Raw genomic sequence first — 57254 nt, forward strand, 5'->3', positions numbered from 1 at the left:
AGGTCAGATGACGATTCAATCCGAAAAGGAATTCAGATATTTCGACTTCCGAAAGTGTGGGAATTGATAGCGGATCGTAACCCAATTGTCGAAATACATCTTCGCTCACATCGATATCTGGATCGGCCGTTTGAACCCTGCCCATAAGAACCTCCTTGACAGGGGTCCCCAGAATACAAAAAATCCCAGAGACCCCACCACGAATGATGGAGACCTGGGAGTTACTGGTTCATCCCGGCTGGTGCGCTCGTAGCCTGGTCAGAGAGCCGACGAACACTCCTTCACGGGAAGGAGCATATAGTCGATCTGACCGCCGGAATCTAGTTCCTAAGGCTGTTTGGCAGTCCCACAGTTTCATGAGCGCATTTTGCCTACACCGGGTGCGCCGTGCTGGCCGCTTTGGTGCAAGCACAACCATATACGCAATGCGGCACAACGCGCAAGCACTGTTGTGTAGTGCACAATCCTTGCTTAATATTGCGCCCTAACCGTGCGGTATCATTGTAGTCAGACCATGTAATTGTTTAGAGGGTGTCCCTCGGCAGTTACACCGATTCGGCCAGAGGCCACCCATCCGCGCTGTGCGCGGGTGATTCATAAATCAGCCTCGCACCGAATACGGAGAATCAGATGAATACTCAGCTCGCACGCGACCCGTACCTCAATCCCATCTTTGGCGGTGATAGCGGATACGCCACCGAGGGCGACGTCCGCGTGAACCAGACCGCTGACGGTGTCGACCTGAACGTGATCTACGCCGAAGTCAGTCAGGCGCTTAGTCTCTACAACAACGGACGCACACGCATCGCATCGCTACTGTCCTACGGTACAACCGCCATCGCGGATGCAGTGCCGCAGTCCATCGGGAGCGAATCATTCGAAGAGGCGTCGGAATTTGGTGTGCCGCAGGGCGTCCGCGAAGGTGCCGAGGCGTTGCTGCTCGGGTACACGTTTAAGGATTACGACAAGGCGACCCGCTTCAGTTGGAAGTTCTTGCGCGACGCGAGCGAGGAGCAGGTGCGGTCGGTGGTAACGCGAATTCTTGAGGCAGACAACAAGAATGTGAATACCGCGATTCTTAATCGGCTGTTCAATCCGACGGAACTGCTCAGTCCCGAGAAGCATCGGGTTTTCGGGCTGTGGAACGGCTCTGATGGCCTCACTCCACCCCCACACATGGGAAAGTCATTTCTCTCGACCGAGAGTCACTACCTAGCATCCGGTTCCGCGATCATTGACTCGGCCGATATCGATGATTTGATCAACAAGGTCAAGACCAAGGGTTACGGGCCGCAGTCGGGCACGCAGTTGCTGATTCTGGCCAATCCGGCCGAGGGTGAGCTCATTCAAGCGTTCAAGAAGGGGCTTGAGTCCCGGCCACGCATCGGCGCGGAACCCTCTGCGCCCGTTGCCAAATACGATTTCATTCCCAGCGTTTCAGCTCCGGCGTACCTCACCGATGAAAATGTCGTAGGCCAAGTCGCCCCAGCTGAATTCGGAGCGTTGCCTGTCGCGGGTTCGTATGGTCCCGCATGGCTGATCGAAAGCCACTTCGTTCCGGCGGGGTACGTCGCGGTTGTGGCTTCCGGTGGACCGAATTCCGAACGGAACCCCGTCGCCTTCCGGCAGCACACGAATCTCGCATATCAAGGCCTACGCTTGATTCCTGGCCCCGTACCGGCATACCCACTGCAGGAGAGCATTTTCTCTCGTGGATTCGGCACAGGGGTGCGACATCGCGGAGCGGCTGCCGTCATGCAAATCACTCCCGGACTGTCCTACATCGCACCGACGTTCAGCTGGTGACTGGGAATGGTCTACGTAGGTAAGTCCCACGGCGACAGCTCAGGGGCAAGCGAATTTTCTTGGGGTGCAGGGATGACGCCGAAGGGTCTCGAGGATGCACCACCGAACGAGGGCGGGCGTTATCGCGGAACAACTCCGCCATCGCCCGTAGCGGCTGCCCTGGAGAAGTCCGAGCGGGACCGCCGTGCCCGCGAAGCAGGGATTGCGAAACTGCAACGGTCGGCGGCACATATCAACTCGCGTCCGCGAGGTCTGTGATGGCCCGTCGATCGTTCAAACGCGACAGTAAAGGACGCTTCTCACGTGTAGCTGGAGCAAAAGGCGCGGCCAAGGCCGCGACTCGGGCAGTTGGCCGCAAAGCCACGAAGAAAGTCCGCCAGTCGTATGTAAGGGGCAGCTTTGAGAAGAACCTTTCCGTCGGTCGGAGCGGTGACTACAAGGCCGCGAAGGCTGGAGCAGAGTTCCGCACTGCGACCGGGCGGGGCTTTCTCGTAAAGGGCACTGTCGGTTATCACGGAAAACCGGGTCGTCGGCTGGACGTAACGCCCAGACTAGGCAAGCCTAAGCGACAGCTCACGGTGACCGTTCGCGAGAATTCAGCCGGAACCAAGGTCAGCAGCAAGCCCAAGGCACCACCTCGATCAGCAAGTTCGGGCACCAAGGTACGCCGCTAGCGGCTTGAGCACTGTTTGCCCCTCCCCTGCCACCCCCGCCACTTGCAAATGCTTGCCCTTTGCCGCCATCCGGCAACGAGACCCCAACCACCGCCGCGCACCAGCGGCCACAAAACCCCAGCGGGCCGGAAGTCCTTTCCTCCGGCGGCAAAAGCGCATCGGACGTGAACTTGTTCTGGCGATGAGCAGACCACGACACCAACGATTGACTTGTCTCGCGGTGGATGTGGGAGCGGTCCTGGGGCCGCGCAGACGCCCTGGCTCAGCAATTTTGGGCCGGGGCGTTTTTATGTCTGACGCCAAAGCATAGGCGTTCGAATCCTCCGTGTCAGTACCTCCGTGGTACGTCCACCGGACGTCACGAACAGATGTTCCCTAGCTGAATACGCGGGTTCGATTCCCGTCATCGGCTCCACAGATTCTCGTAAGTAGAGGGCGTTCCATTCACGGAAGCGCCCTTTTGCTTGTCCGATGACGCCGCGAATACGCGCGTCGTGGCGCCCACGCTATAATCCACCAACGCGGCCGTGTGCCGTAATCATCCTTCGGCGACGGGAGACCTCGGTTTGGCGAATTTCTCGCCTCAAGGCCAGGCTGAATATAACGCGAAGGTGGCCGCGTTCGAACAAGATTTACTTCGCGAAGCAGACAGGATCGAGTCTGCTAACAATCACGGTGGCCCTCAGGAGATAACTCCCCAAGATGTCATCAGAGCCGAATTTATGGTTCGACAAGGACTCATAAAGCCCCCGCAAAAGTGGCAGCATTTCATTCCCATTCTCGCCACGCCGACTGCCGGTGTCCTCGGCGGATGGGCCACCAACAACATCGACTCAGGGTTGGGTGTTCTCGGAATCGTGGTTGCAATCGTGGTCATCTTCGTCTCGGAGATCTACAAGTACAACAAGGAAAGCCGATGAGCAGCGAAGAAAACGCCGCGCTTACTGATAGCGCAAATCGAGCTCTCGAAACCTATTTGGCGCTTGAACGGCAGAAAATAGTTGAACGCGCGCGAACGGTGGCCGCAAGTCGAACCGGCGAAAATCGGATCGATAGCCCCGACGTGATTGCTTCACTGTCCTCCGAAGCTGAGGACCTTGAGCAGATCCGCTGGCAGGAAATGTACGAGTACCGCCAGATTCGCCGTAAGAGACAGTTGCAAATCGCAAACGTCTACGGGCAAACCCTCTTCTTATGCGGCGCTTTCATGGCCATCTATTTTCAGTTTCGCGACGCCCTTCAGACAGGAACGGCAGTAGGCCTGGCCGTCGCGGCAGCGGGAGCGATAATTTCGACATCATTCTCGCGGGTCTTGCCGCTCATCCAACCTCGTTCAGTCGTATACCACCCCGCGCAACGAGACACTTCCTGGATCCTGTCGCACAACGCAGCTCAGCCAGACAGCACTTCAGAGTTGATAGGCCGCTATATCGAAACTTGGAATGAGCTCGAGCAGGTCGTTCGAATGGTCGCCCAGGAAAGCGCCCCGACTGGGGGTCGAAATACAAGCTTGCGCGATATTGTGGGCGGTCTCGTCGAGCGAGAGGTGTTGACCATGGAAGACGCTGAGGTGTTCTTCACTGCCCTCAGACTGCGCAATCGCCTGGTCCATGGCATGGACGACTCGGTACAGCCCGCAGAAATAAAGAATGGCATGGCCGACATGGAGCATTTGAAGTATCACTTGGAAGGTTTACTGTAGCTCTCTGGTCGGACGAGATGGCTTCATTCCGGCCGGGGCAATCCGTCGAGAAGCTGCCCCGGCGTCGTCCGCAGCCCAGCTGACAGTTTGAGTAGGTTTTCCACACGGGCGCTGCGCTGGCCGCGTTCAACCTGCCCCATATAGGTCCAATGCACGCCGCACTGTTGTGCGGCGTGTTCTTGGCTCCAGCCCAGTTCAGCGCGGCGTGCACGGATGCGCTCGCCTAGTTCTCGCAAGGTGGGGCTGAGGGGCTGCTTTGGAACGTCGGACACGACTACCTACCCCATACGTCCCAACTGCAATGGTCCAGAGCCGAAACGTCCCATGCGTAAACGTCTAGAGCATAAACGCCTTACTATTCACTGACTCAAACAGGCCCGAGAGACAGATCAGACGCCCGTCCGATGCCTTCTCGGCAACAGCCAGGAGAAATAATGAGCAGTGAATTCGTCGGATACCTAGTTGTCTGCGGAATTGTCGGGTTGATCTGCGCGATGATCGCTGGCGTGATCGCGAGCAGGAAGGATCGAAGCCAAGTCGGGTTCTTCTTACTAGGATTCTTCTTCGGCCCGATCGGCATACTCGCGGCGGTACTGGTGGCACCTGGCCGTCCAGTTGCTCCAAAGGGAATGCGTGCAGTGGTGTGCCCACGCTGCAACGCGCAGCAAAACGTCGCCACTGCCCAATCCGAATACGAATGCTGGCAGTGCAAGCTGAGCAGTCCTGTTTGTGCGCACGCAGCGCGGCCCACGAATGAAAAGCAGGACTGGCAGGAATGGCTAAAAGAGGGCAAGTCCAACCGCTAGCCCCGCACCTTAAACACGCCTCAGCGACTGTGGCGTAGCCCCGATATAGCCCCATCGCGAAACGTATACGGTCCGCACATGCACCCTTGCGGACCGTATACGCAGCATCTCGGAACCGCCACGAAATGCACTCTGACCAGGAGATGAGCTCGCAAGGACAGCCTATGGCGAGCCGCCCACCTGGGCGAACCGCCAAGTACTAAACGTTGAAGCGGAACTCCACCACATCGCCGTCGGCCATGACGTATTCCTTGCCCTCCATGCGGACCTTGCCGGCAGCCTTGGCTGCGGCCATGGAACCGGCCTCGACGAGGTCGTCGAAGGACACGATTTCAGCCTTGATGAAGCCACGCTCGAAGTCGGTGTGAATGACGCCGGCAGCCTGGGGCGCGGTGTCACCCTTGTGGATCGTCCAGGCGCGAGCTTCCTTCGGACCAGCCGTCAGGTAGGTCTGCAGCCCGAGAGTGTGGAAGCCGGTGCGCGCGAGGGCATGCAGGCCCGGCTCTGTCTGACCGATCGAGTCGAGCATTTCCTGGCGGTCTTCCTCGTCCAGCTCGAGGAGTTCCTGCTCGACCTTCGCGTCGAGGAACACGGCGTCGGCCGGGGCGACGGAAGCGCGCAGTTCCGCGACCTTCGCTTCGTCGGTGAGCACCGACTCGTCGGCGTTGAAGACGTACAGGAAGGGCTTGGTGGTGAGCAGGCTCAGCTCACGCAGCAACGAGAAATCGAGCTTGTCCTTGACGCTGAAGAGCGTCGTGCCCTCGTTGAGGAAGGCCTGAGCCTTGAGTGCCTCGTCGTGGGCCGGCTTGAGCTCCTTGTTCTTGCGAGCTTCCTTGTCCAGACGCGGGAGAGCCTTCTCCAAGGTCTGCATGTCGGCGATCACCAGCTCGGTCTCGATGACCTCGATGTCCGAGGCCGGGTCGACCTTGCCGTCGACGTGGATGACGTCGTCGTCGGCGAAGACGCGAACTACCTGGCAGATGGCGTCCGCTTCACGGATGTTGGCCAGGAACTTGTTACCCAGACCTGCGCCCTCGGACGCTCCCTTGACGATGCCGGCGATGTCGACGAACGACACGGTCGCGGGGAGGATGCGCTCGGAGCCGAAGATCTCGGCGAGCTTCTGCAGCCGCGGATCGGGCAGCTCGACCAGACCGACGTTGGGTTCGATGGTCGCGAACGGGTAGTTCGCTGCCAACACGTCGTTGTTGGTCAGTGCATTGAAAAGGGTGGACTTGCCGACGTTGGGCAGTCCGACGATTCCGAGGGTAAGGCTCACGGTCTGTGGATTCTACGGCCTCGCGGCGACGTGACGGGTACTCGCCCCACCGTCACGTCGCGGCAGGTGATCAGTTGTAGGTATACGAATCGACGGACGACACGATCGCAACCAGGAAGATCACGTAGAACGCGATGAACAGCACCCAGCAGATGACGGCTATCAGGAGCGAAATCTGCCCGAGCTTCTTCACCCGCTCGGACGCGTACTGCGCGCCCTGGTGATCGCCCATCGCCCACTTCGGGTAGATGTCGTGGAGATGGTTGAACGCGGCGAACGCGATAGGCCAGAAGAAGATGATCGACGCGACGGCCCATCCCGCGTTGGACTTCGGCGGACCGTACTGAGGCGCCGCGTACGTGGGAGCAGCGCTGTACTGCTGGGCTGCGCTGTACTGCTGACCGGTCGGATACTGCTGTCCGGCTGAGTACTGCGGGTCGGTTGGGTACTGCTGACCCGTCGGATATTCCTGGCCTGCTGAATATTGCTGACCGGCTGAATACTGCTGGCCTGCCGGATACTGCTGCTCCTTCGGATACTGCTGCTCCTTCGGATCCTGCGGGTCGGTCGGATATTGCGGTTCGGTCATCATTCCCCCAAAGAGTCGGATTCGGTTCTCTATCGCAGAACCTAGTGGAGACTTACCGCTGCCGTGTCACAGTGAGCGCCTACGCTCTCGAGGTGACTCGGATGCTGATCGTGCTCTTGATATGGATAGTGGGTCTCGGCACCGCCGCGCTCGCAATTGTCGCCTCGCCCGGATGGTGGGTGATCGCTGTCGTCACACTCGCGCTGGCGGCCATGGGCACCTACGACCTCACTCAGAAGTCCCACAGCATCCTCCGTAACTATCCGGTCCTGGGGCACGCGCGATTCCTCCTCGAGAAGATTCGACCGGAGATCCAGCAGTACTTCGTCGAATCATCCACCGATGGAATGCCATTCGATCGCGAAACGCGAGATCTGGTTTACGAGCGGGCAAAGGGAACACTGGCGGAAGAGCCCTTCGGGACCGAGCGCGACGTCAATGCGATCGGCTACGAGTTCATGACGCATTCGATTCGCGCACGGACCGCCCCCGACACCGTTCCGCGAGTTCGCCTCGGCGGACGCGATTGCACGAAGCCGTACGACATCGCTCTCCTGAACGTCTCCGCGATGAGCTTTGGGTCGTTGTCCGCCAACGCAATCGAGGCCCTCAACGCCGGCGCCGCCAAAGGCGGTTTCGCTCACGACACCGGTGAAGGCGCGATCAGTCCGTATCACCGCAAACACGGCGGCGACCTGATCTGGGAAATCGCTTCGGGATACTTCGGATGCCGGACCGAGGACGGCCGATTCGATCCTGACCGTTTTGCCGAGCGCGCAGGCTCCGACCAGGTGAAGGCCATTTCGATCAAGCTCTCGCAAGGTGCGAAACCCGGGTTGGGTGGCGTGCTTCCCGGAGTCAAGGTCTCCCCCGAAATCGCCGAAACCCGCGGGGTACCCGTCGGCCAGACTGTGATTTCGCCACCCGCGCACACCGCGTTCAGCACCCCGGTCGAACTGGTCGATTTCATCGCGACCCTGCGAAAACTGTCGGGAGGCAAGCCGGTCGGGATGAAACTGTGTGTCGGCTCGCGTCGTGAATTCCTCGGAATCTGCAAGGCGATGATCGAACGCGGCATCACGCCCGACTTCATCATCGTGGACGGTTCCGAAGGCGGCACCGGCGCAGGTCCGGTGGAGTTCGAGGACCACATGGGCATGCCGTTGACCGAGGGCCTGATGCTGGTGCACAACGCTCTGGTGGGAACTGGTTTGCGCCCTCTCGTGAAAGTCGGCGCTTCCGGAAAGGTGGCGAGCGGTTCCGACATCGTCAAACGCATCATCCAGGGCGCAGACTTCACGATGGCGGCCCGCGCAATGATGTTCGCAGTGGGCTGTATTCAGGCCCAGATGTGCCACACCAACCGCTGCCCGGTCGGCGTTGCCACTCAGGATCCGGCACGCACCCGCGCACTCGACATCCCCGACAAGAGCGAGCGCGTCTACCGATTCCAGAAGGCAACCGTCGCCAGCGCGCAACAGATGATCGCGTCGATGGGCATCGATTCCTTCGACCAACTGCAACCGGGAATGCTCAACCGCCGCGTCGACGGTCTCACCACTCGCACCTATGCCGACCTGTTCGACTGGCTGATGCCGGGCGAACTGCTCGACTCCCCGCCGCAGAGCTGGCTCACCGATTGGATCGACGCCGACGCTCACCGATTCTGACGTCGGTCGACTCCCGCGTTTCAGATCGCGCGGATTCACCCTTCTGGTCCTACAGTGACAGATGGCCCGCTGTGACGGCGGCCACACGTGCACTAGTGGACGGAGTTCGACGATGAGCTTGACGACTGCGCCGGAACCAAATGTCGAGTACCTGAAAACCGATCCTGACCTGCCACCTGTCGGCGTCATCGACAAAACACCCATCTCCACGACTGCGCGCGTCGTCTTCCTTGTTCTCGGACTGGTCGGCGCGGGCGCCTGGTACATGATTGCGATCGTCCGCGGTGAACACATCAGCGCTGTGTGGTTCGTGTTGGCCGCAATCTGTACCTATCTGATCGCCTACCGCTTCTATGCGCGGTTGATCGAACGCAAGATCGTCAAGCCTCGCGACGACGTCGCCACTCCCGCCGAGATCATGGAGAACGGCGCCGACTACATGCCGACCGACCGTCGGGTGCTGTTCGGTCACCACTTCGCGGCAATTGCCGGTGCCGGCCCCCTGGTCGGACCCGTGTTGGCCGCGCAGATGGGATATCTTCCGGGAACGATCTGGATCATCGTCGGCGTCGTGTTCGCCGGGGCGGTGCAGGACTTCATGGTCCTGTGGATCTCGTCGAAGCGCCGCGGGCGCAGCCTCGGTCAGATGGCCCGCGAAGAACTCGGCCTTGTCGGCGGCGTCGCCGCACTGATCGGCGTGTTCGTCATCATGATCATCCTCATCGCGGTGCTCGGACTTGTGGTCGTCAATGCGCTCGCCGAGTCCCCGTGGGGAGTGTTCTCGATCGCGATGACCATCCCCATCGCGCTGTTCATGGGCGTGTACCTGCGGTATCTGCGGCCGGGCAAGGTTTCCGAGGTCTCCCTGATCGGCGTCGTCCTGCTTCTCCTTGCCATCGTCTCCGGCGGATGGGTTGCCGATACCGGTTGGGGCGCAGACTGGTTCACACTCTCGAAGGTCACCATCGCGTGGCTGATGATCGCGTACGGATTCGCCGCATCGGTGCTGCCAGTCTGGCTGCTCCTGGCACCGCGCGACTACCTGTCGACGTTCATGAAGGTCGGCACCATCGCGCTGCTGGCCATCGGAATTCTGGTCGCACGACCCGCTCTGAACATGCCGGCAGTGACGCCATTCGCCTCCAACGGCGAAGGCCCGGCCTTTGCCGGTTCACTGTTCCCGTTCCTGTTCATCACCATTGCCTGTGGCGCACTCTCGGGCTTCCACGCACTGATCGCGTCCGGTACGACGCCAAAGCTGCTCGAGAAGGAAAGCCAGACCAAGATGATCGGGTACGGCGGCATGCTGACCGAATCGTTTGTCGCGATCATGGCTCTGGTCACCGCCTGCATCCTCGATCAGCACCTGTACTTCGCACTCAACGCTCCCGCGGCACTGACCGGTGGAACACCGGAAACCGCAGCCGAATACGTCAACAATCTGCCCCTCGGCACTGCCCCCATCACACCGGACGTGCTGACTCAGGCAGCCGAGGCCGTCGGCGAAGAATCGATCATCTCGCGAACCGGCGGCGCCCCGACGCTCGCGTTCGGAATGTCCGAAGTGCTCAGCGACGTCTTCGGCGGCGACTCGCTGAAATCGTTCTGGTACCACTTCGCGATCATGTTCGAGGCGCTCTTCATCCTCACCACGATCGATGCCGGCACCCGCGTCGCTCGATTCATGCTCTCCGACTCGCTCGGCAACTTCGGCGGTCCGGCAAAGAAGTTCAAGGACCCGTCGTGGCGCATCGGCGCGTGGCTGTGCTCGCTGATCGTCGTCGCTGCCTGGGGCGCGATTCTGCTCATGGGTGTCACCGATCCGCTGGGCGGAATCAACACACTCTTCCCGCTCTTCGGCATCGCCAACCAGCTACTCGCCGCGATCGCGCTGACGGTGGTCATGACGATCGTCATGAAGAAGGGCCTGTTCAAATGGGCCTGGATTCCCGGCGTGCCGCTGGTGTGGGACCTGGTCGTAACCATGACCGCGTCGTACCAGAAGATCTTCTCCGACAACCCCGCGATCGGGTACTGGGCTCAGCACAACGTGTTCAAGGACGCGAAGGCTGCCGGCGAGACGGCGCACGGTTCCGCGAAGACTCCGGAGGCCATCGATGCCGTCATTCGCAACACCTTCATCCAGGGCACGTTGTCGATCATCTTCGCGTCACTGGTGATCGTCGTGGTCATCGCCGGGATCATCGTATGTGCCAAGGCAATCCGAGCAGGCGGGCTGCCGACCACCGAGTCCCCGGAAGAACCGTCGAAAATCTTCGGACCCGCCAGCTTCATTCCGACGCCAGCGGAGAAGGAAATCCAGAAAGAATGGGACGAGCTGATCAAAGCCGGGAAAGTCCGGGCGCCCGGCGCCGCACACGGAGGTGGGCACTGACCATGACGACGGCGACCATGACGGCAAAACTCACCACAGCGTTCCGCGGAACGCTGTGGTGGGTTCGCTCGGTGATGGGTGATCTCGACTATCAGCGCTACGTCGAGCACACCCGACGCCACCACGCCGACTCACCGGTAATCAGCGAACGAGAGTTCTGGCGCCGCCGTCACGCAGCAGCCGACGCCAACCCAGGCGCCCGCTGCTGCTGAATCCGGTCAGGGGCAGGTGGCCTTCGCGAGTTCGTAAATGTGGCCGGCCTGCTCGTCGGTGGGCTTGTTGCCGTTGTTCTCGGCCAGGTCGGTGATCTTGGTCTTGACCTCCGCCTCGTCCGTGCCGTTGGCGACCTCGGTACACGTGGTCGTCAAGATCTCCTCGATGTCTGCGTCGTCGCGGTTCTCCGCCAACGGTGCGTAAGCCCCACGGAACGTGGCGACGAACAGCGCCGTCTTGCCCTGATCGATGGCGTTGCCCGCTGACTGTTTCGCCGTCTCGAGCGCCTGTTGCCCGCTCGTGACTGCCTCGCTGATCTTGTTCTGCGCGTTGTCCTGATCCTCGGTGCTACACGCGGTGAGCCCGAGAACGACGATTGCTGCTGCCCCGACTGCTGCTGCGATTCTCATGACGGAAATGTTAGTCCGATCAGCATGCTTCAAAACACAGTATTGCAGCGCAACACACGAGTTATCGCATGCAGTCGTTACGATCAGCTCAGCTAGATCACCGGATTCGCACATCGGCGAGGAGATCCCTGCGCCGACGGAAAGGACGATCAGTGAGCGAGCAAGACAAGGGGACGTCCGCAGGGGTGCGCAAGCGCGACCGCGGCGAGATCATCGGGCAAGGGGGTATGTGGCTCGCAAAATGGTCGTTGGTGTTGGCGTCGATTTCGCTGGGCGCCTGGATTTTCGGCTGGCTGATCGAAAAGCTCTGGGTCATCATCCTGCCGGTGGCTCTGGCTATCGTTGTTGCGACAGTCATGTGGCCGCCGACCCGCGGCATGATCAAGCGCGGGATGCCACCGGCCGCGGCAGCCGGCATCACCCTGGTGCTCTCGATCGGAATCCTGGCCGGTGTGATCGCCGGCATCGTTCCGTCAGTGGTCAGCCAGGCCCCCGAGCTCGCGAACAAGACCACCGAGGGCATCAACCAGGTTCAGGACTGGCTCCAGGGTCCGCCGCTGAACCTGAAGGACGACCAGATCGACAACGCCGTCCATGCCGTCATCACCAAGGTGCAGGAAAGTGGAACCGCCATCGCTTCAGGCGTTTTCAGCGGCGTGAGCACAGCGAGCTCGTTGTTGGTCACGCTCGGTTTGGTCCTGATTCTCGCTTTCTTCTTCATCAAGGACGGACCGAGGTTCATCCCCTGGCTCCACGCTGTCGGCGGCGGCCGTGCCGGTCGGCATCTCGAAGAGGTCCTCACCCGCATGTGGGACACGCTCGGCGGATTCATCAGGACACAAGCACTGGTGAGTCTGATCGACGCGGTCTTCATCGGCGCCGGACTGCTGATACTCGGGGTCCCGCTGGCACCGGTGCTGGCAATTCTCACGTTCATCGGTGGCTTCATCCCGATCGTCGGTGCCTTTGTCGCCGGCGCCCTGGCCGTGTTGGTTGCGCTGGTGGCCAACGGTCTCACCACCGCCATCATCGTGTTGATCATCATCCTGGCCGTTCAGCAGATCGAAGGAAACGTCCTTCAGCCTGTGCTGCAGAGCAAGTCGATGAAACTCCACGCCGTCATCGTGCTGCTTGCCGTGGCCGCCGGTAGCTCGCTGTACGGCATCGTCGGCGCGTTCCTCGCAGTGCCCGTCGCCGCTGTGGCAGCAGTTGTCATCCGGTACATCGGCGAGCAGATCGACGAACGCGCAAGCGACAACGAGCCGATGCCCGCCGGCGATGCGTCGGACATCCTCGAGGATCAAGACGACGACGCCGAGTCAGAGGTAGAGAACAAAAAGGCCTGATCAGCCCGCGATCACCTTCACCGAGGAGCCTGCACGTCCGCGAATGACGTGCAGGCGACTCGGGATTCGCTGCCTCATCTCGTCCACGTGACTGACGATGCCCACCACTCGTCCACCGTCGCGAAGCTCGTCCAACACAGCCATCACCGAGTCGAGGGTGTCGGCGTCGAGAGTGCCGAATCCTTCGTCGATGAACATCGTGTCGAGAACGATTCCGCCGGACTCCGCCGCAACCACATCGGCAAGTCCGAGGGCCAAAGACAATGACGCCAAGAATGATTCACCGCCCGAGAGCGTCTTCGCCGAGCGAACGACACCCGTGAAGTCGTCCCGGATGTCGAGCCCCAGACCGCCGCGGCGACCCCGAGAACCTGCCTCGTCACTGTGCACGAACTCGTATCTGCCCCCGGACATCCGCTGCAGCCGAACCGATGCCGACACGGCGATCTCTTCCAACCGCGACGCGAGCACATACGCTCGCAGCGACATCTTGCGACTGTTCTGACCTTTGCCGGCGATCACGTCGGCAAGCGCCGCGAGTTCGTCGTGCAGTTCACGCTCAGGTGCAACCGCTTCGTATGCCTTCTCGAGTTGTCCGCTGAACCGTTCGAGATCCGACACACGGTTCTCGGCCAGGGAAGCAGCTGCAACAGCCGAGTTCACCACCTCGGCGCACTGAAGAGCACGCTCGCGAGGACCGTCGACGTCGACTGTCTCGACTTCGCTCACCGCAACGACCTCGGGGTCGTCGAGGACCGTCCGAGCGGCCACCTCGAGGTCGCGTGCTTTGGCGAGTTCCGTTTCGATCGCTGCGATTCGGGCCGGCGATCTCACCCCTTCGATCGCAGCCTCGACCGAATCGAATCCAGCAGCGGCCGCCGCAGCGGCCAGTTTGGTCGACAGTTCCGCCGATCGCGCCTGCGCACGAACGGCGTCGTCACGCATCTCAGACGCCGCCGAGGCAGCGGAGGCAAGCCTTTCGAACCGCGAGCGCTGAGCAGCGATGGTCGAATCTTCTCCCACCGCAGCGACGATCGCCGCTCGAATCTGCTCGACCGTGGCCGACAGAGTCGTCGTACGCTCGGTCAGTGCCGCCAATTCGGCCGTCAGAGAAGCGGATTCCTGTTGCAGCTCGCCGTCACGCTCGTTGAGATGCCCGAGCTTGTCGGCCAACCCTCCAACCTGACCGGCAGAGTGGGTCGCCTCGTCAACGGCGTTCCGAGCCGCGGCGCGGAGCCTGTCGAGTTCTGCGACGTCGCCGTCCCCGCCGCGGGCGATCACCCGGTCGATGTCACGGTCGACGGCTACCTGGTGGTCGACTACCTTGCTCAGGGCTTTCTCGGCCGCACGCTCGGCTGCGGACGCGGCTTCCAGATCGGGCTCGGTGACCGTGACGACATCAGACTGCGCCGGCGCAGGGTGTTCACGCGAACCACACACCTGGCATGGGTCACCGGGCGCGAGTGAACTCGCCAACTCCGCCGCCATGCCCTCGATACGCTTCTGCACGAGGTCGAGCCAGCGCCCGCGAGCACTCTGATGGGCGTCGCGCGCATCCAACACCTGCACACGAATCTTCTCGGCTTGCGTACGCAGAGAGACGAATTCATGACCCGCTGCCGCAGCATCCGATGCTTTGGCCAGTGCAGCTTCGAGGCCGGGCAGAGCCGCGTGCGCGCGTTGCGCATCCTCCAGTCGTTGGCCGGCCGAGCGCACCATCTCTGGCAGTTGAGTGCGTTCAACCGCGATGGCATCGATGCGCTCGGACAGAGCGTCTCGCCGAACTCCGAGTTTCTCGATCTCGGCTTCTGCCGCATCGGCTCTGCGAGCGTCCTCCGCCATTGCGTCCAGGCGAACGATCTCGTCACGCCAGGTCCGGATCCGAGCTACGACGCGTTGACGCTCGTCGTCGGTGGGTGGCCACACCTCCGGCACGAAAATCTCCGGACCGCCCGTTGCGGAGTAGGTCGACATCGCTGCGGTCATCGATTCGAGTGCGGCAGCGAGGTGCAAGCCGGCAGCGTCCACATCGCCGGCGACAGCGGCCACCGGCAGTGCGCGCTTGGCGGTCTCGAGTTCAGCGCCGATCACAGCTCTTTGGGCGGCGCCCGTATTGAATGCTGCGAGTTCAGCGGTCGCACGATTACGGCGAGCGACCAGATCTGCGGTTCGCTGCGCCGCCGACAGAACCCGATTAGCCTCGGCTGCTGCATCTTTCGCGGTCACCAGCTCCGCAAGACTTGTATCGCGGGTGTCCTGAGCCTCGGCGAGGAGTTTGCGCGACCATTCCAGTGGGTGTGCCTCGGCGCCTACCTCGAGTCCCGCAGCTGTCTCGACCTTCGCGAGCAGCAGCCGCACGGATTGCTCCCTGGCCGCGAGCGCGGTCGCACTTGCCTTTCGCTTGGCGTCGAACCATGCCTCGACGGAGACAAAACGCTTGGTGTCGAACAGACGCTCGAGCAGTTTGCCTCGCTCGTCACTCTCGGCACGCAGGAATTTGGCGAACTCACCCTGCGGCAAGAGCACCACCTGGAAGAACTGATCAGCGCTCATGCCCATGAGGCGGTTGATCTCGTCACCGATGTCAGGGATGCGCGAAAGATTCTCGCCGCGGCCGTCCAACCACGTCAGTGTGGCCTTTGCATTCTCTGTGATCGAACCGGTGCCACGCTTCTTCGGGCGCGAATACTCTGGACTACGAACAAGTTTGATTCTGCGACCACTGATGGTCGCTTCGAGTTCCACGCGCGGCACCGAACCGGCGGGCGCGTGATCGGACAGTAGCCGTTTGCCCTCGTTGCGCGCACCCGGCACCCGCCCGTACAGGGCAAACGCAACCGCGTCGAGGATCGTGGTCTTGCCTGCCCCGGTGTCACCGTGCAGAAGGAACAGCCCGTCTGCACCCAAACGGTCGAAGTCGACCTCGACCGTGTCGGCGAAGGGCCCGAAAGAGCTGACTTCGAGTTTGTGCAGCCTCACGCGGTTTCACTCAGTTCTACCGTGGACTCCTCGGCGCGCGCGGCAGCGCTGAGCGCTTCGGCCATCAACGTGACCTCACGCTCGGACGGGTCACTACGCACTGCCGAGACAAAGCCGCGGGCGATCTCCATGTCGGTTCGACCCCGTACCGCATCGCGGTACTTGAGATCCGATTGCCCTTCCGGCCTTTGCCATTCGAGATGAACGGCAAACGGGAAACGTGCCTGAAGTTGCCTCATGGCATCGACGGGACGGACCGGGTCGGTGAGCAATGCGGAGAGGTAGCACTGCTCGGAATCGGTGTACTTCGACTCACCGAGTAGTTCCTCGAGAGTTCCCGTCACCTGGCTCATCCCCCGAATGACCGGGAGATCCAGGCGCTGCACCGACGACAGGCCGGCTGCGTCGAGTTCGATCAGCAGCGCCGCCTTACGGTGGCTGCGTTCACCGAACGAATACGGCAACGGTGAACCCGAGTACCGCACACTCTCCGAGAGCATCTGCGGAGAATGTAGGTGTCCGAGGGCGACGTAGTCGACGCCGTCGAACTCTCCCACTGCGACGGTCTCCACTCCGCCGACCGAGATGGAGCGTTCCGATTCAGAGGCCTCACCGCCCACGACGAAGGCATGGGCGAGCAATACCGATCGAGTCGCGGGGTCGGCAGCCGTTCGTTCGGCGAGATCTCGCCGAACACGCGACATGGCCGCTCCGAGGATGTCGGAATGAGTACGAGCCCGGGGCACGTCCAACTCGACGCGCGTGATCTCCGGCTCGAGATACGGAATCCCGTAAAAGGCGACGGGCCCGAACTGATCGCTCAGCATCACCGGAGTACCGATCTGGCCGACTCGGGTGATCAAGTGCAAGCCGCCGGCAGCGGCAAAGGATGCCCCGGCTCCGAGCCGCACCGCGGAATCGTGATTGCCGGACGTCGCGACGATGACCGCCCCCGCCGCCCGGATTGCCTCGAAGCCTCGATTGCACACGGTGACCGCGTCGGAACTGGGAATCGAGCGGTCGTAGATGTCACCGGGCACGACCACGACGTCGACGCCGTGTTCGCGGACGGAATCTGCGATGGAACCGAGCACACTCGCCTGATCGGCCAACAGATCGACGCCGTGAAAGGTGCGACCTATATGCCAATCGGAGGTGTGCAGAATCTTCATGAATCCGACGGTAGAGCAGCCCACCGACACCGCCGATCTCCCACGCTGACGGCTTCGTCGGTGTGCCCCAACCCACGAGCGTCCGGTGACCCTGCACACAATCCGTCCGGTTCGTTTGGCGAAGAACCCGAAACCATCGCGCCATCGCGTCGATAAATGCGCCAGCCACGACCCGCACAAACACGGCCGACAACGCAAGAACCGCTAATGTCGTTATGTGTCTGCAACCCAACGTGCTCGCTCCGGGGTACCGCTGGACAAGCGATCGCTCATCGTGACCGTCCCCGGCCTGCCCTGGTGGGGAGTGATCCTGCTTGCTGCCGGTGTGACCGCCGTCGGCGTACTGATCGATGCCACCGGAGGCGGCGGAGAGCTCACCGCGGTGTTCTCGACGTTCTACTTCCTGGGCTGTCTCTTCGCTGTGGTTGCCGCTTCGAACAAAGCACTCTTCACCGCGATGGCCCAACCGCCGTTGCTGCTCTTCGCTGCGGTGCCGATCGGGCACACGCTCATCGGCAAGGACAACAGCACCGCGCTGCGCGATATCGCGATCAACATCGCGTACCCGTTGGTCAACCGCTTTCCGATCATGTTGGCCGCAACCGTGGTCGTGCTGATCATCGGTGGCTTCCGATACTTCCTGCTCAATCAGCGCCCCACCGGGCCCGCGCGCTCGACCCGCTCCCGCCGCTCGGCGGCCACCACTCGTGACTCCGCTGCGGCTGCCACGCGAGAACAACCCGCACCCGAGACCGGGCGTCGACGCAGAGTCTCGGACGCGCCCGTCCCCGGGCCGCCGCGTCGCCGCGCCCCCGAGGTGGACGAGCAGCCCGCCTACCGAAGCACCCCCAGGCGCGAGCCGATCCAGGACGAGCGTCCGCTGCCGCCTCGGAGAAGCCCTCAGCCACCCAGGGTCGATCGCACGCACCAACCGCCTACGCGTCGCCCCCAACCCGACAGTCGGCCCGTGGCAGACGACGACTACCCGTCGTACGGTCGCCGCCGGGCGCCCGAGCCCACTTCGTCGCCCAGACGTGAGGAGCGGATGGAGCCCTTCTTCGCTTCGGGTGACGACGTATCGCCGCCGCTGCCCCCTCGCCGCCGCCCACCCGGAGTCGATCTTCCCGCGTATCCGCCGCCGCGAGTTCGGTACCGCGATCGCGAAGAGCCCTGAACAGACGCGCCCGGTAGCACAAAAAATGCGGGGCACCTTCCAGATGGAAGGTGCCCCGCATTTTCTTGTTTCAGGACGTGCGCGCTGCTCGCAATTCACGGGGAAGGGCGAACACCAGAGTCTCGTTGGCAGTGGTGACGGGTTGAACGTCGTTGTATCCGTGCTCGGCAAGAAGTTCGATCACGCCGCGCACGAGCACCTCGGGTACCGATGCACCCGACGTGATGCCGACGGTCTGGACACCCTCGAGCCACGCGAGATCGACCTCACGGGCGTAGTCGACCAGGTACGACGCGGCAGCGCCCGCCCCGAGCGCGACCTCGACCAGGCGAACCGAGTTGGACGAGTTCCGCGAACCCACCACGATCACGAGATCACACTCGGGAGCCATCGCCTTGACCGCGACCTGACGGTTCTGCGTGGCGTAACAGATGTCGTCGGACGGCGGGTCCTGCAGATTGGGGAAGCGCTCACGCAGGCGCGCGACGGTCTGCATCGTCTCGTCGACGCTCAGTGTGGTCTGGGAAAGCCAGATGACCTTCGACTCGTCACGAACCGTGACCGCGTCGACCGAATCCGGGCCGTCGACGATGGTGACGTGATCGGGAGCCTCACCTGCGGTGCCCTCGACCTCCTCGTGGCCTTCGTGGCCGATGAGCAGAATGTCGTAATCGTCGCGGGCGAATCGCTTCGCTTCCTGGTGCACCTTCGTGACCAGGGGGCACGTCGCGTCGATCGTGCGCAGGTTCCGCTCGGCAGCCGAGTCGTGGACGGCCGGCGACACACCGTGCGCCGAGAACACGAGCAACGATCCCTCGGGAACCTCGTCGGTTTCGTCGACGAAGATCACGCCCTGATCTTCGAGCGTCTCGACGACGTGGCGATTGTGGACGATCTCCTTACGCACGTAGATGGGTGCGCCGTGCTTCTCGAGGGCCTTCTCGACGGTCTCGACCGCGCGGTCGACGCCGGCGCAGTAGCCGCGAGGCTCGGCGAGGAGCACGCGCTTGGCGCTGCCCTTGCGGGTGGACGGCGAATCAGCCGAGTGCGCGATACCGAGATTGAGAGGAACAGCCGAAGACATGTGATCAGCCTACTGGCACCTCGAACGTGAGACACTCCGGCAAACGTGAACACCTCGGTTTCGGGCTCCGATCGAAGGTTCCGAAGTAAACGAGTACAGCCGTCACAGGCAAGTCGGCTACCGATTGTCGGAGCTTTGCGGCAAGCTGTGGGAATGATCCGACCACCGTTCGTGGCGCGCGTTGCCGCGGGACTCGCCGTCACCGCGATGGAAGAGGCAAAGAAGTTGCCCACCACCGCCGTCGCCCTGCCGATGACCGCCGTGAGCCAGATGCTGCAGACAAGCATGCGCGTGCAGCAGTCGATCACCTCGCTGGCGATCAAGGGCGATCAGGCATTTGCACTGATCAACTGGTCTTCCGAGGACGAACAGCCCGAGTGGGCGGTCTTCGACGAAGACGTCGATGCGCCTGCTGACCCGACGCCTTCCACCGGATCGACCACCGCTGACACCCCGACCAACGCCGGTCGCTTCGCGCTCTACTCGCTCGAGCCGACTGCCCCCATCGAGGAACCCGCACCCGTCGCCGAGTCCGAATCCACGGCAGCTACGACGGACGGACCTGCCGAAGAGCCCGAGATCGTCACCGAACTCGACTACCCCAACCTCACACTCGCACAGCTCCGTGCGCGCATCCGGACGCTCAGCATCGACGAGCTGACCGCAGTCCTGGACTACGAGAATGCGACGCTCGCCCGGGCACCGTTCCAGACCATGCTCACTAACCGCATCACCACAGCCAAGGCAAAGTGACTTCCGCAACGCCCCCCGCTTCATCGCAGCGATCGTCCGGCGCCAGTAGCGCTGAGCAGCCGTGGCCGGTCCGCACGGTTTCCGCCAAGGTCGCCGGCTGGATCGATCGGCTCGGCAGTATCTGGGTCGAAGGTCAGATCACCCAGATCAATGCACGCCCCGGCACCCGAACGGCCTTCCTCGTCCTGCGTGATCCGTCGGCAGACATGTCGCTGTCGATCACGTGCTCACCGCAGTTGTTGCACAACTCCCCGGTGCCGTTGACCGAGGGCTCGCGAGTCGTGATGTTCGGCAAGCTCTCGTTCTACACCGGACGCGGAACGGTGTCGTTGCGTGTCACCGAGATTCGCGCCGTGGGTATCGGTGAGCTGCTTGCCCGCATCGAGAGACTGCGCGCCTTGCTCGCCGCCGAGGGCTTGTTCGATCCGCGGCTCAAACGGCCGCTTCCGTTTCTGCCCGGCACGATCGGCCTGATCACGGGCCGAGCCAGTGCGGCCGAGAAGGATGTCGTCTCAGTCGCCCATCGTCGTTGGCCAGCAGTTGCCATCGCAGTGCGTAACACCGCGGTTCAGGGTCCGACTGCTGTTCCCCAGATCATCGAAGCGCTGAAGGAACTCGACGCCAACCCGGTAGTCGACGTCATCATCCTCGCTCGCGGCGGCGGTAGCGTCGAGGATCTCCTGCCGTTCTCCGACGAAGCGCTGTGCCGCGCCATCGTGGCCTGCACGACGCCGATCGTCAGTGCCATCGGACACGAGCCGGACAGCCCGCTCAGTGACCACGTCGCCGACCTGCGCGCAGCCACACCCACGGACGCGGCCAAGCGCGTCGTACCCGACGCGGTTGCGGAAGCTGCCCTGGTTGCGGATCTGCGTGACCGCAGCGCTGCGGCACTGCGCAGCTGGGTCAAGCGTGAGTCTCATCTGATCGAACAGTTGCGCACTCGACCGGTCATGGCATCGCCGCTGCTCGCGGTGGACCGTCGCGCCGAGGAGGTCGAAAGGCTCCAAGCCGCCGGACGACGCGATGTGACTCGGTTGATCGACTCCGAGTCCCGAACGATCGAGCATCTGCGCGCCCGGCTCACCACGCTGGGCCCCGCCGCGACGCTGGCCCGCGGATACGCAGTCGTGCAACGTGTTGTCGCCGAAGGCGATCCGGAGGTTCTGCGCTCGGTCGAGGACGCGCCACCCGGTACCCAGATTCGAGTTCGACTTGCAGACGGCGCCGTTCGCGCCGCAGTGATGGGAAGAGAAAAATGAGCAACGCCACCGACACCGACATCAACGAACTCGGCTACGAAGCAGCCCGGGACGAACTGGTGAGCGTCGTGAAGATTCTCGAACAGGGCGGTCTGGACCTCGACGCGTCACTCTCACTGTGGGAGCGAGGCGAAGCGTTGGCCAAGCGCTGTGAAGAGCACTTGGCCGGCGCGAGGGCCCGCGTCGAAAAGGCTCTGGCCGAAGCGGACGAGTAGCGTCCGCTCCGACCGCAAATCCTATGGCGTGATCGGCTGCGCTGCGCCGACCTTCTCGGCAAGAATCCGGAACTCTTCCGGCGTCGCCGCGCCCGTGAGCAACAGGCGAACATCCCCGACGTCCGTGACCCAGATCGACTCGACACCTTCGCCGCCGAAGACGTTCCACGTATCGGCACCGACGGTCTCGACTCCGGTCGCGAATCGCTGTCCACCGGCAACATGTGACACCAACGGGAATTCCTCGGCGTTGCTCTGTGTCAGCTGGATGTAGCGACCACTGGTCGTGATGAATCCCACAGTGCTCGAATCTCCGCCGCCGTCGCCGGAGATGATCTTGCGACTGCCGGAGTTCGGAGTCCACCCGTCCGGAACACCGGGATTACGGATGGGAAATCCGAGTTCCTTCGCGTCGTAGTTCAGAGCTGCGTCCACGTCGACGCTCGGGATAGGCCCCTGTGTCGGGCCGCCAGGACTGAACGTGCACTGGCTGGCGATGCCCGCAATGATGATGCAGAACAGCACCAACGGTACGAGAGACCAGACCATGTCTTTGTTGTCTTCGAGAATGCGGGGTTTCTTCGATGCCACACCCCCAGTATCCAGGTACTCCGCAGTAGATACGATTCCCGGTCCCCCTCGAGCGAGACAAAACGTCTCTGCGGCGACCCGACAGCGCACGTAGCCGCTCCCATCTGGGACAATGACGCCTGAAGAAACCACTGCGTCGACACACCCCGTCGACCGCGACCGCGCCAGGAGGCACCGCACATGACGGCCAGCAGCACTCATCGTGAGACCCCGGACCGTAACCTCGCACTCGAATTGGTCCGAGTCACCGAAGCCGGTGCTATGGCTGCCGGCCGCTGGGTAGGCCGCGGCGACAAGGAAGGCGGCGACGGAGCAGCCGTCGACGCCATGCGTCAGCTCGTCTCCTCAGTCTCGATGCGCGGCATCGTCGTCATCGGTGAAGGCGAGAAGGACGAAGCGCCGATGCTGTTCAACGGCGAAGAGGTCGGAAACGGCGACGGCCCCGACTGTGACTTCGCCGTCGACCCGGTCGACGGCACCACCTTGATGTCCAAGGGCATGCCCAACGCGATCTCTGTTCTGGCTGTTGCCGAGCGCGGCGCGATGTTCGATCCGTCGGCCGTGTTCTACATGGAGAAGATCGCTGTCGGGCCGGATGCCGCAGATGTCATCGACATCAGCGCACCGATCGCCGAGAACATCAAGCGCGTGGCCAAGGTCAAGAAGGCGTCGGTCTCCGACATCACGATCTGCATCCTGGACCGCCCGCGTCACAACCAGCTGATCCAGGACGTTCGCGACACCGGCGCTCGTATCCGTCTGATCTCCGACGGTGACGTTGCCGGCGCGATCGCCGCAGCGCGTCCGGAGTCCGGCACCGACATGCTCGTGGGCATCGGCGGAACGCCAGAGGGCATCATCGCCGCAGCAGCCATGCGCTGCATGGGTGGATCGTTGCAGGGCAAGCTGGCCCCCACCGACGACGAAGAGCGTCAGAAGGCCATCGACGCCGGTCACGATCTCGATCGGATCCTGTCCACCGAAGATCTCGTCTCGGGCGAGAACGTCTTCTTCTGCGCCACCGGCGTCACCGACGGTGACCTCCTGCGCGGCGTCCGCTACTACGGCGGCGGCGCCAGCACGCAGTCCATCGTGATGCGTAGCAAGTCCGGCACCGTTCGCATGATCGACGCGTACCACCGTCTCGAGAAGCTGCGCGAGTACAGCTCCGTCGACTTCGACGGCGAAGAGGGCGCGGTTCCCCCGACGTTCTGATGGGCTCCGCCCCGTGAGTGGTTAGGGAGTCCCTGCACTCCTTAACCGCTCACGGGGGACGTAGTCCCCTACCCGCTCTCGAAAAGTGGCAATGTGGAGCCATGACGGAGAGCAACGATCAACAGTTCCGAATCGAACACGACACCATGGGCGAAGTTCGGGTGCCCATCGACGCACTGTGGCGAGCACAGACCCAGCGTGCAGTCGAGAACTTCCCGATCAGCGGGCGCCCGCTCGAGCGCACCCAGATCCGCGCAATGGGCCTGCTGAAAGCAGCGTGTGCGCAGGTCAACAAGGACCTCGGACTCCTCGACGCGGACAAGGCCGACGCAATCATCGCCGCCGCGAACGAGATCGCCGAAGGCAAGCACGACGATCAGTTCCCCATCGACGTCTTCCAGACCGGCTCGGGAACCAGTTCGAACATGAACGCCAACGAGGTCATCGCATCCATCGCGAAGGCCGCCGGTGTGGACGTACATCCCAATGATCACGTCAACATGTCGCAGTCCTCCAACGACACCTTCCCCACCGCCACGCATGTCGCAGCTACCGAAGCAGCGGTCACCGATCTTGTTCCGGCACTGGAACATCTGCATGCTGCGCTTGCCACGAAGGCGACCGAGTGGAAGACCGTCGTCAAATCCGGACGCACCCATCTGATGGACGCTGTGCCGGTCACGCTCGGTCAGGAGTTCGGCGGCTACGCACGTCAGATCGAGGCCGGCATCGAGCGCGTCAACGCAACACTCCCCCGCCTCGGCGAGCTGCCGATCGGCGGAACAGCAGTCGGCACCGGTCTCAATGCTCCGGATGGATTCGGCCCCAAAGTTGTTGCCGAACTGGTCAAGTCGACCGGTGTCGACGCGCTGACTCCGGCGAAGAACAGCTTCGAAGCGCAGGCCGCGCGTGACGGACTGGTCGAGGCATCGGGCGCGCTGCGGACCATCGCCGTCTCACTGACGAAGATTGCCAACGACATTCGGTGGATGGGATCGGGTCCGCTGACCGGACTCGGCGAGATCGCACTCCCTGATCTGCAGCCGGGAAGCTCGATCATGCCCGGAAAGGTGAACCCGGTCCTGCCCGAGGCAACCACTCAGGTTGCGGCTCAGGTGATCGGAAACGACGCCGCCATCGCGTGGGGTGGCGCCGCCGGAGCTTTCGAACTCAACGTCTACATCCCGGTCATGGCCCGCAACCTGCTGGAGTCGTTCACCTTGCTGGCCAACGTCTCTCGACTGTTCGCCGACAAGTGCGTCAGCGGACTGGTCGCGCACGAGGAGCACCTCAAGACACTCGCCGAATCTTCGCCGTCGATCGTGACGCCCCTCAACTCGGCAATCGGTTACGAGGAAGCCGCAGCCGTCGCGAAGCAGGCGCTCAAAGAGAAGAAGACGATCCGTCAGGTCGTCATCGAGCGCGGACTCGTCCCGGACAAGCTGAGCGAGGAAGAACTCGACAAGCGTCTCGACGTTCTGGCGATGGCGAAGGTCAAGGACTGAACAAACAAAAGAGTGGCGGTTTCCACTTCGGAAACCGCCACACTTTTCCCTACACCGTAGTGGTTGCCCGCCACTCGTCGGTGCGATCGGGGCTCGCCTCGGCCAATGCTTTCAGCGTCGCTTCGCGATCGAAATCCTTGCCGTACACGGGAGTTCCCGGCTGCTGACGCCAGGAATCGTCGATCGTTCCCGCATCGACGGGATCGAAGCCCAACTGATTGATCAGATCGAAGACGACCTGCTTGTTCGCGTCGTCGTCGCCGGCGATGGGTAGCGCAATGCGCCCCTCTGCACCTTCGGGAAGCCCCTTCTCGAGGAGATGCTTCCACCAGATTCCGTTGAACGCCTTGAACACCGGTACACCCAGGTGTTCCTGCACCCATCCGCTTTCGGTCTGTCCGTCCTCGATGGCGGCGATCAGACCGTCACGCTGTTGCGGGTAGTAGTTGTTGGTCTCGATGACCGGGGCACCTGCGACCGCACCGCTGAGAATCCCCGCCGGTAGATCAACCACGTTCTTCTGCGGAATGCTCACGATGACCAGCTCGGCACCCTCGGCGGCCTCGGTGCTGCGGACTGCCTTCGCACCCGTCTCGGCTTCCAGTTCTGCAAGCGTGTCCGGTGTCCGCGAGTTCGAGACGCGCACGTCGTGACCGAGCGCAGCGAGCCTACGTGTGAGCGTGCCACCGATCTGACCGGCTCCGATGATTCCGATGCGCATGATCCTGCTCCTTCGTCGTGTGGAGTGGCGATCGCGCCACCGCTGCATTCGTCAACGACGAGAACGCACCGGGTCATTCCGCACCGGCCATTTCAACTCCCGTTGATTCAATCGGTTGACGAATCGAGTGCGAGTTTGATGCGAACACTGACCGGGTCGGTCTGCAATCCACGAAAGGCAGAGGCCGTCAGCGCCGATCTGATCTTCCCCGACGCAAATGTCTTCACCCGCGCCGGCACGTCGTCGTCCGGCATGATCTGGGCCTGTCCGTCCACCCACTCGCCGCGGCGACGGATCCGAACCTTCGGCGTCGCAGAGATATTGGCACCCCACCCCGTGCCGGTGCCATGCTGCGCAATGACCCACGCCTCGTCACCGTCGTAGGTGATCGCAACGGGCACTCGGCGGGTCAGACCGGTTCGGCGTCCAACCGTCTCGATCTCGGTCATCAACGACGGCATCAAACCGATCCGATTCAATCCGGTGACCAGCGGATTGGCGAAATACTTCCCGACTGCGACTTCGATTCTTCGTTTTCGTGCAACTGACGTCGGTACCGGCATGTCGTTTCCTCTCCTCCGAAGCTGGTGCTCGAAGCAACAGCTCTATACCGCACGATATAACCACTGTTTGGGGAGTTTTGCGACCAAGAATCTTCGTCGATACCCACCACCTGCACACAACACTTGACTGTGTCTGTCGGTTACATCTAGTCTCAGATTCGTTCCTATACCGATCGACATACTGGGAGGCAGTGATGAACACACCTCGAGACGCCTCGTTGCCATGACCGGCCCGCAGACGCGTTGTCCGATCGCCGCAGCGCGTCGCAAGTGGGGAGTACCAAGAGAATCAGCGGCACCAGATGATTCGAACAGCACTGCGATTGCATACGATGGCGGGATGGCCGACTCCGATTCCCGCACTCTGATGCTGGTCGGCGCCATCAATGCCTTCCGTGAACACGGGATCGCGACGACCTCGCTCACCGAGATCGTCGAACGCTCGGGAGCTCCCCGCGGGTCGGTATACCACTACTTTCCCGAGGGCAAAGGACAGCTGGCCGGCGAAGCAGTTGCCTACTTCGGCCGGGGCGTCAGTGCCGCCATCAGTTCGATGATCGCTCAGTCTTCCCCACCGGAGATCATCGACGCGGTTGTCACGATATTTCGAAACAGCTTGGTAGAGAGCGATTTCACCTCCTCCTGTCCGGTCGCAGCCGCGGCAGTGGAGGGCGCGTCGACGCCGGCGGCATTAACTGCTGCGGGCGAATCCTTCACCTCGTGGGAATCGCTACTCACATCGTTCTTCTGGCAGCAGGGACAGCCGTCCGAGACTGCAGCACAATGGGCAACCGTCGTGATCGCGTCAATCGAAGGCGCGACGCTGATGGCAAAAGCTCAGCACACCACGGCGCCTCTCGATCGCATCGGCGCTCACCTCAAGGCTCTGGTCTCGGCCCCGAGCTGACCAACCCTCTTTCTTCCAACCGCTGCTGCCGTCCGCGCAGGAGCAGAGATGGCGTACAAACATGTCTCACACACTTGCACCGGCGCCCTCGGCGCCCATGATGACCAAGTCACGTCGATTCACTGCGCTGATCTTCATCTGCCTCGCCGAACTCCTTGTCGTGCTGGACAACACAGTGGTCAACGTCGCACTGCCGACGATGAGCATCGACTTGTTCGCCAGCGTCAGCGACCTGCAATGGATCGTCGACGCGTACACGTTGACCTTCGCCGGGTTCCTACTCACTTTCGGCCACCTGGGTGACCGCTTCGGACGCCGCCGAGTGATGATCATCGGCTTGATCGGCGTCGGTGCGATGTCGCTCGTCGGCGCTTTGGCTTCCAACCTCGAACAGGTGATCATGGCGCGAGCCGCCATGGGTGTCTTTGCCGCAGCTGTCTTTCCGGCTACGTTGGCCATGATCACCAACATCTTCACCGACGCCAGAGAACGAGCCATCGCCATCGCGGCCTGGACCGCAATGGCCGGCTTCGCGATTGCCATCGGCCCGACTGCGGGCGGCTGGCTTCTCGAGCACTTCTCCTGGCACTCGGTGTTCTGGATGAACGTTCCGGCAGCATTGTTGGTCATCGTGGGTGTGCTGCTGGTTGTTCCGGAATCGAAGGCGCTCCACGTCGGCCGATTCGATTTCGTCGGAACAATCTTGTCGCTACTGGGCATCGTCATTCTGGTGTGGACCATCATCGACGCACCACATCGCGGATGGGTGTCGACATTCAGCATCACGGGATACCTCTCTGCGACAGTGTTTTTGGCCGCATTCGTCGCATGGGAACTGCGCACCGACGCGCCGATCCTGAACATGAATCTCTTCCGAATCCGGCGGTTTTCTTTCCCCGCCTTGGCTATTGCTGTCAGCTACTTCAGCATGTTCGGATTCTTGTTCCTGATCACGCAGTACTTCCAGGGCGTTCGGGAGTACTCGCCGCTCGAATTCGGCATCCACTCTTTGCCTTTCGCTGCAGCTGTCGCCGTGGGCGCCCCAGTCGCCACCTTGGCGGCACAGAAACTCGGCACGACTGCAGTGATGGTGTTCGGCCTCCTGGTACTCAGCGGCGGGATGTTCCTGGCGGGTCGGACGACCGTCGAGACGCCCTACCTCGGACCCGTCGTGATCTCGATGGTCCTCATGGGTCTGGGCCTCGCAATTGTCCAGGGACCGGCGACCGACTCCATCATGTCCTCGGTGCCCCTCGACGAAGCGGGCGCAGGTTCGGCAGTCAACGACACGACGCGTGAGCTCGGCGGGACCCTGGGCGTCGCCGTCATCGGTTCGATCGTCGCCTCGTACTACACGTCCAAGGTGGCTCCGATCGTCGACGCCATTCCCGACGCCGTGATGTCGGCGCAGGAGAAAGGCTTCGCTCGTGAGTCCGTGCTCAGCGTCATCGAAATCCGCTCCCGCGACATCAGTCCGCTCTTCGAGCAGCAGAAGGACAGTCTGATCTACACGATGAAGACCGCATGCCTGGAAGGCTTCGCCATCGCGTCGTACTTCACGGTCGGAGCAGCATTGATCACCGCTCTGCTGGTCGCGTTGTTGCTCCCTTGGAAGCCGGTCACGGAAGGCTCCATTCTCGGCAGTCTGACAACCAAGACCCCGAAGTAGCTACAAGGTTTCCCGATTTGTCCCAATATCAGCCCGCCGTTCCCCGATACTGGGTTGACCGAGTGGTACCGACGACAACCCTGCTAGGGAGAATCTCGTGTCCATCACCAGTAGAAACAGCTCGCGACTGTCGGCAGCGGCGGTTCCGGTAGTACTGACGGTCGCCCTGCTCGCCGGATGCTCGTCCGATTCAGACACCACCTCGGCGCCCGGGCCGGTCGTCAGCGACGCCAGCCCGGGTCTCGACGCCGGGGTGCCGATCCCGGACGGGCAAATCGACGACGCGGTCGGGAAGCTCGACGACCTCGCGAACGACCTCATGGCAAGTTCCGGTGTTCCCGGCATGGCGGTGGCCGTGGTGCACGGAGGTAAGACTGTGTACGCAAAGGGATTCGGGGTTCGCGAGTTGGGTAAGAGCGCCACCGTCGATGCCGACACCGTGTTCCAACTGGCATCGGTGTCGAAATCGGTCGGGGCCACGGTGGTCGCCCACGAAGTCGGAATCGGGACCGTCGACTGGGACACTCCGGTGATCTCGAAACTGCCGGGGTTTGCGCTTGCCGATCCGTGGGTGACCGACCACCTCACGATCTCCGATCTCTACACGCATCGGTCGGGGTTACCGGACCACGCCGGCGACGGGCTGGAGGACCTGGGCTACAACCGGGCTCAGGTACTCGAAAAACTTCGCCAACTACCGCTCAATCCATTCCGAATCACATACGAGTACACGAACTTCGGCGTCACAGCCGGTGCAGAGGCCGTTGCAGCCGCGGCGGGCACCGATTGGGAAACGCTGTCGCAGAACACGATCTACGGTCCGCTCGGTATGACTTCGACGTCTTCGCGGTTCGCCGATTACCAAGCCCGAGAAAATCGAACAGTCGGCCACATCCTCGAAGACGGAAAGTACAAGGTAGGGCCGGTTCGGGACGCCGACGCCCAATCCCCCGCCGGTGGAGTCAGCTCCTCGGTGAACGACATGGCCAAGTGGTTGGACATGGTGCTGTCGGGCGGTCGGTATCAGGGGCAGCAGGTCGTTCAGACGGAGGCGCTCGTGCCCGCAGTCAACCCGGAAATCGTCTCGCGCCATGCGCAGGAAATCGGGGAACGCTCCGGCTTCTACGGCTACGGGTTCAACGTTTCCGACAGCGCGGCAGGCCGTGTGACCGCCAGCCACTCCGGCGCCTTCCTGCTCGGTGCCGGGACCAATTTCGTGACGATTCCCTCCGCTGACGTCGGCATAGTCGTTCTGACCAACGGCACGCCCACCGGCGTCGCAGAGACTTTGACCGCCGAATTCGCCGATCTGGTGCAGTTCGGGAAGATCACCCGCGAGTGGCGCCCGCTGTACGAAGCGTCCTTTGCCTCACAGGCCGACCCTGAGGGCGAACTTGCCGGGAAGACGCCGCCGGCCTCCCCCGCTCCCGCGCCACCGACAGACCAATTGACCGGCGACTACGGCAATCCGTACTGGGGTCCCGCGCTCGTGACGCAGCAGAACGGTGCGCTGACCTTGACCATGGGTCCCGCGGCCGCGACGTACCCTCTGACCCACTGGGACGGAAACACCTTCACGTTCCCGCTCAGCGGCGAGAACGCACCGGCCGGGACGGTCTCGAAGGCCACCTTCGACGGAAACTCGCTAACCTTGGAGTACTTCGATCACGATCATCTCGGTACCTTCATCCGGGCAACACCGGCCGAATAATCAGCCAAGGACACCCCATGAGTAGTTCGACAGCCACGGTGAACGCAATGTTCGCGGCCCTCACCGATTTCGACGTGGACGCCGCAGCCGAATTGATGACAGACGACATCGTCTGGCAGAACGTCTCGCTCCCCACCCTGCGAGGCAAGAAGACCGTCGTGCGAGCGCTACGTCTGGTCACCAAGCCTTCACTGAAATTCGAGGCGGAGATGCACCACATCGTCGGCGACGAGTCCACGGTGCTCACCGAACGCACCGACATCCTCACCGTCGGACCGTTGCGCATCGAGTTCTGGGTATGCGGAACTTTCGAACTGCGCGACGGCAAGGTCTGCGTCTGGCGGGACTACTTCAGTCTGCGAGACGTCGCGTGGGGCGTGGTGACCGCGGTCGGCCGCGCAGTCGTCGGGACCGGGACACGAAGTAGGCTTGCTCCGGCCTGAAATCACCTGCCGAAAGCGAGCGAACCTGCCATGTCCGAAAACACCACGCCTGACTCCTTCGACGCCGGATTGGCTGTGCGCACCGAAGTCATGGGGGCCGATTTCGTCGACGCCGCCTTCGAGCGCACCCGGGGAACGGACAGCGAAGAACTGCAGAACTTCGTGACGGCCAACGTCTGGGGTTCGGTATGGACGCGTCCCGGACTCGATCGCCGCAGTCGCAGTCTGATCAATCTGGGGATGCTGATCGCGCTGCGCGCCGAGAACGAACTCAAAGGCCACGTACGTGGGGCATTGCGAAACGGATTGACGCGCACCGAGATCGTCGAAACCGTGATCCACGCGAGCGCGTACTGCGGCGCTCCGGCCGGACTGGCGGCGATGCGTGTCGTGCAGGAAGTTCTCGACAACGAACTGGGACCGCTGCAAAACTGAACAACTTCAAACCCAGGCATCTCCCCGTGCAGACCGAAGTCCGCACGGGGAGATCACTTCTCAGGAAGTGGGGCCGAACTCCTCGAGCATGTCGGTCACCAACTCGGCGATCGGCGAGCGCTCACTGCGCGTGAGTGTGATGTGCGCAAAAAGCGGGTGACCCTTGAGCTTTTCGATGACGGCCGCAACTCCGTCGTGCCTGCCCACTCGCAGGTTGTCACGCTGCGCGACGTCGTGCGTGAGGACCACTCGCGAGCCGGTTCCCAGACGAGAAAGCACTGTCAGCAGAACATTTCGTTCGAGCGACTGCGCTTCGTCGACGATCACGAACGAATCGTGCAGCGACCGACCGCGAATATGCGTCAGCGGCAACACTTCCAGCATTCCGCGGGCGAGAACCTCCTCGAGAACCTCTGGCGAGGCCAACCCGTCGAGAGTGTCGAAAACGGCCTGAGCCCACGGGCCCATCTTCTCGCTCTCACTACCGGGAAGGTAGCCGAGTTCTTGTCCGCCAACGGCATACAACGGACGGAAGACGACAACCTTGCGCTGAGTGCGGCGCTCGAGAACGGCTTCCAAACCTGCCGTCAGAGCCAAGGCCGACTTACCGGTGCCCGCCTTACCACCGAGAGAGATGATGCCGATGCTCTCGTCCATGAGGAGATCGAGCGCAATGCGCTGCTCGGCGGAGCGGCCGTGCAACCCGAACGCCTCGCGCTCACCGCGCACCAACTGGATGCGCTTGTCGGGAGTCACCCGACCGAGGGCGCTCGACGAACCACCGAGCAGGCGAAGACCCGTGTGACACGGCAGATCTCGCGCTTCGTCGAGGTCCAGGAAACCCTCGTTGAACAGCTCGTCGATGTCCGTCGAGGCGACGTCCAGCTCAGTCATGCCCGTCCATCCGGATGGCACGACGTCGTGAGCGTGGTACTCGTCGGCAGGTAGTCCCACCGCGCCTGCCTTCACACGAAGCGGAATGTCCTTGCTGACGAGGACCACATCCTTGCCCTCCGCAGCAAGATTCAGCGCACACGCCAGAATCCTCGAATCGTTACTGTCCGTGCGGAATCCGACGGGCAGGACCGCAGGGTCGGTGTGATTGAGTTCGACCTGCAGTGTCCCGTTCTCGGTGCCGATCGGCACCGGACGGTCGAGGCGGCTGTATTCGATCCGTAGATCGTCGAGCATGCGGAGCGATTCTCGGGCGAACCATCCCAGTTCGTGGTGGTGCCGTTTGCCTTCGAGTTCACTGATCACGACCAGTGGGAGTACCACGTGGTGTTCGGCGAATCGAGTGACAGCCCATGGATCGGACAGTAGTACCGAGGTATCCAAGACGTACGTGCGAAGTGCATCTCCCGAATGATTCCCGGCTGATAGATCAGCCCGGGCCGAGTGGGCAGAGACGGAGCGTGATGCAGTCACGTTGGGCTCCTAGGTCTGCGCGGCACCCGCGCAAACTCAGCTCGCTGGGCCGGACGGCTCTGGTGTCAGGTGACGCTGTGTCAGCTGAAACAAGGGCCGGGCGCCGGCCCTCTCGTACTGAGTGTTTCAGTCACGATCAGAACCTCCCGCACAAGTAACTTCTGGTTACTCGTTACTGCCGACGGTACTGCGGATCGGACACTCGCGCCACGGAACGAGCCGCACATCTGGTGAACGCCAGGTAACAAAATGCCACTCGTGTGATTCGGCGTCACTCAGGACTCGATCAGACCCCACTTCGCGGCGCGCACCGCTGCCTGAACCCGCGAATTGGTTCCGGCCTTGACGAAGATGTTCTCGAGATGGGTGGCGACGGTGCGACGGCTGACGAACAACTCCTCGGCGATCTCGACATTGCCCGCGCCCCTGGCCACCAATTGCAGTACTTGAATCTCCCGTGGGCTCAGATGGACACGATCGAGCGCCACCTGGTCCCCCACGACGCGCGAGCAAGCTGCGCTGGACGCCGCCACCACCTCCCGTACGCGATCGACGACGCCGGAATCCGCGAAGCTCATGTGCAGCAATCCGGTCACCTCACGGCCGGAGAACCCCAATGCGACCGACGCACCCTCGGCGTACCCGGACGGCCGCAGAACATCGGTGACCATCTCGACCTGCTCGAATCGTGGCACGTCCTGCCAGAACACGGGCACGCCCGAAGCCTCGCGAATGATGCCGAAGAGATTGCGATCGGCGACGAAGTCCTCGAGCAGGAACTCGAGCACCCTGGCGTCGTATCCGGAACTCGCCAGAGCCCGATGTCTTCCGCTCGACGGGTCTCGGTACGTGACCGCCGCAGCCGAGTACGCGAGTCCACGTGCGCGGAGTTCTTCGGCGCACAGGCCGAGAATGCCGTACGCCCCGGCCGCCGGCGATCGCGGCGCGAACATGTCAGGTCCAGCGCCGCGATCAGGCAGTACAGACGTCATCACACCAATCTAGCCAATTGTGTGAGCTAGGCCACGACCAGTGAATCGGCCGGCTTCTTGTCCGCCCACGGACGCACCGCTTCGAAGTTCGCGGCAGTCCGCAAGACCAGTGCGTCCCGGCGGTGACGTGCGGCGATCTGCAGCCCCACCGGTCGACCGTCGGCGGTGAATCCGGCGGGCACGGTGATCGCCGGATTGTTGAGCATGTTGTACGGGTAGGTGAAGAGCCAATCGAGCAACTGCTCACGCAGCGACGCACCTTCGAGCCACGACGGCGCGAACTGACTGAGCGGGAACGTGGCCGAAGCCAGGGTCGGCGAGACCAACACGTCGTAGTCGTTCATGAACGTCGTCCACGTGTCCCACATGACGCCGCGGAATGCGTCGGCCCGCCCGACGTCGACACCGGTGAGCCGCTCGGCCTCGTGCATGATCTCGATCAGGTTGTCGTCGACCTCGCCGCGCTGGTTCTCCCAGTCGAGCAAGTCGTATTCGGAAGCGAAACCGGGAACCCAGATGCCGTTCCACATCGACTCCGACGGATTTCCCCACTGCGGGGTCGCCTCGGTGATCTGGGCACCCAATTCCTCGAATGCCGCCAGCGCGTCGAGGCACACTGCCAGCACCTCCGGATCAACATGGCCGAGACCGAGATTCGGCGACCACGCCACGCGAAGGCCCTTCACGTCGCCCTTCGAGGCTTCGACGTACGAGGTCTCGGCACGCTCGATCGAGAGCGGGTCCGCATTGTCCGGCCCGGCCATGATGTCGAGCATCAGCGCGTTGTCGGCAACAGTCCGGGTGATCGGACCGTGATACGCCCAGTTGTAGAAGCGCCCGGCCAGGATGGTCTGCGGGATGACGCCGGTGGTCGGCTTCAACCCGACGACCCCGCAGAGCGCCGACGGGATACGCACCGATCCCGCGCCGTCACTGCCCTCGGCGAGTGGCCCGAGGCCTGCAGCCACGGCAGCCGACGCACCGCCACTGGACCCGCCCGCGCTGTTGCCGAGCTTCCACGGGTTGTGCGTCGGCCCGTACAGGTGGTTGTCCGTGCCACCGTAGTAACCACTTTCGGGAGTGTTCGTCTTTCCCAGGAACAGTCCGCCGGCGCCACGCAGCCTGTCCACGACGACGGCATTTCCCGTCGCGATGTTGTCGGCCATCGGCTTCATCCCGAACGTGGTCGGCAGCCCGTCGACTGCCGTCAGATCTTTGATCGTGAACGGAACGCCGTGCAGCGGGCCGAGTTTCTCGCCCGCTTCCTGTTGCCGTGAGAGTTCGGCCGCATCGCGCGTCACCTGCTCGCGATCGAACTGGACTATCGCGTTGATCGACGGATTGACGGCGTCGACGCGCTGGATCATCGCTTCGGCAATCTCGTTGGGCGAGAGACTGTTCGACGCGACCGACGCCGCCATCTCGGTAGCGGAGAGCCAATGCAGATTCTGTTCGGTCATGGGGTTTCCTTCGCCGGAGGGGTGATGCTCTCAGGCTAGGAAGCACCGAACTCGGCCACCATCGGTCATGTGACCGATACCACAATCCGCGACTGGCAAAAAACCAGCGGCCCGGCCCCTCGAAAGGGACCGGGCCGTCGGTGAAGGAATTCCTAGACGTTCTTGCTGAGCAGGCCCCAGTTCTCGAGACCGTCGTACAGCGGAAGGTCGAGAGCGAGCTTGGCGACGCGCGCACGCAGCGCCGGCAGATCCGCGTTGCCGGCCAGAGCGGTACCGATGATGTCGGCGACCTCGGTGAACTCGGCATCGCCGAATCCGCGAGTGGCCAACGCTGCGGTACCGATACGCAGACCGGAGGTGGTCATCGGCGGGCGGGGATCGAACGGAACAGCGTTGCGGTTGACCGTGATGCCGATTTCGTGCAGAAGGTCCTCACCCTGCTGGCCGTCGAGCTGCGAGTTACGCAGGTCCACGAGCACGAGGTGGACGTCAGTGCCGCCGGTCAGGACGCTGATGCCCTGGTCTGCGACGTCCTTGTTGCCCAGACGCTCGGCAAGGATGCGCGCACCGGAAAGGGTGCGTGCCTGACGATCCTTGAACTCTTCACCGGCAGCGATCTTGAAGGTGACTGCCTTGGCCGCGATGGCGTGCATGAGCGGTCCACCCTGCTGACCGGGGAAGACAGCGGAGTTGAGCTTCTTGGCCCACTCTTTCTTCGCCAGGATCAGGCCCGAACGCGGACCACCGAGGGTCTTGTGGACGGTCGAGGAGACGACGTCTGCGTACGGGACGGGCGACGGGTGCAGGCCTGCCGCAACCAGTCCGGCGAAGTGAGCCATGTCCACCCACAGGTACGCCCCGACCTCGTCGGCGATCGCACGGAACGCCGCGAAGTCCTGCTGACGCGGGTACGCGGACCAGCCGGCAACGATGACCTTCGGCTTCTCGGCGAGGGCGATCGAGCGCACCTCGTCCATGTCGATGCGGTGATCTTCCTTGCTGACGCCGTAGGACGCGACGTCGTACAACTTGCCGGAGAAGTTGAGCTTCATGCCGTGCGTGAGGTGACCGCCGTGTGCAAGGTCGAGGCCGAGCAGCTTCTCACCCGGGTTCATCAGTGCCATCAGAACAGCAGCGTTGGCCTGTGCGCCCGAGTGCGGCTGAACGTTCGCGAACTCTGCACCGAAGAGTTCCTTCGCACGGTTGCGCGCCAGATCCTCGATGACGTCGACGTGCTCGCAACCGCCGTAGTAACGACGTCCCGGGTAGCCCTCGGCGTACTTGTTGGTCAGGACGCTGCCCTGAGCCTGCAGAACCGAGCGGGGAACGAAGTTCTCCGACGCGATCATCTCGAGCGTGTCGCGCTGACGAGCCAATTCACCAGCCATCGCCTCGGCGACTTCGGGGTCGAGTTCGGCGAGTGATGCAGAGTTGACGTCGGAGCCGGGCACAGCGGTCATCGAGGAATCTCCAAGCTGGATGCGGAAACGAATGCGTCCAGTCTACGAAGTTCGCTCCCGCCGTCTCCACCCGGCACTAGGCAGCACGCAGAGAGCTGGGGACCAGCGGCTCGTCGAGCAGCCTGCGGAAGCGTTCGGTGCGCTCCGCGCCCACCGGCACCTCGTCCAGCCAGCCCCCGAGCAGCCGGTATCCCTCGACATACGTGCTGGTGTATGCCCGCCACAGCGGCGAAGACAGGAACTTGAGCGATTGGCGAGCGCGTTCCGGCGTCGACAGCGACCACCGTTCGAGGAACAGCGCCACGTCGTCGAGGCTGCGCCCCTCGTCGTGCAACATCAGCGCCGCATCCTGCCGGACACTCAGCAGTTGCCCCGACGCGGCGGAGAGCCGTTGCGCCTTTTCCCCGTCGAAAGACAAGCCGAGGTCGGCGTAGATGTCCTGCGCCCACAAACCCCAGTCCGGGCCGACAATCGCTTCCAGCGCCAAATCCGCGAGGCCTTCGGCCATGATGCACTGCGGCGTGTTGACCAGGAACAGTGTCTGCTCGAGCTGGCCCGAACCGACCAGACCGGCTTCCTTACGGCAATGCTCGGTGTGATGGCCGGGGTAGGACTCGTGCGCGATCAGCCGCGGTAGGTTGGCCATGAACTGCGGCAGATCCGAATTGATCGCAACCTTGGAGCGGTAGTCACCGAGGTAGTAGTTGAAGCCGGACCACGGCTTGTCCCCCACCACTTCGTATTCGACGGTTTCCGACGCGGGAAGCCCGAACGTGCCGCGGACCAGATCGCGCAGCGCACTCGACATTGCCTCGACGCATTCGTTCAGTTTCGCCGCGGGGATCTCGTCGTCCTTGCGATGGGCCTGCACCCGCTGCGCCAGCGGTCCCGGACCGGGCAGAACTTCACCCATCAACCGGTGAGCGTCGCTGTAGGCGTCCTCGTTTCCCTTCTCGATTCGGACGTCGAAGTACGCCTCGACCTCGTCCACGAAGCCGATGTCCTCACCCGCGAACTTGCGCCCGGAGCATTCCAGGGCGCGAAGGTGTACGTCGACGAAGTGGGCGCGTTCGGCATTCAGACCACTTCCGGCCAACTCGCCCCGCAATTCACGTGCCGTGCGGGCAAGTTCACGCGGATCGGGCTTCGGGGCGCTCTCGATCTGCTTACGCAGCGCCGGGTCACCGGTGAATGCGTCGACGAACCCGTCTTCGAGACGGTCGAAACCCAGTCCGAGCAGCAGGTATTGGCGAACAAGTGTGTCTGGATCCATAACGACCGAGCCTAGTCGCTCGCTCCGGAATGCCACCCGGCGAAAGTCCCGGACGTGGCACCGAGCACAATCCGACTATGCACTCGGATCGTGCGCACACGCGCCTGGCTTGCTCGCATAGCTGTTTCGTCCGCCGGGCCCCGGGTTCACTACGTGCCGGTGAGCTGGGCTGATGGCGCGCACCAACGAATCGAGTCCCTACGTCGAGTTCGATCGCAAGCAGTGGCGGACACTGCGTAAGTCGACGCCGCTGGTGTTGACCGAGGACGAGTTGTACGGCCTGCGTGGTCTCGGCGAGCAGATCGATCTCGAAGAAGTTGCCGAGGTTTATCTCCCCCTTGCACGTCTGATCCACCTGCAGGTGGCGGCACGCCAACGACTGTTCGCGGCCACCGCGACCTTCCTCGGTGAGAAGCATCCCGACCGTCAAGTGCCCTTCGTCATCGGTGTCGCCGGTTCGGTCGCGGTCGGAAAATCCACGACTGCTCGTGTGCTGCAAGCTCTCCTGGCCCGCTGGGATCACCATCCACGCGTCGACCTCGTCACCACGGACGGATTCCTCTATCCGACCAGGGAACTCCAGCGTCGGGGCATCATGCACCGCAAGGGTTTTCCCGAAAGCTACGATCGCCGCAAGCTGTTGCGCTTCGTCACCGAAGTCAAGTCCGGGGCGGAAGAGGTAGCGGCACCGGTCTATTCGCACACGTCGTACGACATCATCCCGGGCCAGTACCACCTGATCCGCCAGCCCGACATCCTCATCATCGAGGGCCTCAACGTCCTGCAGACCGGCCCGCGTCTGATGGTCTCCGATCTGTTCGACTTCTCGATCTACGTCGACGCCCGCATCGAGGACATCGAAGCCTGGTACATCCAGCGGTTCCTCGCGCTACGCAACACGTCGTTCGCCGATCCGAACGCCCACTTTCACCACTACTCCGGCCTCTCCGACCGTGACGCGACCATCGCGGCGAAGGAGATCTGGAACTCGATCAATCACCCGAACCTGGTGGAGAACATTCTCCCCACCCGTCCCCGCGCAACCCTGGTGCTGCGCAAGGACGCCGATCACACGATCAACCGGCTGCGGCTGCGCAAGCTCTGAGACGGCTCAGGCGCCGAACCGGCGGTGGCGCGCCGCGTAATCGCGCAAGGCTCGAAGAAAGTCGACTCGACGGAACTCGGGCCAGTACGCCTCGGTGAACCAGATCTCCGAATAGGCGCTCTGCCACAACAGGAATCCGGAGAGCCGCTGCTCGCCGGAGGTGCGGATCACCAGATCCGGATCGGGCTGTCCCGACGTGTACAGATGCCCGTCGATGCCGTCGACCGTGACGGCCTGGATCAGTTCGTCGCCGCTCAGACCCGCACCGATCTTGTCGCGCAGGAGCGATTGGACGGCGTCGGCGATCTCCTGACGCCCGCCGTATCCGATCGCGACGTTGACATGTGTCCCGGTTCGGCCGCTCGTCCCCGCCGCCGCTTCCCGCAAGCGCCTGGACTGCTCGGGAGGCAGAAGATCGAGAGCCCCGACGATCTGCACACTCCAGTTCTTGCCGGGCCCGGAGATCTCTTCGACGACGTCGGTGATGATTTCGAGGAGGGTGTCGAGCTCTTCCGGCTCGCGGCGCAGGTTCTCGGTCGAGAGCAGGTAGATGGTTGCCATCTCGATTCCGGCGGCGTCGCACCACTCGAGCAATTCGGCAATTTTGAGCGCGCCCATGCGGTGCCCGTGACTGACATCGGTGAAGCCGTTCTCGCGAGCCCATCGCCGATTTCCGTCACACATCACGGCTACGTGCCGTGGGTGCGCGAGACCGTCGAGATGACTGAGGAGTCGTCGCTCGTAGATGCTGTACAGCAGTCCGCGCAGATTCACCGTGACATCACCATGGTGTCAAAGACTACGCCCGGCAGTGACAGCCACATGCGAGCGCCGTCACGCTTTTTGTACGCGTCGAAAACCCGCAGGTAGGTTATGCTACTGATGCGTAACCTACGGTACCGTAGGTTACGCGGTTCGCAACAGTACGGAACGAGAGGGGTTGCACATGACGGCATTCGGGCTCGAAGAGCTTCCGGTCAAACCACGCATGCGCGGTTGGATCCATCTGTGGGCGCTCGGTGTCTCCGTCGTCGCGGGCATTGTTCTCGTCTCCGTAGCCGGCGCTCAGGTCGGCGCCAAAGCGGCTTGGGCGACCGCGATCTACAGCGTCACGATCTTTGGCCTCTTCGGCATCAGTGCGACGTATCACCGCATCCAGTGGCAGACGGTCAAGGGCCGTACGTGGATGAAGCGTGCGGACCATTCGATGATCTTTCTCTTCATCGCCGGCAGCTACACACCGTTCGCCATGCTCGGCCTCCCGACTCACACCGGCAAGATCATCCTCGCGATCGTGTGGGCAGGCGCGCTCGCCGGCGTCGCACTCAAGATGCTCTGGCCCACCGCCCCGAAATGGGTGGGAGTCCCGCTCTACCTGCTCCTCGGTTGGGCGATCGTTCCCGTGGTCGGTGAACTGACGCACCAGGTCGGTGTGGCGCCGATGGTGCTGCTGCTCGTCGGCGGAATCTTCTACAGCGTCGGCGCAATTCTGTACGCGACGAAATGGCCCAACCCGTGGCCCACGACGTTCGGGCATCACGAGTTCTTCCACGCCGCGACGGTCGTCGCAGCGATCTGCCACTACATCGCGGTATGGCTCGTCGTGTTCAACTGACTCGCCAGTTCCACCACCGTCGTCACCGGCCGATCACACACGAATCCCCGACAGATGTACGCGGCTTCACCTCCGTCGACGAGGGGTCGATCTGCAAGCAGCGGTGAAGAATCCGGGGCACCCCCGACAACCACTGCACCACCCGGCGCAAGCCGGCGGGCATCGGCCAACAGCGAACCTTCCCCGACGACGGCCACCTGTATCGGACCACGCAACGACGCTTCCGCCACCGCGAGCCAGTGCCCCGCCGACCGAGGCGCACGCTCGAGCGGCAGCGTGGCCCTCGCCAGCGCGTCCGCCGCGGCCTGGGCGTAACGAGAAGAGCGCTCGGCATCGGTCAACGCCGCTGCGGTCAACAGAGCCTCCGCGACGCTCGACGCACCGGACGGCGTCGCGCCGTCCAACGGGTCTCGGGGCCGAGTCACGAGCGACTCCGCGAAATCGGCCGTGTCGAACCAGCTTCCCGGCTCGGCCGGATCAGCGAAGTGGTCGACAGTGACGTCGAGCAACTGCTGCGCCGCATCGAGCCACCGCGCCAATCCCGTTGCCTGGTACAGAGCCAGGAGGCCGGTGGCCAACATTGCGTAATCCTCGAGCACGCCCGTCGGGGCGCCGACAGCCCCGCCGAGGGAAGCACGACGCAAGTGATCGTCCACCAGGTGAAGGTCGAGAAGAGCGCCTGCGCACTCGGCCGCCGCGGTGATCCAGTCGGGTCGGTCCAGGGCAAGTCCCGCTTCCGTCAAGGCCGTGACGGTCAGCCCGTTCCAGGCCGTCACCACCTTGTCGTCGCGGCCGGGCTGTGGACGCTGAGCCCGGACGGCGCGTAGAGCGTCGGAGATCGTCTGCCAGCGCGACCAGTCGTCGGGGTCACGGGGCAACTGCAGTACCGACGCACCCTCTTCGAAGGTTCCGGTATCGGTGACCCGGAACAACTCCGACGCCCACTGCCCGTCCTCCGCGCCGAGTACCTCGACCAGCTGCGTCGGCGTCCATACGTACGTGAGGCCTTCGACGCCGTCGGTGTCGGCATCGAGAGCCGAAGCGAAGCAACCGTTCTCGGTCAGCAGATCGGAGAGCAGGAACCTTGCGGTCTCCTCGGTGACGCGAGTGGCGAGGTCCGATCCGGTGCGCCGCGCCCAGTGCGCGTAGAACCGCAGGAGCAGCGCATTGTCGTAGAGCATCTTCTCGAAGTGCGGAACCACCCACTCGGCATCGACCGAGTACCGCGAGAAACCCCCACCCAACTGGTCGTAGATCCCGCCACGTGCCATTGCTTCGGCGGTGCGCTCGATGCCGCCGAGGATCTCGCCCGAACCCGTTCGCTCGTACTGTCGGAGCAGCCCCTCCAGTAGTGCCGACGGTGGAAACTTCGGTGCCCCACCGAATCCCCCGCGCGGGACGTCCTCGTCGCCGAGGATCGACCGACCCGCCGCGTTCAGCAGCTCGGCGTCGATGGGTGCTCCGCCGTACGGAATCCCGCCCGACGCGCGCTGAAGTTCCGTGACGATCGACTGTGCCGCGTTGTCGACCTCGTCGCGCCGATTCGTGAAGGTGTCGGCTATCGCTTCGAGAAGCTGTGTGAACGACGGCATTCCGCCGCGAGGCGTCGGCGGGTAGTACGTGCCGCAGTAGAACGGTGAACCGTCGGGAGTCAGGAAACAGGTCATGGGCCAGCCGCCCTGGCCGGTCATCGCAACCGTCGCATTCATGTAGACGGCGTCGATGTCGGGACGTTCTTCTCGGTCCACCTTCACACAGACGAAGTTCGCGTTCATGACGGCCGCGATCTCGTCGTTCTCGAACGACTCGTGCGCCATGACGTGGCACCAGTGGCACGCCGAGTATCCGATCGAGAGGAGGATCGGCACGTTGCGCTCGCGCGCCCACTCCATCGCTTCTTCGCCCCACTGTTGCCAGTGGACCGGATTGTCGGCGTGCTGACGCAGGTAAGGGCTCAAGGACCCACCCAGGTTGTTCCGCATCCGTGGGTCCATCGCCGCTACCTCGTTCGTCTCAGGATTCTTGCTTGGGCTTCTTCTCGGTAGAGACGTTGGGATCCGCCGGGCTCGGAGCAGTGATAGCTCCCCGGTCGGTGCCTTCGTCTGCCTGCTGATCGAGTTCGGGATGATCCGGTTCGAACGTCTCCGGCAGCTTCTTGAGCTGGCGGTTCATCGACCGAACCAGGAGGATCACACCGATGAGCAGCGCAAGAATCACCAGCAGGCCGACCGGAGACGACTTTCCGAACTCCGGGCCGGATGGGTTACTCGGGGTCTGAGCAAGAAATTGTGTGGTGCCGAGAACTACCTCGGCGGACAGAGCATTCACTTCTGAGCGTCCTCTTCGAGACCTGCGAACAGGTCGGTTTCCGGAATGGACGTGGTGACCCGCGTCTTGGCGAGCTCGAATTCCTCGGTGGGCCAGATCTTCTGCTGAATGTCGAGCGGCACAGCGAAGAACGAACCGTTGGGATCGATCTGCGTCGCGTGTGCGCGCAGAGCATCGTCACGCTGGGGAAAGTAGTCGCCGCACGTGACCTGAGTGGTCACCCGGACCATCATGTCGCCGCGTTCGGTCTTCCACTTCTTGAGCCAGTCCGCCATCGGGAACGGCTCTCCGCGACGCTCGTACTCCTCCTGGAAGAGTTCGAGGCGCTTACGGATGAATCCGTGCGAGTAGTAGACCTTCTTGATTTCCCACGGCTGACCGTCCTCGGGGAAGTACTCGGGATCGGCGGCGGCTTCGTAGGCTGCCATCGTCACCTCGTGGCACCGGATGTGATCCGGGTGCGGGTATCCGCCGTTCTCGTCGTACGTCGTGACGACGTGGGGACGGAACTCGCGAATCACCTTGACCAGAGCGCGCGTCGACTCTTCGAGCGGAACGAGGGCGAAGCACCCTTCGGGCAGCGGCGGAAGAGGGTCGCCCTCGGGAAGCCCGGAATCGACGAAACCGAGCCAGCGCTGCTTCACGCCCAGGATGCGAGCGGCCTCGGCCATCTCCTCCTGGCGAACTTCGCTGATTCGATCGCGGACACCGGGAACGTCCATGGCCGGGTTGAGAATGTCGCCACGCTCACCCCCGGTGAGCGTCAGGACCATCACTTCGTGGCCTTCGGCTGCATAACGGGCGGTGGTGGCCGCACCCTTGCTCGACTCGTCGTCGGGATGGGCATGGACGGCCATGAGCCGGAATCCGCTCACGTGTTCGTTCACCTCAACTTCACCTGTAGCCGTTGCCGGCAGTTCACCTGTAGCCGTCACCGGCAGTTCACCTGTAGCCGTCACCGGCAGTCTTCGAATCACACGCTGTGCACCGCTCGGATTACTCCGGGCCGTTGCCGTCAAACGTACCGACTGCCGACAAACCTACCGACGGCGCGACGGGATACGTCCTCTATAGTTCCACCCGAGAGTTCCTGGCGCAGCCGTGACCCCTTCGGTAATCCGGCGGGACACAGTCAGTTGCTGCACGACACGCGAACTCGAGTCTTCGAGAGCAGAGTGATGAGCAAACCGCTTCCCCAAGATCGGTACCCGAGCACAACTCGCACGGGCAGTCCCCGCAAGTGGATGGTGTGGGCTCTGACCGCTCTCGTCATCGTCGTAGGCGGCGGAATCGCGTACTACGCGTACGGAAAATTTGCGGTCAAGGAAATCGAGACCGAGACCATCTCGTTCGACATCGCCAACGACTCCACGGTGAAGATCCGTTTCACCGTCACACGCGACGACTCGTCGCGTGAAGCGATGTGCATCGTGCGCGCACGCTCGAAGGACGGCTCCGAAACCGGTCGACGTGAGGTCTACGTCCCGTCGTCGGAACATCAGACCCTCGAGTTCAACACCGAGGTCAAGACGTCCCAGCCGCCAGGCATGGCCGACGTCTACGGCTGCAGCTTCGACGTTCCGGAGTACCTGACCAAGAGCTGACCTCGGGACGCACCCACCCTGCCGGACGTTTGACGCCGGACAGGGCGGGTAGTCATGCGTGATAGAATTGCCCGATACACGGTTCCGGGTGGAACCGTGTATTGCTGCATTGACGCAAGGTTTGACGGCAAGGTTGCATCCCTGGTGGTGCTTCTGTGTCGTTGTTCGCTGCTGTTGCAGCGATCGTCGAGGGAGCCCCCGGCTCCGACTACTAGGGAGTGATCGAGATGACCGAGACCCAGGTGACCTGGCTTACCCAGGAATCACATGACAGGCTCAAGAACGAACTCGACCAGCTCATCGCCAATCGCCCGGTCATCGCCGCCGAGATCAACGAGCGTCGCGAAGAGGGTGACCTGAAAGAGAACGGCGGCTACCACGCTGCCCGCGAAGAGCAGGGTCAGCAGGAAGCCCGCATTCGCCAGCTCCAGGAGCTGCTGAACAGCGCAAAGGTCGGCGAGGCCCCCACTCAGTCCGGTGTCGCACTGCCCGGATCCGTAGTCAAGGTCTACTACGACGGCGACGAGAGTGACACCGAGACGTTCCTGATCGCTACCCGCGAAGAAGGCGCACGTGACGCCAAGCTCGAGGTCTACTCGCCGAACTCACCGCTGGGCGGCGCGCTGCTCGAAGCCAAGGTCGGCGACACGCGTGAGTACAACCTGCCCAACGGCAGCACCATGAAGGTCACGCTGCTGAGCGCGGAGCCTTACCACAGCTGATCGGCTGTACCAGCTCTGAAAAGAAGCGCCACCCGACTCGGTCGGGTGGCGCTTCTTGCTCTGTCGGTGCTCGCTGTTTCCTGCCCACTCACACCACGCGGCGAGCCTTCATGCCTGCGAAGATCGGGCCGACCTTCACCACGTCGCCGAACGTGGGTGCGTGAAGCATCTGACCGTTGCCGACGTAGATCGCCACGTGGCCGGGGCCGCCTGCCTGCCAGTTGCCGAACAACAGGTCACCGGGCTGCGCCTGATCCAGCGGGATCTCGACGCCGACACCCCACTGCGTCTCCGAGGTCCGGGGCAGAGTCACCCCGGTGGCCGCGTGGATCGCGTACGACGTCAGCCCCGAGCAGTCGAACCCGCCCATCGACGGCCCGTTGATGTTTCCGCCACCCCACACGTAAGGCAATCCGAGAAACTTCAGACCGGCCTCGACGACGCCGCCCACCGCTGCGGCGAGGTTGTTGTAGTCGAAGGGCGCAAGCATCAGGGCGAACGAGTCCTGCAACGATTTGATCTGGGCGACGAACGGAGCGGCGACCGCCTGCTCCGCAGGAACCTCGCCCGACTTGTCTGCCGGAACGCCGCCCGCTTCGCGAACTGCGTCCGGCCCGACGTCGTAGGCAGCGAGCGCGAGGTCGACGGTATCGCCCTCGACCTCACCGGACTTCTGCCAGGACTGCGCTTGCTTCACGAGATCGCACAACCGGTATCCGGTTGTCATCACCGGATCGGCAACGCCCAGGATGTCCATCTTTCCGTCGCCGTCACCGTCCTTGCCGTATGCCGTCCACGCTGCGGTGGTGAAGCGGCCAGGCCCGCGCCCACCTTCCGGTGAGATGTCGGTATCGGGTCCGTACTTGAATCCGTTCTCGACCGAGTACAGCGAGGCGATCACCGCGGGCGTGATCTCCGAGCACAGAGCACCGGCCTTTTTGATCCACGGCGCGAACACTGCCACCGCTCCCACGGGCGCCAATGTCGCTCCCGGAAAGTTGGAGGGTACGGAAGGCACGATTCCCTCAGGTGTGTCCTGAGTTCGTGCCGGTCCGTTCCAGGCTGCAAGTGAGACTGCAGCATTCGAAGACTCGTTCTTCTCGACTTGTGCGGGCGCTCCGAGAGTTCCACTCATCACGCCCAGTGCGGTGCCGATCGACACAGCGATCGCCAGGACACCGACTGCCATCCGAACCTCCGATAAACCTCTGAAAACCCATGTACGTGGTCGTACCCGAAACTTGTCGGTGCGAACATCTACTCTTTCGAACATGCATTCGACACGGCTCAGTCTCGCGACTCCTGTAACCAATGTCTCATTTATCTCGGCGGGCGTTACGCAAATGACTACAGACGCCAAGGCTTTTCTCAGGTTCGGCGTGCAAGCTGAGTCCATGAGCGACGATCGGCCACGACCCGCCCGGGGACGCACTACGGTGTATCGACCCGTTCGCCTCGCCCTCGCAGCCACGGCTGTGGCGGGAGCACTCGCAAGCGGCGGACTTTCACTCGTTTCTTCTCCCACTGCCACGGCACTCGCGCCGGACACGTCGGCTTCTCACACCAAGAATCCCGTAGCGAAGCGGCCCGTCGTGGTCGCCGGATTCGGAACCCCGGACGCCGTCTCCAACGGTTCGTGAGTACTCCGCGCTCGGCCTCCGAGTGGCTCACGTGGGGGGTTCAGGCCCGGGTCGTCGTCACCGACCCTGAAGTCCTTCCCTCCGCGGCCAGCCTGGTTCGCGGGTACCTCACCGCTGCCGACGCCGCCACCAATCGAGATCGTGCCGACTCCGAGATTCGTACCTATGTCAGCGCCGCGAGCAACGTCGACGGCGTCGCCGTGACCCCGATGTTCGCGCACTTCCTCGAAGACGCGTTGGCTGTCGCACGACTGACCGACGGCAAACTCACGCCGACGGCCGGGTCGGCAGACCCTCACTCCTGGTGGAAGATTCGCGTCGAGAACAACCGCGTGTACAGCCCGGACGACGTCGTTCTCGATCTGTCCGCGACGGCCCGCGCCAGTTCAGCGGACCACTGTGCCGCGTCCACTGCGACTCTTCTCGGGTGTGGCGTGCTGGTCGGCCTCGGCGGGGACATCGCGGTTGCCGGCCCGGCGCCGGAAGACGGCTGGCAGATTCAGGTGCAAGACCTGCCCGGCGACCCGACCTGCCAGGTAGCACTTCCGTCCGACTGCGGGATCGCCACGGCCAGCACCGTCAAGCCACTGCACCGCGAATCGACGGCGACGCCGATGTGGCGCACGGTGTCGGTGATTGCATCCTCCTGCGCCCAGGCCGCCGCATTCAGTCGGGTTGCGGTCGGCATGGGCGGTTCGGCCATCGACTGGCTACATCAACTCGACGTACCCGCCAGGCTGGTCGACCAGGAGTACCGCGTGACGGTTCTGGGCGGCTGGCCTGACGAGTAACTCGCCTCAGTTCTGCAGTCGTACTGCGTAACCGGCGCGGTCGAAGGCCGTCAGAAGTTCCGCCTTGTTGTCCGGACCACGCGTCTCGACGGTGAGGAAGACTTCCACTTCGTCGAGTGCAAGTTCGCCACCGGTACGGGAATGGATGACATCGACCACGCTGGCGCCGTTCGCTCGAACCACTTCGAGCAACGAGACCAGTGCGCCCGGCCGATCGTCGATGGTGATGTGAACTCCGAGGAACCGTCCGGCCGCTCGCAGACCGTGCGAGATGACGTGCGTGAGAAGTAGCGGATCGATGTTGCCGCCGGAAAGCACGGCGCACACCGGCCCTGTCAGTCCCAGCTCCTCCGGAGTACAGGTCATCAAGGCCGCGACGGCCGCGACGCCGGCCGGTTCGACGATGAGCTTGGCGCGTTCGAGGCACAGCAGGAGCGCTTTGGACAGCGCTTCCTCGCTGACCGTCACCACGGCGTCGACATGGGCGGCAACTTCGGCGAACGGAACCTCGCCCGGGCAGCCAACGGCGATACCGTCTGCCATCGTGGACATCGACGCCAAGGCGGTCGGCTTCCCGGCTGCCAACGACGCCGGCCAGGCAGCCGCGGTCTCGGCTTGCACTCCGACGATGCGGACCTGCGGGCGCACAGCTTTGACGGCTGCAGCCACTCCCGCGATCAAACCGCCGCCGCCGGTGGGAACGAGGATCGTGCCGACCTCAGGCAGTTGCTCGAGGATTTCGAGCCCCACAGTCCCCTGCCCCGCCACGACGTCCTCGTGGTCGAACGGGTGGACCAGAACTGCTCCGGTTCGGTCCGCGAATTCGCGAGCGGCCACGAGCGCTTCGTCGACAGTCGAACCGTGCAGGTGGACCTGAGCTCCATATGCCTTGGTGGCCACCAACTTCGGCAGCGGCGCACCCGTCGGCATGAAGACGGTCGACTTGATTCCCAATTCTGTTGCAGACCAGGCAACTCCCTGCGCATGGTTACCGGCACTGGCCGCCACCACGCCCGCTGCCCGTTCCTCTGCGGAAAGATTGGCAATGCGGTTGTACGCACCGCGCGGTTTGAAAGAGCCGGTGCGCTGCAGGTTTTCACATTTCAAGCTCACGGCGAAGCCGGTGGTTTCGGACAACACTCGCGAGGCCACGACCGGGGTGCGTCGCATGACCGGGGCGAGCAGTTGCTGTGCAGCCTTTATCTGTTCGAGATTCACGCATGCCTCCAGAAAGTGCGCCTCCACACCCTCGTGAGGTGTGAAGGCGCACTGCAGATTCGAAGTCGAATTACTGTAGAGCGAAGATCAGGACAGCGCTTGCTCGATGTCGCCGACCAGATCGGAGGCGTCTTCGATGCCGACCGACAGGCGAACCAGATCGTCGGGAACCTCGAGAGCGGAACCGGCCGTCGAGGCGTGGGTCATCGCACCGGGGAATTCGATGAGGGATTCGACTCCGCCGAGAGATTCTGCCAGCGTGAAGATCTCGGTGCGCGAGCACAGGTCGAGAGCTGCCGCCTTGCCGCCCTTGAGGCGGACGGAGATCATGCCGCCGAAGCGTCGCATCTGCTTGGCCGCGACCTTGTGCGACGGATGCGAAGCCAGTCCGGGGTAGATGACGCTGGCAACCGCGGGGTGGCCGTCGAGCAATTCGACGACCTTCTCCGCGTTGTCACTGTGACGCTCCATGCGCAGCGCCAGTGTCTTGATTCCGCGCAACGTCAGGAACGCGTCGAAGGGGCCGGGAACGCCGCCGGATCCGTTCTGCAGGAAGGCAAACGCGGTGTCCAGTTCTTCGTCGTTGCAGACGAGAGCGCCACCGACCACGTCGGAGTGTCCGCCGATGTACTTGGTCGTGGAGTGCAGCGCGATGTCGGCACCGAGCTGCAGCGGCTGCTGCAGGTACGGCGAGGCGAAGGTGTTGTCCACCACGATCTTTGCGTTGCCCTCGTGGGCGACCTCGGCAAGGAGCTCGATGTCACCGATATTGAGCAGCGGGTTCGTGGGCGTCTCGACCCAGACCAGCTTGGTGTTGGACTTCATCGCCGCGCGCACCGCATCGACGTCGGACACCGGAGCCGGGGTGTACTCGATCCCCCACTGCGTGAACACCTTGTCGATGAGACGGAAGGTTCCGCCGTACGCGTCGTCGGGGATGACCAGGTGATCGCCGGGTCGAAGTACCGAACGGAGCAGGCAGTCGGTGGCCGCCATTCCCGAACTGAACGCTCGGCCGTAGGTTCCGGATTCGAGCGCGGCGAGGTTCGCCTCGAGTGGGCGACGGGTGGGGTTACCCGTTCGCGCGTACTCGAAGCCACTGCGCATTCCACCGACGCCGTCCTGGGCGAAGGTGGAACTCGCGTAGATCGGCACGTTGACCGCACCGGTCAGCGGATCGGGTTCGTAACCCGCATGCACCGCTTTCGTGGAGAAACCCTGCCAGCTGATGTTGTCGGCCTTGCTGCGTTGCTCACTCATGGTCCCCAGCCTAATGGCGCCGGTGCCGGCGCAGGAATCCGAACTCAGGAATCCGAACTCAGGAAACCCAGGAGATCGTGGCGCGTGATGACACCGACCGGCTTGCCGTCGTCGACGACCATGAGTGCGTCGGTGTCCCCGAGCGCCTTCGTGGCAGCCGAGACCGGCTCGCCGGAACCGATGAGCGGGAACGGCTTGCTCATGTGCTTCTCGACGGAATCCGCAAGGTGCGCACGGCCTTCGAAGACCGCGCTCAGCAGATCCCGCTCGGACACACTTCCGGCGACCTCGCCTGCCATGACCGGCGGTTCCGCACCCACGACGGGCATCTGGGACACGCCGTACTCGCGCAGGATCTCGATCGCGTCGCGCAGGGTCTCCGACGGGTGGGTGTGAACGAGGTCCGGCAGCTCGCCCGACTTGCCACGCAGAACGTCGCCGACGGTGGGGACGTTGGTCTTGCCGTCGAGTGGGGTGCGCAGGAATCCGTACGACGCCATCCACTGATCGTTGAAGATCTTGGACAGGTAGCCGCGGCCACCGTCCGGGAGGAGGACGACGATCAGGGCGTCGGGGCCCTCACGCTTGGCTACTTCGAGGGCAGCGACGACGGCCATACCGCAGGAACCGCCGACCAGCAGTCCCTCCTCGCGGGCGAGGCGACGCGTCATCTCGAAGGAATCGGCATCCGAGACGGCGATGATCTCGTCCGGGATGGACGGGTCGTATGCCGACGGCCAGAAGTCTTCGCCGACGCCTTCGACCAGATACGGACGACCGGTGCCGCCGGAGTAGACGGAGCCCTCGGGGTCTGCGCCGATGACCTTGACCTTGCCGCCCGAAACTTCCTTGAGGTAGCGGCCGGTGCCGGTGATGGTGCCGCCGGTGCCGACGCCCGCGACGAAGTGCGTGATCTTGCCGTCGGTGTCGGCCCAGATCTCGGGGCCGGTGGTCTCGTAGTGGCTCTCCGGTCCGCCCGGGTTGGAGTACTGGTTGGGCTTCCAGGCGCCGGGGATCTCACGGGTGAGACGGTCGGAGACGCTGTAGTAGCTGTTCGGGTTGTCCGGCGCGACGGCCGTGGGGCACACGACCACCTCGGCGCCGTAGGCGCGCAGGACGTTGCGCTTGTCTTCGCTGACCTTGTCTGGGCAGACGAAAACGCACTTGTATCCACGCTTTTGCGCCACGAGCGCCAAGCCGATTCCGGTGTTGCCCGAGGTCGGCTCGACGATGGTGCCGCCCGGCTTCAGTTCACCCGAAGCCTCGGCTGCGTCGATCATCTTGACGGCGATGCGGTCCTTGGAGCTACCGCCAGGGTTGAGGTATTCGACCTTGGCTGCCACCGTGCCGAAGTTTTCGCCCGTGACGGACGTGAGCTTGACGAGTGGGGTGTTGCCGATGAGGTCGACGACGTGTTCCGCGATGCGCATTCGTCCATGTTCCCAGATGAAAGAAAACGGTGCGCGCGGACGTCGGGCGAAGGTGGTGCAATCCGGCTAGATTGGCAAGTGTGAGTCGAACCGGACTGAAAGCGTCGGTGGCCACGGTGGTGGCCGGATCGAGTGCAGGCACGCTCTCCTGGTTGGGCTACAACTATCTGATGTCGCAGGCGGGGGCGGCCCGCGGGGTGATCGGTCGCAATATCGCCAAGCCACCCGAGGCGGACGGGGTGTACGCACCCGGCGCCGACAACCCGGAACTCTGGTGGCGGGCCGTGCCCTTCGATCTCCACTTGATGATCTTCGGCGATTCGTCTGCGGCCGGCGTCGGCGCGCTGACGGCCTCGGAAGTACCGGGTGTTCAGGTCGCGAAGCTGCTTGCGAGTGAAACCGGGAAGCGAATCCGTTTGAGCACCAAGGCCATCGGGGGCGCCACCTCCCGCGGGTTGAGTGGGCAGGTCGACGCCATGTTCGTCGCCGGTCCTCCCCCGGACGCTGCGGTGATCCTGATCGGCGCCAACGACGTCACCGCCAAGAACGCGATTCACGCGTCGGCTAAACGCCTCGGCGACGCGGTTCGACGCTTACGCGAGAGCGGTGCCGTCGTTGTTGTCGGCACCTGCCCGGATCTGGGGGTGGTCACGGCAATCCCGCAACCTCTGCGCTCCGTGGTGCGCGAATGGGGCCATCGCCTCGCACTCGCCCAGGCGGCCGCGACCAGAAACGCCGGGGGTCATCCCGTTCCACTAGCCGACCTGCTGGCCAAGGAATTCCTGGCCTCGCCCGACACGATGTTCTCGGCCGACCGTTTCCATCCGTCCGCGGCCGGATACGAACTCGCGGCGAAGCAGATCGTCCCGGTTCTCGCGTCGGCTCTGGGTGAATGGCAGGGTGGCCCGCTACCCGAGCTCCCCCACGTTTCGGAGGCGGCGCAAGCCCGCACCGTCGCGGCCCGACTGACGGCGGCGGCAACCCAGTGGAAAGCCTTCGCGAGACGCACCAAACCTGCAGGTCAGCGCCCCGACGTCAACTGAGTGAGACTGCGTGACCACCATCTGGGAGCGGCAACGTAAATTGTAAGTCGAAGCTGCATTCAACTTGCCCTGCTCGACGGCGTTTCAAGCCGCCCTCGAGCAGTACACAAAAGGAGTTTTCATGCCCGAGGCAGTAATCGTCTCAGCAGTACGGTCGCCCATCGGCCGCGCAATGAAGGGTTCGCTCAAGGACATCCGCCCGGATGACCTCGCAACTCAGATGGTTGCCGCCGCGTTGGCAAAGATCCCCGAGCTCGACCCCACCGAGATCGACGACCTCATGCTCGGTTGCGGCCAGCCCGCCGGCCAGTCGGGCTTCAACATCGCCCGCGTCGTCGCCGTCCAGCTCGGCTACGACTTCCTCCCCGGTGTCACGGTCAACCGTTACTGTTCCTCCTCGCTGCAGACCACCCGCATGGCTCTGCACGCCATCCGCGCAGGCGAGGGCGACGTCTTCATCTCCGCCGGCGTCGAGTCCGTCTCCAGCTTCATCACCGGCAACGCCGACGGCCTCCCCAACACCAAGAACCCGCTCTTCGACGCAGCGCAGGCCCGTAGCGCCAAGCTCGCCGAAGGTGGAGTCGCCTGGACCGATCCTCGCGAAGAGGGCCTGATCCCCGACGTGTACCTGGGTATGGGCCAGACCGCGGAGAACGTCGCTTCCGCCACCGGCATCACCCGCGAAGACCAGGACCGCTGGGCAGTTCGCAGCCAGAACCGCGCCGAGGAAGCCATCGCTCGCGGCTTCTTCGAGCGTGAGATCACGCCCGTCACGCTCGCCGACGGCACCGTCGTCTCCAAGGACGACGGCCCCCGCGCCGGCACCACCTACGAGGGCATCAGCGGCCTCAAGCCCGTCTTCCGCCCCGACGGCACCGTCACCGCCGGCAATGCCTGCCCGCTCAACGACGGCGCAGCCGCACTGGTGATCATGTCCGACACCAAGGCAAAGGCACTCGGCCTGACCCCGCTCGCTCGCATCGTCTCCACCGGCGTCTCGGGCCTGTCCCCCGAGATCATGGGCCTCGGCCCGATCCAGGCCGTCAAGAACGCCCTGAAGATCGCCGGCAAGTCGATCTCCGACATCGACCTGTTCGAGATCAACGAGGCATTCGCAGTGCAGGTCCTCGGATCCGCTCGCGAACTGGGCATCGAAGAGGACAAGCTCAACATCTCCGGTGGCGCGATCGCGCTGGGTCACCCCTTCGGTATGACCGGTGCCCGTATCACCAACACCCTGATCAACAACCTGCAGGAGCAGGACAAGACCTTCGGCGTCGAGACCATGTGTGTCGGCGGCGGACAGGGCATGGCAATGGTGATCGAGCGCCTCAGCTGATCCCCTGAGCACGTCGAAAGCGGCCGCCCGGCTTCTGCCGGGCGGCCGCTTTCGTGTGGTCGGGTTTCAGGTAGTCGTGAACTTCCGAGCAAAACTCCCCAACTCGCGAATCAACTCTCGCGCAGCGTCGTCCTCACGCTGCACGGCAGCGCGAGCTTCGTCCGCCCATCCGTGACGGAGCAGTCGTTTGGCGGCAAGGACTGCCGGTCCGACGTTGGCGGCAATCTGCTCGGCGCTCTCCCGAGCACGGCTGTGAACCTCTTCGGCCGGTACGGCCACGTTTGCCAGTCCGTAGTCGGCCGCTTCGACGCCGCTGAGCCACCGCGCCGACAGGATCAGCTCGGCGGCGCGCTGTGTTCCGATCACCTTGGGCAGCAACCAACTACTGGCAGCTTCGGGAGCGGTACCCAGCGAGGTGAACGGTGCACGCAGACGTGCGTCCTCGGCAACGTAGACGACGTCGCAGTAAAGCAGCATGGTCAGGCCGATGCCGACGGCAGCGCCGTGTACCGCGGCGATCAAAGGCTTCGGGAACTCCACCAGCGCGACGATCAGCGGCGCGAATGCGTGGCCGAAGTCGGCGTTGTCTGCGCCTGGTTCGGCGAGTGCGCGTAGGTCGACGCCACTGGAAAATGCCTTGCCTGCGCCCTCGACGATCACCACGGCCACGGCTTCGTCCGACGCCGCGTCGTCGAGCGCTTTGGTGAACGCTCGAAAACCGGCTGCATCAAATGCGTTCAGGCGACTCGGATTATTGAAGGTCAGCGTTCGCACTGCTCCGGCATCCGCGACCAGGATGGGTTCAGAGGTGTTTGTCGACATTCGCTCCCCTTCGTTCCAAACCAAGCAGTTGCTAGGCATCCAAGCACCGTAACCGCCCACAGACGACAAAAGAAGGGCCCCTCGCGGGGCCCTTCTTCGTGTTACGGATCGACTCGAGAACTAGTCGTTGTTGAAGTAGCTCAGCAGACGCAGGATCTCGACGTACAGCCAGACCAAGGTGACGGTGAGCCCGAATGCGACGCCCCAGGCTGCCTTCTCGGGCGCCTGTGCGCGGATCAGCTGATCAGCGGCGTCGAAGTCGAGCAGGAAGCTGAAGGCTGCGATGCCGATGCAGACGAGGCTGAAGATGATGGCGAGCGTTCCGCCGTCACGCAGTCCCAGTCCGCCCTCGACGAAGAAGCTCGCGACGAGGTTACCGAGGGCCAGAACGACAACGCCGATCAATGCGCCGATGATCATTCGCGTCAGACGCGGTGTCACCCGGATCGCACCGGTCTTGTAGACGACCAGCATGCCGAAGAACACGCCGAACGTTCCGAGGACTGCTTGCGCGATCAGTGCGGATCCGCCGACGCCACCGAATTGAATATCAGTGAACATGAACGACAGCGCACCGAGGAACAGACCCTCGGCGACGGCGTACGCCAACACGATTACCGGGTTGTCCATTTTGCGACCGAACGTCGCGACCAGAACCAGAACGAGGCCGACGAGACCGCCGCCGATGACCAGCGGGGCTGCGAGGTCGGCGTTGTTGTTGACCAGGAAGTACGACACCAGTGCCGAGATCGTCAGCACACCGAGCGTGATGCCCGTCTTGGTGACGACGTCGTCGATCGTCATGGCCCGCGAGGTGGGACCGGTCTGGTACGGCTCGGCCGGAGCGTACTGCGGCTGACCGAACTGCTGGGTTGCCTGCGAGGCGCCCGCCGTCGCAGATCCGAACGAGGCGTATCCGTTGCCCTCTTGCTTGGGCAGATTGCGGAACACCGGGTTGCTGGTGGTGCGCACCGTGATCATCCCTTCATCGTGGTGGCCTACGACGGGTGCGTCGCGGGTTCGCCGGACGGATCCGAGTTTCCGACACGGTCCGTGTACCTGACTAAAAGTAAAGCACTCGTAATTTACAACGTCGAAGCTTCGGTTGTAGTTCCCGGCGCATTTCCGGAAGATCAACACTCTTCGACACTCGTCCCTTTTCGATACTAGGACGGTTTGACCGACTTCATCACGATGAACTTCGCGTTCTTCGCCATCGCCTCGCTCGGACCCACCGCGGCTTTCAACGGTTCGCGATACCCCAGATGCGCGTTGTGAACAGTCCACAACTCGCCACCGGGACGCAGGACACGGCCAGCAGCTTCGAACATCTTGAGTGCTCCGCCGGTGTGGACCGCCGCGCCGACGTGGAACGGCGGGTTCAACAGAACCAGATCCGCGCTCGCACTGGGCAACGAACCCACGGCGTCGTCGCGCAGGCCGCTCACTCGATCGCCGACGCCATTTGCGGACGCAGTCGCCAGAGCCGAAGCGACGGCTGCCGAGGACTGATCCGTTGCGATCACGTGCACGTCCGGGAACTTCCGCGCGATCGCCGCCGCGAGAATGCCGCTGCCACAACCCAGATCGATCACGTCGCTCAGCGGATCGACCGCAATCTTTCCGAGGTTCTCCAGGAGCAACCGGGTGCCGATGTCCAGGCTCGCACCGGCAAACACTGCGCCGTGAGCAACGACGTCGAGGTCGAATTCGTCGAGGCGTTCGGTCACCGGGAACGTGATAGCAACATCGGGCTTCGGTTCCGAAGCCTTGAGTACGCGGGACTTCTGACGCCCACGCGAGGCGCTGACGTCGGAAAACGATTCGCCGAGAACCTTGTTCATCGCCGGGGTGATGTGCTTGTCACGCCCACCGGCGAAGACACGAACCGCCGGGTCGGCGTGAAGCGCGATCAGCTGGGCGATCTCGGCAAGTTCGGCGAGGCTACGCGGCAATTGCATGAGCACGACGCGGGCGCCGCTGAGCAACTCCTCGTCCAGTCCGTGCGAGGTGAAGGCGTCACTGAATCCGAGTTCGCGCGCATTGTTCGCGAGGGCCAGCTCTCCGGTGAGCGGATCCTGGTGAACGCGCACGGCGGCGATTCCGTGCACGAGCGCAACACCGGCAGTCAGCGCACCGTAATGATCGCCGATCACGACGACGGTGCCCGCCGGTGCCGCGGCGAGAGCGTCGGCGGCCTCGTCGAGGATCAGACGATCAGCCGCATCGACGGCAAAGAGATTGGGTGCCTCGACATCGGGGAATCGGCGCAGACGATCGAACAGTTCGGGTGTGTCGGACATGCCACCAGTCTTTCAGGTGGAACTACGCAACACTCAATCCCCCGACCAGCAGGTGATCAGTTCGACATCCCTGTCAGTTCGACATCCACTGCACGACGTTGTCGACGATTTCGCGTTCGGTGCGGAATCCGT

The 57254-nt window shown here is 63.2% G+C and carries 55 protein-coding genes (2 of these 55 only partly in view); 27 read left to right on the plus strand and 28 right to left on the minus strand.

The window, feature by feature from the left end; all coding sequences use genetic code 11:
• On the minus strand, window positions 1-145 hold the 5' portion of the coding sequence (locus AC1Q6C_RS00790) for a hypothetical protein (protein WP_492666324.1). It extends 140 nt beyond the left edge of the window; the window shows 145 of its 285 coding nt (coding positions 1-145); its start codon is at window positions 143-145; the stop codon falls past the left edge of the window.
• A gap of 485 nt (window positions 146-630) precedes the next feature.
• Here AC1Q6C_RS00790 and AC1Q6C_RS00795 point away from each other — a divergent pair, with 485 nt between their 5' ends.
• The 3 genes from AC1Q6C_RS00795 to AC1Q6C_RS00805 all read left to right on the plus strand — a co-directional run bounded on the left by AC1Q6C_RS00795 (window position 631) and on the right by AC1Q6C_RS00805 (window position 4182).
• Window positions 631-1806, plus strand: a complete 1176-nt coding sequence (locus tag AC1Q6C_RS00795) for a hypothetical protein (protein ID WP_492666325.1) — start codon at window positions 631-633, stop codon at window positions 1804-1806.
• Between the two features lie 1396 nt (window positions 1807-3202).
• Entirely contained in the window at window positions 3203-3400 is a 198-nt protein-coding gene (locus tag AC1Q6C_RS00800; RefSeq protein WP_492666326.1) for a hypothetical protein, read from the plus strand.
• Window positions 3397-4182 carry a hypothetical protein gene (locus tag AC1Q6C_RS00805; protein WP_492666327.1) on the plus strand — a complete coding sequence of 262 codons (786 nt, stop codon included), beginning with the start codon at window positions 3397-3399 and terminating at the stop codon, window positions 4180-4182. Before AC1Q6C_RS00800 ends, AC1Q6C_RS00805 begins: the two co-directional genes overlap by 4 nt.
• A gap of 23 nt (window positions 4183-4205) precedes the next feature.
• Here AC1Q6C_RS00805 and AC1Q6C_RS00810 read toward each other — a convergent pair whose 3' ends face one another.
• Complete coding sequence (locus AC1Q6C_RS00810) at window positions 4206-4454, minus strand: helix-turn-helix domain-containing protein (RefSeq protein WP_492666328.1); 249 nt, start codon at window positions 4452-4454, stop codon at window positions 4206-4208.
• Between the two features lie 162 nt (window positions 4455-4616).
• Between AC1Q6C_RS00810 and AC1Q6C_RS00815 the strand changes: the two genes are divergently transcribed.
• The gene (locus tag AC1Q6C_RS00815; protein WP_492666329.1) at window positions 4617-4988 is read left to right on the plus strand and encodes a hypothetical protein; all 372 of its coding nucleotides are present in this window, start codon (window positions 4617-4619) and stop codon (window positions 4986-4988) included.
• A gap of 199 nt (window positions 4989-5187) precedes the next feature.
• On the opposite strand, the gene ychF is transcribed toward AC1Q6C_RS00815, so the two are convergent.
• A complete protein-coding gene (ychF, locus tag AC1Q6C_RS00820) occupies window positions 5188-6267 on the minus strand; it encodes a redox-regulated ATPase YchF (protein WP_030536245.1) in 1080 nt (359 codons plus the stop codon).
• Window positions 6268-6337: 70 nt separating this feature from the next.
• Window positions 6338-6856 carry a CD225/dispanin family protein gene (locus tag AC1Q6C_RS00825; protein WP_371683539.1) on the minus strand — a complete coding sequence of 173 codons (519 nt, stop codon included), beginning with the start codon at window positions 6854-6856 and terminating at the stop codon, window positions 6338-6340.
• A 92-nt stretch (window positions 6857-6948) separates the two neighbouring features.
• Here AC1Q6C_RS00825 and AC1Q6C_RS00830 point away from each other — a divergent pair, with 92 nt between their 5' ends.
• The 3 genes from AC1Q6C_RS00830 (at window position 6949) to AC1Q6C_RS00840 (ending at window position 11133) form a co-directional block, all read left to right on the plus strand.
• Window positions 6949-8526, plus strand: a complete 1578-nt coding sequence (locus tag AC1Q6C_RS00830) for an FMN-binding glutamate synthase family protein (RefSeq protein WP_037132028.1) — start codon at window positions 6949-6951, stop codon at window positions 8524-8526.
• Window positions 8527-8638: 112 nt separating this feature from the next.
• Window positions 8639-10921 (plus strand): carbon starvation CstA family protein, encoded by a 2283-nt coding sequence (locus tag AC1Q6C_RS00835; protein ID WP_007726338.1) that lies wholly within the window; start codon window positions 8639-8641, stop codon window positions 10919-10921.
• A 2-nt stretch (window positions 10922-10923) separates the two neighbouring features.
• A complete protein-coding gene (locus tag AC1Q6C_RS00840; RefSeq protein ID WP_003945213.1) occupies window positions 10924-11133 on the plus strand; it encodes a YbdD/YjiX family protein in 210 nt (69 codons plus the stop codon).
• 6 nt (window positions 11134-11139) lie between these two features.
• Here AC1Q6C_RS00840 and AC1Q6C_RS00845 read toward each other — a convergent pair whose 3' ends face one another.
• Window positions 11140-11544 (minus strand): hypothetical protein, encoded by a 405-nt coding sequence (locus AC1Q6C_RS00845; protein ID WP_003945253.1) that lies wholly within the window; start codon window positions 11542-11544, stop codon window positions 11140-11142.
• Window positions 11545-11696: 152 nt separating this feature from the next.
• On the opposite strand from AC1Q6C_RS00845, the gene AC1Q6C_RS00850 reads away from it, so the two are divergent.
• A complete protein-coding gene (locus AC1Q6C_RS00850) occupies window positions 11697-12890 on the plus strand; it encodes an AI-2E family transporter (protein WP_003945249.1) in 1194 nt (397 codons plus the stop codon).
• Here the strand turns inward: AC1Q6C_RS00850 and AC1Q6C_RS00855 are convergent, their stop codons facing one another.
• Window positions 12891-15869: an AAA family ATPase gene (locus tag AC1Q6C_RS00855; protein WP_054188762.1), complete on the minus strand. Its 2979-nt coding sequence runs from the start codon at window positions 15867-15869 to the stop codon at window positions 12891-12893. It lies immediately after the preceding gene.
• Window positions 15866-17041, minus strand: a complete 1176-nt coding sequence (locus tag AC1Q6C_RS00860; RefSeq protein ID WP_064112903.1) for an exonuclease SbcCD subunit D — start codon at window positions 17039-17041, stop codon at window positions 15866-15868. The genes AC1Q6C_RS00855 and AC1Q6C_RS00860 overlap by 4 nt, the downstream gene beginning before the upstream one ends.
• A 217-nt stretch (window positions 17042-17258) precedes the next feature.
• Here AC1Q6C_RS00860 and AC1Q6C_RS00865 point away from each other — a divergent pair, with 217 nt between their 5' ends.
• Window positions 17259-18215 (plus strand): DUF6542 domain-containing protein, encoded by a 957-nt coding sequence (locus tag AC1Q6C_RS00865; protein ID WP_064112902.1) that lies wholly within the window; start codon window positions 17259-17261, stop codon window positions 18213-18215.
• A gap of 70 nt (window positions 18216-18285) precedes the next feature.
• Here AC1Q6C_RS00865 and AC1Q6C_RS00870 read toward each other — a convergent pair whose 3' ends face one another.
• A complete protein-coding gene (locus tag AC1Q6C_RS00870; RefSeq protein WP_003945273.1) occupies window positions 18286-19299 on the minus strand; it encodes a 4-hydroxy-3-methylbut-2-enyl diphosphate reductase in 1014 nt (337 codons plus the stop codon).
• A gap of 153 nt (window positions 19300-19452) precedes the next feature.
• Between AC1Q6C_RS00870 and AC1Q6C_RS00875 the strand changes: the two genes are divergently transcribed.
• The 3 genes from AC1Q6C_RS00875 to AC1Q6C_RS00885 are packed head-to-tail and all read left to right on the plus strand — an operon-like array spanning window position 19453 to window position 21529.
• A complete protein-coding gene (locus tag AC1Q6C_RS00875; protein WP_030536251.1) occupies window positions 19453-20052 on the plus strand; it encodes a lipid droplet-associated protein in 600 nt (199 codons plus the stop codon).
• On the plus strand, window positions 20049-21314 hold the full coding sequence (gene xseA / locus AC1Q6C_RS00880; RefSeq protein WP_042920858.1) for an exodeoxyribonuclease VII large subunit: 1266 nt from the start codon (window positions 20049-20051) through the stop codon (window positions 21312-21314). The genes AC1Q6C_RS00875 and xseA overlap by 4 nt, the downstream gene beginning before the upstream one ends.
• Complete coding sequence (locus tag AC1Q6C_RS00885) at window positions 21311-21529, plus strand: exodeoxyribonuclease VII small subunit (protein ID WP_003945276.1); 219 nt, start codon at window positions 21311-21313, stop codon at window positions 21527-21529. Before xseA ends, AC1Q6C_RS00885 begins: the two co-directional genes overlap by 4 nt.
• A gap of 21 nt (window positions 21530-21550) precedes the next feature.
• On the opposite strand, the gene AC1Q6C_RS00890 is transcribed toward AC1Q6C_RS00885, so the two are convergent.
• A complete protein-coding gene (locus AC1Q6C_RS00890) occupies window positions 21551-22120 on the minus strand; it encodes a DUF4245 domain-containing protein (protein WP_003945206.1) in 570 nt (189 codons plus the stop codon).
• Between the two features lie 180 nt (window positions 22121-22300).
• Here AC1Q6C_RS00890 and glpX point away from each other — a divergent pair, with 180 nt between their 5' ends.
• Together glpX and AC1Q6C_RS00900 are read left to right on the plus strand one after the other, a co-directional pair.
• Window positions 22301-23335, plus strand: a complete 1035-nt coding sequence (glpX, locus tag AC1Q6C_RS00895; RefSeq protein ID WP_003945202.1) for a class II fructose-bisphosphatase — start codon at window positions 22301-22303, stop codon at window positions 23333-23335.
• A gap of 101 nt (window positions 23336-23436) precedes the next feature.
• Window positions 23437-24840 carry a class II fumarate hydratase gene (locus AC1Q6C_RS00900; protein ID WP_003945220.1) on the plus strand — a complete coding sequence of 468 codons (1404 nt, stop codon included), beginning with the start codon at window positions 23437-23439 and terminating at the stop codon, window positions 24838-24840.
• 49 nt (window positions 24841-24889) lie between these two features.
• Here the strand turns inward: AC1Q6C_RS00900 and AC1Q6C_RS00905 are convergent, their stop codons facing one another.
• Both AC1Q6C_RS00905 and AC1Q6C_RS00910 read right to left on the minus strand, forming a co-directional pair.
• Window positions 24890-25609: an NADPH-dependent F420 reductase gene (locus AC1Q6C_RS00905; protein WP_080909223.1), complete on the minus strand. Its 720-nt coding sequence runs from the start codon at window positions 25607-25609 to the stop codon at window positions 24890-24892.
• Window positions 25610-25668: 59 nt separating this feature from the next.
• Window positions 25669-26124: a nitroreductase family deazaflavin-dependent oxidoreductase gene (locus tag AC1Q6C_RS00910; protein ID WP_042920867.1), complete on the minus strand. Its 456-nt coding sequence runs from the start codon at window positions 26122-26124 to the stop codon at window positions 25669-25671.
• A gap of 340 nt (window positions 26125-26464) precedes the next feature.
• On the opposite strand from AC1Q6C_RS00910, the gene AC1Q6C_RS00915 reads away from it, so the two are divergent.
• From AC1Q6C_RS00915 to AC1Q6C_RS00935, 5 genes are all read left to right on the plus strand, one after another.
• Window positions 26465-27031: a TetR/AcrR family transcriptional regulator gene (locus AC1Q6C_RS00915; protein WP_003945239.1), complete on the plus strand. Its 567-nt coding sequence runs from the start codon at window positions 26465-26467 to the stop codon at window positions 27029-27031.
• A 97-nt stretch (window positions 27032-27128) separates the two neighbouring features.
• Entirely contained in the window at window positions 27129-28700 is a 1572-nt protein-coding gene (locus tag AC1Q6C_RS00920; protein ID WP_492666511.1) for an MFS transporter, read from the plus strand.
• Between the two features lie 97 nt (window positions 28701-28797).
• Entirely contained in the window at window positions 28798-30411 is a 1614-nt protein-coding gene (locus tag AC1Q6C_RS00925; protein ID WP_007726361.1) for a serine hydrolase, read from the plus strand.
• Between the two features lie 17 nt (window positions 30412-30428).
• Window positions 30429-30854: a limonene-1,2-epoxide hydrolase family protein gene (locus AC1Q6C_RS00930; protein WP_007726363.1), complete on the plus strand. Its 426-nt coding sequence runs from the start codon at window positions 30429-30431 to the stop codon at window positions 30852-30854.
• Window positions 30855-30884: 30 nt separating this feature from the next.
• The gene (locus AC1Q6C_RS00935; RefSeq protein ID WP_003945227.1) at window positions 30885-31289 is read left to right on the plus strand and encodes a carboxymuconolactone decarboxylase family protein; all 405 of its coding nucleotides are present in this window, start codon (window positions 30885-30887) and stop codon (window positions 31287-31289) included.
• A 60-nt stretch (window positions 31290-31349) separates the two neighbouring features.
• Here AC1Q6C_RS00935 and phoH2 read toward each other — a convergent pair whose 3' ends face one another.
• From phoH2 to AC1Q6C_RS00960, 5 genes are all read right to left on the minus strand, one after another.
• Window positions 31350-32717 carry an RNA 5'-3' helicase PhoH2 gene (phoH2, locus tag AC1Q6C_RS00940; protein ID WP_003945274.1) on the minus strand — a complete coding sequence of 456 codons (1368 nt, stop codon included), beginning with the start codon at window positions 32715-32717 and terminating at the stop codon, window positions 31350-31352.
• 275 nt (window positions 32718-32992) lie between these two features.
• Window positions 32993-33709: a helix-turn-helix transcriptional regulator gene (locus tag AC1Q6C_RS00945; protein WP_492666330.1), complete on the minus strand. Its 717-nt coding sequence runs from the start codon at window positions 33707-33709 to the stop codon at window positions 32993-32995.
• A 26-nt stretch (window positions 33710-33735) separates the two neighbouring features.
• Window positions 33736-35169 (minus strand): amidase, encoded by a 1434-nt coding sequence (locus tag AC1Q6C_RS00950; protein ID WP_116058059.1) that lies wholly within the window; start codon window positions 35167-35169, stop codon window positions 33736-33738.
• Between the two features lie 152 nt (window positions 35170-35321).
• The gene (gene glyA / locus AC1Q6C_RS00955; RefSeq protein WP_003945195.1) at window positions 35322-36629 is read right to left on the minus strand and encodes a serine hydroxymethyltransferase; all 1308 of its coding nucleotides are present in this window, start codon (window positions 36627-36629) and stop codon (window positions 35322-35324) included.
• A gap of 76 nt (window positions 36630-36705) precedes the next feature.
• Window positions 36706-37902, minus strand: coding sequence for a DUF885 domain-containing protein (locus tag AC1Q6C_RS00960; RefSeq protein WP_492666331.1), 1197 nt, complete (start codon window positions 37900-37902; stop codon window positions 36706-36708).
• 172 nt (window positions 37903-38074) lie between these two features.
• Here AC1Q6C_RS00960 and coaA point away from each other — a divergent pair, with 172 nt between their 5' ends.
• Entirely contained in the window at window positions 38075-39007 is a 933-nt protein-coding gene (gene coaA, locus AC1Q6C_RS00965; RefSeq protein ID WP_003945270.1) for a type I pantothenate kinase, read from the plus strand.
• 6 nt (window positions 39008-39013) lie between these two features.
• Here coaA and AC1Q6C_RS00970 read toward each other — a convergent pair whose 3' ends face one another.
• Window positions 39014-39781 (minus strand): isoprenyl transferase, encoded by a 768-nt coding sequence (locus AC1Q6C_RS00970; protein WP_003945211.1) that lies wholly within the window; start codon window positions 39779-39781, stop codon window positions 39014-39016.
• A gap of 172 nt (window positions 39782-39953) precedes the next feature.
• Between AC1Q6C_RS00970 and trhA the strand changes: the two genes are divergently transcribed.
• Window positions 39954-40622 (plus strand): PAQR family membrane homeostasis protein TrhA, encoded by a 669-nt coding sequence (trhA, locus tag AC1Q6C_RS00975; RefSeq protein ID WP_492666332.1) that lies wholly within the window; start codon window positions 39954-39956, stop codon window positions 40620-40622.
• Here trhA and AC1Q6C_RS00980 read toward each other — a convergent pair.
• From AC1Q6C_RS00980 to mca, 3 genes are read right to left on the minus strand one after another with little or no spacing between them, the layout of a single operon-like run.
• A complete protein-coding gene (locus AC1Q6C_RS00980; RefSeq protein ID WP_492666333.1) occupies window positions 40589-42616 on the minus strand; it encodes a thioredoxin domain-containing protein in 2028 nt (675 codons plus the stop codon). The two genes, trhA and AC1Q6C_RS00980, sit on opposite strands and share 34 nt — an antisense overlap.
• A 19-nt stretch (window positions 42617-42635) precedes the next feature.
• A complete protein-coding gene (locus AC1Q6C_RS00985; RefSeq protein WP_003943283.1) occupies window positions 42636-42950 on the minus strand; it encodes a hypothetical protein in 315 nt (104 codons plus the stop codon).
• Complete coding sequence (gene mca, locus AC1Q6C_RS00990) at window positions 42947-43825, minus strand: mycothiol conjugate amidase Mca (protein WP_007726383.1); 879 nt, start codon at window positions 43823-43825, stop codon at window positions 42947-42949. The genes AC1Q6C_RS00985 and mca overlap by 4 nt, the downstream gene beginning before the upstream one ends.
• A 303-nt stretch (window positions 43826-44128) precedes the next feature.
• On the opposite strand from mca, the gene AC1Q6C_RS00995 reads away from it, so the two are divergent.
• Both AC1Q6C_RS00995 and greA read left to right on the plus strand, forming a co-directional pair.
• Window positions 44129-44554, plus strand: coding sequence for a DUF4307 domain-containing protein (locus AC1Q6C_RS00995; RefSeq protein WP_007726384.1), 426 nt, complete (start codon window positions 44129-44131; stop codon window positions 44552-44554).
• A 227-nt stretch (window positions 44555-44781) separates the two neighbouring features.
• The gene (gene greA, locus AC1Q6C_RS01000) at window positions 44782-45276 is read left to right on the plus strand and encodes a transcription elongation factor GreA (protein ID WP_007726385.1); all 495 of its coding nucleotides are present in this window, start codon (window positions 44782-44784) and stop codon (window positions 45274-45276) included.
• An 88-nt stretch (window positions 45277-45364) separates the two neighbouring features.
• Here the strand turns inward: greA and AC1Q6C_RS01005 are convergent, their stop codons facing one another.
• Window positions 45365-46465, minus strand: a complete 1101-nt coding sequence (locus AC1Q6C_RS01005; RefSeq protein ID WP_003943296.1) for a C40 family peptidase — start codon at window positions 46463-46465, stop codon at window positions 45365-45367.
• Window positions 46466-46670: 205 nt separating this feature from the next.
• On the opposite strand from AC1Q6C_RS01005, the gene AC1Q6C_RS01010 reads away from it, so the two are divergent.
• Both AC1Q6C_RS01010 and AC1Q6C_RS01015 read left to right on the plus strand, forming a co-directional pair.
• Window positions 46671-46916 carry a hypothetical protein gene (locus AC1Q6C_RS01010; protein WP_153211881.1) on the plus strand — a complete coding sequence of 82 codons (246 nt, stop codon included), beginning with the start codon at window positions 46671-46673 and terminating at the stop codon, window positions 46914-46916.
• A complete protein-coding gene (locus AC1Q6C_RS01015; RefSeq protein WP_003943281.1) occupies window positions 46913-47707 on the plus strand; it encodes an FAD:protein FMN transferase in 795 nt (264 codons plus the stop codon). The genes AC1Q6C_RS01010 and AC1Q6C_RS01015 overlap by 4 nt, the downstream gene beginning before the upstream one ends.
• Before the next feature lie 6 nt (window positions 47708-47713).
• Here AC1Q6C_RS01015 and ilvA read toward each other — a convergent pair whose 3' ends face one another.
• The 3 genes from ilvA to AC1Q6C_RS01030 form a co-directional block, all read right to left on the minus strand.
• Window positions 47714-48877: a threonine ammonia-lyase gene (gene ilvA, locus AC1Q6C_RS01020; protein WP_223304414.1), complete on the minus strand. Its 1164-nt coding sequence runs from the start codon at window positions 48875-48877 to the stop codon at window positions 47714-47716.
• 135 nt (window positions 48878-49012) lie between these two features.
• Entirely contained in the window at window positions 49013-50185 is a 1173-nt protein-coding gene (locus AC1Q6C_RS01025; protein ID WP_007728802.1) for a cystathionine gamma-synthase, read from the minus strand.
• Window positions 50186-50229: 44 nt separating this feature from the next.
• Window positions 50230-51615 carry a cystathionine beta-synthase gene (locus AC1Q6C_RS01030; RefSeq protein WP_003943292.1) on the minus strand — a complete coding sequence of 462 codons (1386 nt, stop codon included), beginning with the start codon at window positions 51613-51615 and terminating at the stop codon, window positions 50230-50232.
• Between the two features lie 71 nt (window positions 51616-51686).
• Here AC1Q6C_RS01030 and AC1Q6C_RS01035 point away from each other — a divergent pair, with 71 nt between their 5' ends.
• Window positions 51687-52658, plus strand: coding sequence for an SGNH/GDSL hydrolase family protein (locus AC1Q6C_RS01035; protein WP_042448870.1), 972 nt, complete (start codon window positions 51687-51689; stop codon window positions 52656-52658).
• Between the two features lie 121 nt (window positions 52659-52779).
• A complete protein-coding gene (locus AC1Q6C_RS01040; protein WP_019744600.1) occupies window positions 52780-53997 on the plus strand; it encodes an acetyl-CoA C-acetyltransferase in 1218 nt (405 codons plus the stop codon).
• A 66-nt stretch (window positions 53998-54063) separates the two neighbouring features.
• Here AC1Q6C_RS01040 and AC1Q6C_RS01045 read toward each other — a convergent pair whose 3' ends face one another.
• The 4 genes from AC1Q6C_RS01045 to AC1Q6C_RS01060 form a co-directional block, all read right to left on the minus strand.
• On the minus strand, window positions 54064-54819 hold the full coding sequence (locus tag AC1Q6C_RS01045) for an enoyl-CoA hydratase/isomerase family protein (protein ID WP_058037251.1): 756 nt from the start codon (window positions 54817-54819) through the stop codon (window positions 54064-54066).
• A gap of 120 nt (window positions 54820-54939) precedes the next feature.
• Entirely contained in the window at window positions 54940-55791 is an 852-nt protein-coding gene (locus AC1Q6C_RS01050; protein ID WP_397524164.1) for a Bax inhibitor-1/YccA family protein, read from the minus strand.
• Window positions 55792-55985: 194 nt separating this feature from the next.
• Window positions 55986-57122 carry a class I SAM-dependent methyltransferase gene (locus tag AC1Q6C_RS01055; RefSeq protein WP_192712319.1) on the minus strand — a complete coding sequence of 379 codons (1137 nt, stop codon included), beginning with the start codon at window positions 57120-57122 and terminating at the stop codon, window positions 55986-55988.
• Between the two features lie 73 nt (window positions 57123-57195).
• Window positions 57196-57254: the end of a nitroreductase gene (locus AC1Q6C_RS01060; RefSeq protein WP_042920892.1), read on the minus strand. Its footprint extends 628 nt past the window's final position; 59 of the gene's 687 nt are visible here — the last part of the coding sequence; the start codon falls outside the window, past its right edge; its stop codon occupies window positions 57196-57198.

Source organism: Rhodococcus sp. MT28 (genome assembly GCF_058792695.1).

Bases quoted from the DNA above. Each gene is read 5' to 3' on its own strand.
- AC1Q6C_RS00875 (WP_030536251.1), top strand. From the start codon at position 19,453: ATGATCCGACCACCGTTCGTGGCGCGCGTTGCCGCGGGACTCGCCGTC.
- AC1Q6C_RS00825 (WP_371683539.1), bottom strand. From the start codon at position 6,856: ATGACCGAACCGCAATATCCGACCGACCCGCAGGATCCGAAGGAGCAG.
- AC1Q6C_RS00905 (WP_080909223.1), bottom strand. From the start codon at position 25,609: ATGCAGCGGTGGCGCGATCGCCACTCCACACGACGAAGGAGCAGGATC.
- AC1Q6C_RS01025 (WP_007728802.1), bottom strand. From the start codon at position 50,185: ATGAGTGAGCAACGCAGCAAGGCCGACAACATCAGCTGGCAGGGTTTC.
- AC1Q6C_RS00815 (WP_492666329.1), top strand. From the start codon at position 4,617: ATGAGCAGTGAATTCGTCGGATACCTAGTTGTCTGCGGAATTGTCGGG.
- AC1Q6C_RS00950 (WP_116058059.1), bottom strand. From the start codon at position 35,169: ATGACCGAACAGAATCTGCATTGGCTCTCCGCTACCGAGATGGCGGCG.
- coaA (WP_003945270.1), top strand. From the start codon at position 38,075: ATGGCGCGCACCAACGAATCGAGTCCCTACGTCGAGTTCGATCGCAAG.
- AC1Q6C_RS00900 (WP_003945220.1), top strand. From the start codon at position 23,437: ATGACGGAGAGCAACGATCAACAGTTCCGAATCGAACACGACACCATG.
- AC1Q6C_RS00960 (WP_492666331.1), bottom strand. From the start codon at position 37,902: ATGGATCCAGACACACTTGTTCGCCAATACCTGCTGCTCGGACTGGGT.
- AC1Q6C_RS01045 (WP_058037251.1), bottom strand. From the start codon at position 54,819: ATGTCGACAAACACCTCTGAACCCATCCTGGTCGCGGATGCCGGAGCA.
- AC1Q6C_RS01040 (WP_019744600.1), top strand. From the start codon at position 52,780: ATGCCCGAGGCAGTAATCGTCTCAGCAGTACGGTCGCCCATCGGCCGC.
- AC1Q6C_RS00935 (WP_003945227.1), top strand. From the start codon at position 30,885: ATGTCCGAAAACACCACGCCTGACTCCTTCGACGCCGGATTGGCTGTG.
- glyA (WP_003945195.1), bottom strand. From the start codon at position 36,629: ATGACCGCTGTGCCCGGCTCCGACGTCAACTCTGCATCACTCGCCGAA.
- AC1Q6C_RS01005 (WP_003943296.1), bottom strand. From the start codon at position 46,465: ATGGCAGTCGGTGTCCTGGCGATCGCTGTGTCGATCGGCACCGCACTG.
- AC1Q6C_RS01055 (WP_192712319.1), bottom strand. From the start codon at position 57,122: ATGTCCGACACACCCGAACTGTTCGATCGTCTGCGCCGATTCCCCGAT.
- AC1Q6C_RS00885 (WP_003945276.1), top strand. From the start codon at position 21,311: ATGAGCAACGCCACCGACACCGACATCAACGAACTCGGCTACGAAGCA.
- AC1Q6C_RS00795 (WP_492666325.1), top strand. From the start codon at position 631: ATGAATACTCAGCTCGCACGCGACCCGTACCTCAATCCCATCTTTGGC.
- AC1Q6C_RS00805 (WP_492666327.1), top strand. From the start codon at position 3,397: ATGAGCAGCGAAGAAAACGCCGCGCTTACTGATAGCGCAAATCGAGCT.
- AC1Q6C_RS00910 (WP_042920867.1), bottom strand. From the start codon at position 26,124: ATGCCGGTACCGACGTCAGTTGCACGAAAACGAAGAATCGAAGTCGCA.
- ilvA (WP_223304414.1), bottom strand. From the start codon at position 48,877: ATGCGACGCACCCCGGTCGTGGCCTCGCGAGTGTTGTCCGAAACCACC.
- AC1Q6C_RS00980 (WP_492666333.1), bottom strand. From the start codon at position 42,616: ATGGACCCACGGATGCGGAACAACCTGGGTGGGTCCTTGAGCCCTTAC.
- AC1Q6C_RS00835 (WP_007726338.1), top strand. From the start codon at position 8,639: ATGAGCTTGACGACTGCGCCGGAACCAAATGTCGAGTACCTGAAAACC.
- AC1Q6C_RS01030 (WP_003943292.1), bottom strand. From the start codon at position 51,615: ATGCGCATCGCGGAACACGTCGTCGACCTCATCGGCAACACCCCACTC.
- AC1Q6C_RS00845 (WP_003945253.1), bottom strand. From the start codon at position 11,544: ATGAGAATCGCAGCAGCAGTCGGGGCAGCAGCAATCGTCGTTCTCGGG.
- greA (WP_007726385.1), top strand. From the start codon at position 44,782: ATGACCGAGACCCAGGTGACCTGGCTTACCCAGGAATCACATGACAGG.
- AC1Q6C_RS01010 (WP_153211881.1), top strand. From the start codon at position 46,671: ATGAGCGACGATCGGCCACGACCCGCCCGGGGACGCACTACGGTGTAT.
- AC1Q6C_RS00870 (WP_003945273.1), bottom strand. From the start codon at position 19,299: ATGTCTTCGGCTGTTCCTCTCAATCTCGGTATCGCGCACTCGGCTGAT.
- AC1Q6C_RS00915 (WP_003945239.1), top strand. From the start codon at position 26,465: ATGGCCGACTCCGATTCCCGCACTCTGATGCTGGTCGGCGCCATCAAT.
- AC1Q6C_RS00945 (WP_492666330.1), bottom strand. From the start codon at position 33,709: ATGACGTCTGTACTGCCTGATCGCGGCGCTGGACCTGACATGTTCGCG.
- AC1Q6C_RS00930 (WP_007726363.1), top strand. From the start codon at position 30,429: ATGAGTAGTTCGACAGCCACGGTGAACGCAATGTTCGCGGCCCTCACC.
- AC1Q6C_RS00800 (WP_492666326.1), top strand. From the start codon at position 3,203: ATGGTTCGACAAGGACTCATAAAGCCCCCGCAAAAGTGGCAGCATTTC.
- AC1Q6C_RS00920 (WP_492666511.1), top strand. From the start codon at position 27,129: ATGATGACCAAGTCACGTCGATTCACTGCGCTGATCTTCATCTGCCTC.
- AC1Q6C_RS00860 (WP_064112903.1), bottom strand. From the start codon at position 17,041: ATGAAGATTCTGCACACCTCCGATTGGCATATAGGTCGCACCTTTCAC.
- AC1Q6C_RS00840 (WP_003945213.1), top strand. From the start codon at position 10,924: ATGACGACGGCGACCATGACGGCAAAACTCACCACAGCGTTCCGCGGA.
- glpX (WP_003945202.1), top strand. From the start codon at position 22,301: ATGACGGCCAGCAGCACTCATCGTGAGACCCCGGACCGTAACCTCGCA.
- trhA (WP_492666332.1), top strand. From the start codon at position 39,954: ATGACGGCATTCGGGCTCGAAGAGCTTCCGGTCAAACCACGCATGCGC.
- AC1Q6C_RS00995 (WP_007726384.1), top strand. From the start codon at position 44,129: ATGAGCAAACCGCTTCCCCAAGATCGGTACCCGAGCACAACTCGCACG.